The organism is Streptosporangium saharense (genome assembly GCF_014203715.1).
GTDB classification, from domain to species: domain Bacteria; phylum Actinomycetota; class Actinomycetes; order Streptosporangiales; family Streptosporangiaceae; genus Streptosporangium; species Streptosporangium saharense.
In genome coordinates this window covers 51090-107711 of record NZ_JACHJP010000014.1, presented here as the reverse complement: position 1 = coordinate 107711, position 56622 = coordinate 51090, and the positions used below count along the sequence as shown (strand labels likewise).

The window sequence follows — 56622 nt, the reverse complement described above, 5'->3', positions numbered from 1 at the left end:
CGGGGGTGAGCTGGGCATCGACCCGCTGATCGTGGCCGGTCCCGCCGTCGCCCTGCTCTGCGGGGGCGTGATCGGGCTGCGGGTCGTGCCGCCCGTCTCCAGGATCGCCGAACGGCTCGCCTCCCGCCGCGCCGACCTGGCGCCCGCGCTCGGCGCCTGGCAGGTCAGCCGCCGTCCTGGACGCTACTCGGGACCCGCGCTGCTGCTGACCATGGCCATCGCGATCGGCGTGGTCAGCATGGCGACCACTGCCACCTGGCGCGACTCCCAGGAAGACCAGGCCAGGCACCAGGCGGGAGCCGACCTCCGGGTGGCCGCGCCCCCGGAGAACGCCGAGCTGGGGCCGCTCGGCAGGGCGGCGGCCTACGCGTCGCTGCCCGGGGTGACCTCGCTCAGCCCGGCCTACCAGAGCGGCACCGAACTGGCGGGCGCGGAGGCGACCCTGCTCGCCGTGGACGGGAGCGAGCTGCCCGGCATGCTCAAGCTCCGCCCCGACCTGTCGGACGAGACGGTCGGCGCGCTCGCGCGGGGGCTCACCGCCGCGCGCCCCCGCCTGCCCGGCCTGACGGTTCCTGGACGGCCTGAGCGGCTGCTCGTGCGGACCCGCCTCACCGTCGAGGACCCCGGTCTGACCGAGGTGTACGGCAACGCGGCGCTGACGCTGACGGTCGTGGACGCCGAGGGCGTGAGGTATCCCGTCCGGTTCCTCCCCGGCCTCGGGGAGCGGGAGACGGCACTCGACCTGACGCCGTTGCGCGGGCGGAACGGACGGCTGAGCTACCCGCTGACCGTCGCCGCGATCGTCGCCGACGTGCCGTTGCCGACCAGGGGGACCGGCTTCGGGGTGGCCGTGCTCGGCGTCACGACGGGTGAGGGCGCCCGGGTCACCGTGCCCGAGGGGACGAAGCTGGCGCACGGGGTGACGACCACGACCGCCAAGGAACGCGGCTTCGCGACCGGGGAGGGACTGTTCTCCGCGTCGTTCGCGGCCCCGCCGGTCCGCGACCCGTTCGACGCGGTCGCCCCGCAGCGGCTCACGGTCACCCCCGTGGCCGAGGACGCGGACGAGGGGACGGTCTTCTCCGGGGAGGGCACCCCGCAGGGCGCCTATCTCGGCCCGCTGCCGGTCGTCCTCACCGCCGACCTGGCCGCCAGGCTCCGCCTGACCACGGGGACGACGAGCAAGCTCACCTTCGACCGGCGCACCACCGTGGTCAGGGTCGCCGGGATCGTGGACGGGCTGCCGGGGACGGCGCCGGGGGTGCCCGCCGTACTGCTCGACTGGCAGACCATGCAGGCGTGGGACCTGCTCACCCACCACACCCTCCGCGTGCCGACCGAGTGGTGGCTGGGCACGGGCGGGGCCGAGACCACCGGGGCCGCCGCCGAACTCGGCCGTCACCCCGGCTGGGAGACGACCGTGGTCGACCTGTCCTCGCTGGCAGAGGGGCTCAGGGACGACCCGCTCGCGGGTGGGCTGCGCGGGGCGCTGACGCTCGGGTTCCTGGCCGCGCTCGCCTTCGCCGTCCTCGGGTTCGTCGTCAACGCCGCCGTCGCGGCCAGGGAACGGACTGCCGAGTTCGCCATCCTGCGGGCCCTCGGCGTCGGCTTCCGGCAGGTGTTCGCGCTGCTCGCCGTCGAACAGGCCTTCCTGATCGGCCTGTCCCTGGCGGCCGGGACCGCGGTCGCCGTGGTCGTCGCCTCGCTGGTCGTGCCGTACATCGTGCTGACCGGCCAGGCGGCGGCTGTGACCCCTCGGGTGCTGCTGGACATTCCCTGGGCGGCCACGCTCGGGCTGCTGGTCACGGTCGCCGTGCTGCTGTTCGCGATCGTCGCCGTGCTGGCGCGCGTGCTGCGGCGCCGGGGCGCGGGCGGCGTCCTGCGGATCGGGGAGGACCGATGAACGCCTGGACCCAGGTACGGGTCAACCGGGGCGTGGCGGCCGTGCTCGGGCTGCTGGTGCTCAGCGCCTGCCTGCTGGTCGCGGCCGTGCCCAAGGTCACCCAGACCGCCTACGACGACGCGTTGCGCGTGGCCATGGCCGGGAGCGACCCGAGCCGTGCCGACCTGGTGGTGGTCAGCAAGCGGCAGAGCGTCCCCCAGGGGCCGCTCACCCCGGCCGTGCTGCTGGAGGAGGACCGGAGCTTCAGGGCGGCGCTGCCCCCGGAGCTCCGCCCCGTCGTGACGGCGCCGGACACGGGCGACAGCCACTACGTCGTGCGCAAGAACGAGAACCCGGTCATCTCGGTGGACGGTCAGGTGCGGTCCTACCAGTATCTGAACCTGGCCTGGACCTCCGGCGCCGAGCGGCACGTCCGCTATGTCGAGGGCCGTCCACCGGGGGCGCCGGGCGAGCTCGACGGCGGGCCGCTGTTCGAGGTGGCGCTGGAGCGGAGGGCCGCCGAGGAGATGCGGATGCGCGTCGGCGCGACCGTCCTGCTCGGCGGCATGCAGAAGCTGGCGGCCCGGGTCAGCGGCCTTTTCGAGGCGGCCGGGCCGGACAGCGGCTACTGGCGGCACAACGACGCCCTGCGCCGGGTCATGAAGGTCCGCAAGCCCGGGGCGGACACCGACGACTGGTACGCCACAGGCCTGGTCGCCGACGCCGCCCTTCCCGAGCTGGGCGCGCTGTACTCCAACACCACCTACCGGTGGGTCCTCGGCGTCGACGGCCCCTCGGTCACGACCCTGCGGGCGCCCGAGCTGGTCGAGGCGGTGAGGACCTTCAGGGGGGCCGTCCCCGTCGTGCTCGAAGGCTCCTCGCCCGGCGCCCTCGACACGGCGCTCGACTCCCTCCTCCAGGAGCACCTGACCCGGCTGCGCGTCGCCGAGTCGCTGCTGCTGTTCGTCGTCGCGGGCCTGTTCACCGTGGCGCTCGGCGTGATCGCCCTGGCCGTACGGCTGCTCGCCGAACGCATGCGCCACGCCTTGGTCCTCATGCGGGCCAGGGGCGCCTCCCTCGCGCGGATCGCCGCGACGACGACCGGGGCGGTGGCGGCGGTCGCGGTGCCCGCCGGGGTTGCCGGATACGCCCTGTCCTACGCGCTGCCGGGGCCGCTCACCCTCCTCGTGCACCTCGGCCCGCTCGCCGTGGTGGCCGCCACCGCGCTGCTCGCCGCAGGACAGGCCCTGGCCCACCGCTGGCCGCGGACCGACCAGCGCGAGGACGTCGCCACCTCCCGGCCCTCACCCCGGCGGATCACCGCCGAGGCCGCGGTCGTCGTGCTCGCCCTCGCCGGGACCTACCTGCTGCGGCAGCGCGGGCTCACCACCCAGACGGACGAACGCGGTTTCGACCCCTTCCTGATCCTGGTTCCCGCGGGGCTGACCCTGGCCGTGGCGCTGATCGTGCTGCGCTGCTACCCCTATCCGCTGCGCCTGGCCGTACGGCTGGCGGCACGGCTGCGTCCCGCGGTGCCGTTCCTCGGGCTGACCCTCGCGGCCAGGGCGAGGCCCGCCGCCACGCTCTCGGTGCTGATCCTGCTGCCCGCGCTGGCGGTCGCGGTGTTCGGCGCCGTGGTCTCGGGCGGACTGGCCACGACGCAGCAGACCTCCGCCTGGCAGCAGGTCGGCGCCCGCGCCCGGCTGGACAGCGCCCTGCCGATCACCCCGGAGATCGTCGAACGGATCAGGCGGGTCCCCGGTGTCAGGGAGGTCGTCACCGCGACGCGGACCGTCTCCCTGCTCAGGACCGATCTGCAGCGGGTCGTGGTGCTCGCGGTCGACACCCGCGCCTACCGGGACCTGCTGCGTGCCGGGCCGCTGACGCTGCCGGACGCGCCGGTGCTGGTCTCGCCCGACCTCGCGGACCGGGGGCCGATCGAGCTGCTCGGCCCCTCGCCGCGCGCCCTGACCCCGGGGGGAATCGTCACCGGCCTGCCCCGCGTGTACGGCGGAGCCCCCCTGGTCATCGCCCCACCGGACGGCTCCCCGGTCAACACGGTGTTCCTCGACGGCGACGACCTGGACCCCAGGCCGCTGCTGGCCGCGGTCAACCTGCAGGACACGCAGGTGACGACCCTCGACGGGGTGCTCTCCGGCATCGCGGGGGCGCCGTTCACCGCGACGATCGAACGGGCCTTCACCGTCGTCACGTTCGCCCTGGCCGGGTACGCGCTGGCCGCGGTCCTCGTCGCCCTGGTGACCGGGGGAGCCGACCGCACCGGCGCCCTGTCCCACCTGCGGGCCCTCGGGCTCTCGACCGCCCAGGCCCGTCGGCTGACCGTGCTGGAGATCTCCCCGATGATCGTGCTCACGGCGCTGGCCGGGCTGCTGCTCGGGCTCGCGCTGCCCGCCGTACTGGGGCCCGGGGTCGATCTCAGCTCCTACACCGGGGGGCTCGCGGTCGAGGTCTATCCCGCCGACCTGACCACCCCGGTCCTGCTGACCGTGGGGCTCGCGGTGGCCGCGGTCCTCGGGGCCTTCGTGTACGCGGCGCTCGGGCGCCCTTCAGGTGAGAGAAGGAGACCGACGTGAGCCAGGAGACCTCCTTGGCCGAGCTTGAGGCCGAGGCCGTACGGCACGGCCCCGCCTTCGGGCAGGACGCGCACATCCTGTGCGACAACCTCGTGCGCATCTACAAGACCGAGGGCGTCGAGGTGGTCGCCCTGCAGGGACTCGACCTGCTCATCGAGGCCGGGGAGCTGGTCGCGGTCGTCGGGGCCTCCGGCTCGGGCAAGTCGACGCTGCTCAACGTGCTGTCCGGGCTCGACGTGCCGACCGCCGGGGTGGCCAGGGTCGCGGGGGTCGATCTGCTGGGGATGACGGCCCGCGACCGGCTGCGGTACCGGCGCGAGGTGGTCGGCTTCGTCTGGCAGCAGACGAGCCGCAACCTCCTGCCCTACCTGAGCGCCGTGGAGAACGTCGAGCTGCCGATGCGGCTCGCGGGTAGACGGCGGCGCGGCCGGGCCACCGAGCTGCTCGACCTGCTGGGCGTCGCGGACCACGCCGGGCACAGACCGGGGGAGATGTCCGGCGGTGAGCAGCAGCGGGTGGCCATCGCGGTAGCCCTGGCCAACTCCCCGCAGGTCGTCCTGGCCGACGAGCCGACCGGTGAGCTGGACAGCGAGTCCTCGGAGGAGGTGTTCGCCGCGCTGCGCGGGGCCAACCGCGAGCTGGGCGTCACCACGGTGATCGTCACCCACGACGCCCTGGTCTCCGGGCAGGTGGACCGGACCGTCGGCATCAGGGACGGGCGGACCAGCAGCGAGACGCTCCGCCGCGCCTCCTCCGACGGCCTGGTCGTCGCCGAGGAGTACGCCGTGCTCGACCGCGTCGGCCGCCTGCAACTGCCCAGGGACTTCACGAGCGAGCTGAACATGGAGCGCCGCGTCCGCCTGCGCCTTGAGAGCGACCACATCGGCGTCTGGCCTGAAACCACGAGGGAGGGGGGCGGGGATGGGGACTGAGGAGCCGCTGGTCGCCGTCGAGGGACTGCGCCGGGTCTACCGGAGCGGCCCCAAGGAGATCGTCGCGCTGCGTGAGGTTTCCTTCGAGGCCGCCCCGGGGGAGCTGGTCGCGGTCCGTGGCCGTTCGGGGTCGGGCAAGACGACCCTGCTCAACCTGGTCGGCGGCCTGGACCGGCCGGACGCGGGCCGGGTGACGGTCGCCGGGCACGAGGTCACCGCGCTGCCCGAGGAGGGGCTGCTGGAGCTGCGCAGGGACGTGGTCGGCTTCGTCTTCCAGTCCTTCGGGCTGATCCCGGTGCTGTCGGCGGCGGAGAACGTCGGGGTGCCGATGCGGCTGTGCCGTACACCGGTGGCCGCGCGGGAGGAACGGGTGCGGGTGCTGCTCTCCCTCGTCGGGCTGACCGAGCACGCGGGCCAGCGGCCCTACGAGCTGTCCGGGGGGCAGCGGCAGCGGGTGGCCGTCGCGCGGGCGCTGGCCAACCGGCCCCGGCTGCTGATCGCCGACGAGCCGACCGGCCAGCTCGACTCACAGACCGGGCGTCAGATCATGCGGCTGATCCGCGCCCTGGTCCGCAGCGAGGGCGTCACCGCGCTGGTCGCGACGCACGACCCCGCCCTGATCACGCTGGCCGACCGGGTCCTCGAACTACGTGACGGGGTGCTCGCCCCCGCCTGACCCGCGTCAGGGCATGTGCACAACGCGCAGGAAGGCGGGCAGCAGCCAGGGGCGGGGACCCCCGATCGTCACCCGGCCGCTGAGCATGGCCCTCAGTTTGCCGATCCTGCCGAACATCATCAGGTTGAAGACCGCCGGGTCGAAGCCCACCCGCACGTCCGGCGCCAGGCCCGGCTCCCCGAGCGTCACCCGGCCCTCGTGCAGGACCAGCGTCACGGTGGTGATGTACGGCGAGCGGAACTCGACGGCGATCGGGCGTTCAGACCGGGGCTGGCCGGTCTCCAGCAGCCGTCCGGAGCCGTTGCGGACGACCCCGACCATGAACAGCTCGACGAAGAAGGCAGCGTCCCGCGAGGCGATCCGCCACGGCCTGTCCAGGGCGCGCCCTATGTCGTGGCCGTGCAGCAGCAGCTCGTTGAGCAGGTGGGCGACGATCCCGGCGACCGGGACGCGGGAGCCGCCGAGCCAGGGGATCGGCTGGGCGGGGTCGAGGTCCTCGGTCGAGTCGAGCAGGTCGTCGATGTGGGTGCTCAGCAGCTCGGTGAGCTTGCGCGGGTCGCGCTCGGTGAAGTCGCGCAGCGTCAGGTCGTTGAAGTCGTCGATGTCGTCAACGGTGATGTCGTCGAGGCGCCCCCGCAGGGACGGGAACGGGTTGGGCACCTCCTCGGGCCGCACCAGGGAGGTGTAGAGCCAGGCGACGACGGTCAGGTGGGCCGCGGTGTCGGAGACCGACCACCCCGGGGTCACCTCGGCGCGGGAGTCCGGCGCCGAGACGACAAGCTCGATGAACCGGTCACCGACCCGCCTGAGGGAGGCGCGGACGGTCTTCCACTGGTCCTGGGTGATGGGCGCGGCCACGTCTGCCTCCATGTTTTCGCGCGGGGGGTTCGTGAAAGGCGTTTCGCCGGCGGGGCGGCGTTCTCCCCTCGGGGAAAGCCGGTCCGCTTCCGCTTCGTCGAGACGGGGCGACCGAAAACACCCTCACCGTAACATCCGAACATACGAGCTGAATGTCCAATGACACGCTTTCTCTGGCCAGAAGAGGCCCCCTGGCGGATATTTCGTGATTGAGGTTGCGCTGACCTTGGGAAATGCCCGACAGGGCATCGCGTGCCCTCCCGTGGAACCGCCGCTTTCCCCGGGTATTCGGGCGGGCGATTTCCCTTTCCCGGCCTTTCCGATATCGCGACGCGTGACGGGGGCGTCGCTCTCCTCGTCCTCGGGGCTGACGGGGGTCGGTGAGGCTCCTGAGGGCTGGGAGATGCCCGGCACACCCCGAAGGATGGCCAAAAAACATACTTTCGTGACCTATGTCCGGGTTTCGGATGTTTAGGGATGTCGCAACCACCGTCTTTCCCCAGGTAACACGACAGATCTATTCCAAACGGGCACTGTCAACATATTCTCCGAAATAGAGCAATTTGGAAGATGCGCGGCCCGAATCAGGCGATAAGGATCGGCTCACGAATTGGTCGAACCGTGTCCGCGGTTTCGGTCGCGCATACCGGGAGATCGGAGGGTTTTTCGATTGGCGGTGGCGCCTTTTTCGGGCCGCCGTATTCGCCTGACCCTGTTCACCGCACTCCACGCTGGAGGTTTGTTCATTGGTATCCCATCAACATCTGGGCACGTCGTTCGGCGCGCCCGCGTCGGACTGGCTGAACGTCATCACTCCGGCTGAGGGGCGGCCAGGACAGTACGGCGCCGCCCTGCGTGTGGACCAGGAGCACCCTTTCTTCTTCGACCACCCCCTCGACCACGTCCCCGGCATGCTGCTGGTGACCGGACTGCTCGACCTGCTGCGCGACCACAGGGTCCTGTCACGGGAACACCGGGTCCGCCTGTCCCTTGAGTTCACGAAGATGTGCGAACTCGGCCCCGAGGTCAGCCTGCTCGCCGGTCCCGACCCCTCCGGCGAGCGGGGGACGTGGGCCGTACTGGCACTCCAGGAGGAGGAGGCCGTGTGCGCCGGCACCATCGAGCTGGCACAGGAGCAGCCCGCCACGGTGCCCCAGGCCGGGGAAACAGCCGAGGCGGTGCCCATCGAGGCCGGGCTCGCCCACCGCGCCGACCCGAGGAACGTGCTGATCGGCGAACCGGCGATCCTCGACGAGGGCTCCGGCGAGGAGTACGAGGTGCCGCTCGTCTCCCCGCCGACCGGCCACTTCCTGCTCAGGTACGGCCCCGAGCACTACGGCCTTGAGGAGATGGTCGAGGCGGGGCGGCAGCTCGCCACCGCCGCCAGCCACCTGGCGCACGAACGGCCCCGCGACGCCGTGATGCTCTGGCTCAGACTGGCCGCCGACCTGCCCGCCGCGCCGCCGCGCGCCGAACCGCTCACCCTGCGCTGGCGCACCCAGCCGCCCCGGGGCAACCGCGGCGTCTTCGACCTCACCGTCGTCACCGGGGACGGGACGCCGGTCGGCGCGCTGTCCTACGGGTCGAGGGCTCTCAGCCCGGCCTCCTACCAGCGGATCCGCCAGAACGGAGAACAGGCGTGAGCGGCACCCCCCTCTCCCCGGCCACCCCCAGGGCGTGGACCGGCTACATCATCCCCGTGCTGTTCCTGGCCGCGGTGACCGCCAACGTCGCCGGACTGGTCGTGCACCTCGGGCAGGCGGCGGAACCGGCCCACCTGGCCGCCGTCGTCTTCGCCGTGGCCAACCTGGTCTGGGTCGGCCTGGAGACGCCCGTCACCTTCCGCAGGCCGTCCGCGCCGCCCCGCGAGGTCGCGACCCTGCTGTTCTACGGGGGCGCCAGGGTCGCCGTGATCGCCGCGGCGTTCCTCGGGCCGTTCCCCTGGCAGCGGCTGACCCCGCTCGCCGTACTGCCCGCGCTGCTGTTCGTCGCCGGGGTGGCGCTGCGGCAGATCGCGATGCGCACGCTCGGGCAGTTCTACTCCCACCACGTGATCCGCCGCGACGACCACGTGATCGTCCGCACCGGGCCCTACCGGGTGGTCCGCCACCCCGCCTACGCGGGCATGCTGCTCGGACACACCGGCCTCGTGCTGTTCTTCCTCAACCCGTTCAGCGTGGCGCTGCTGGTCGTGCTGGTCCTGGCCATCGCCAGGCGCATCCACGTCGAGGAGCGCGAACTGCTCGCCATCCCCGCCTACCGCGACTACGCCACCGGCCACCCCCGTCTCGTCCCCGGGCTGTGGTGAGCGTGCGCCCCGACCTCACCTGCGACGAACTCCTCACCACCACCCGTGCCGTACGGCGCGGCCTCGACGACACCAGGCCGGTCGATCTGGAACTGGTCAAGGAGTGCCTGCGGCTGGCATTACAAGCCCCCAACGGCTCCAACGGGCAGCGCTGGCGCTGGATCGTGCTGACCGACCCCGACGTGCGGGCCGGGATCGCCGACGTCTACCGCCGTGCCTTCCTCGAACGCAGCGCGTCCCTGCTCGCCCGTCTCGACGAGCTGGACCCGCGCACCCGGCGGATGGCGATCGACGGCCGCGACCTGGCCGAACGGCTCCACCGCATCCCGGTGCTCGTCGTCCCCTGCCTCGAACTCGCCGACGAGCGTCTCCCCGAGGGCAACCAGGCCGGGCTGTGGGCCTCCCTGCTGCCCGCCATGTGGAGTTACGCGCTGGCCGCCCGCAGCCGGGGCCTGGCCACGACCTGGACCAGCGTCCACCTCGACCGGGAGCGGGAGGCGGCCGAGCTGCTCGGCCTGCCGCCGAACGTGCGCCAGGGCGGCCTGCTGCCGACAGCCCACGGTCTCAAGACCGTCTACAAACCCGGTCCCCGCCTGCCCCTTGAGGAGGTCCTGCACATCGACGGCTGGAAGGGGAGGCGCTCGTGAGCCTCGTGCTGCGGGTTGACCTCCACGACGTGACGCGGGTCGGCAACAAGTTCGCCAGGCTGGAGTCCATGCGGCTGGCCGGGCTGCCGGTGCCGCCGCTGTACTGCCTGCCCGCCGAGGCGTTCGACCTGGTTGTGGGGAAGGTCCGCGACGGGCTGCCCGCCGTACCGCCACTGGGAGACGCCGGGGCGGTGAAGGCGTGGGGGGAGGCCGCGACCGCCGAAGTGGCCCGGTTGGCCGTCCCCGGGGAGCTTGCCGAGGCGGCGCTCGCCGCGTTCGACGAGGTCATCGGCCCCGACGGGCTGGCGGCCGTGCGGGCGTGCGTGGTGGCCGCCGAGGGGCTGACCGGGGAGGACGACGCCGCCGACCCGTTCGCCGGGATGAGCGACAGCTTCCTGTACGTGCCGCGCCGTGACCTGCTGGCCCGCATCGTGGACTGCTGGGCCTCCGCCTACAAGCCCGAGGCCGTGCTGTACCGACTGCGCGCGGGCGCCGACCCCACGGCGACGCGCGTCGCGGTCGGCGTGCAGCGGATGGTGCCGGGGACCCGGTCCTTCGTGGCCTTCAGCCGTGACCCCCGGGACGGCTCCGCCCGGCACGTGATCGCCGCGGCCCTCGGGATCGGCGAGGGCGTGGTGCAGGAGAAGGCCGACGTGGACCACTTCTTCGTCAGCCACGCCACCGGCGAGGTGACCGAGCGGACGGTCCGCAAGCACCGGATGGTCGGCCCGCCCGGCGACGACGGCTCCGGCGAACTCGCGCTGCTGGCCGTACCCGACGAGCTGGCCGGGCGGCCGGTGCTCGACCGCGACCAGGTCGCCAGGATCGTCGAGGCCGTCACCGGGATCGAACGGCACTTCGGCTGTCCACAGGATGTGGAGGGCACCTTCACCGAGGACGGGCGGCTGCACGTGGTGCAGGCCAGGCCGATGGCGGCGCCCCCCGAGAGCAGACCGCAGACCCGGCAGGTGCTGTGGAGCAACCACAACATCACCGAGAGCTACCCGGGCGTGTCCGGGGCGCTGACCTACTCCCTGGCCCGCGACTTCTACCGGTGGATCTTCAGCGACCTCTACCGGCGGATGGGCGTGCCCGAACGGTCGCTGCGCCGCGACAGGCACCACCTGGAGCGGATGGTCGGCATGGTGGACGGGCGGGTCTTCTACCGCCTCGACGCGTGGTACGCCCTGCACGGCAGGCTGCCGGTCTTCGAGTTCGTCAGGGGGTGGTGGGAGCACTCCATGGGGCTGGCCGACGACCCCGGCGCCGTCCCGCCCCGCCCCGGCTGGCCGCTGCGGGCGCTGTGGATCGCCCCGGGGCTGGTCCGCAGGGCGCTGCGCCACCCCCGCGACGTGCGCGAGTTCCTGACCTGGTGGGACGGCGTCGCCGCCGAGGCCCACGGGCGGATCGAGCACGCCGAGCCCGCCGAACTGGTCACCTTCTACCGGAGGCTGTGGGCGCAGGTCGCGGTGCGCTGGGGCGTCACGCTGACCAACAGCGTCTTCAGCATGCTGGTCGCGGGCACCCTCGCCCGGCTGCTGCGCCGCTGGGCCGGGCAGGACGGCCACGCCCTGATGCTCGGCCTGCTCTCCGGCGGCCCGGACAACCGCTCGCTGGCCGCGCTGCGCTCCGCCATCGCCCTTGCCGAGCTGGTCGGCGCCAACGGCCCCGCCCGCGAACGGGTGCTCGCCGCCGAACGGCCCGAGGACGCCAGGCAGGTCTGGGAGGAGCTGGTCGAGGGCCGGTACGGCTCCGCCGTCGCCGGGGCTGCCACCGCGCACCTGCGCCGCTACGGCGACCGCGCGGCCGGTGACCTCAAGCTTGAGGAGCCCACCCCGAGGCAGCGGCCGTGGACGGTGCTCGACATGGTCCGCCCCTTCGTCAGGCAGGGCCGTACGGTCGCCGCGAGCCGGGCCGAGGAGCGGCGGGTCCGCGGGGAGGCCGAGCGGGAGCTGCGCGAGCGCTGCCCGGGGCTGCTGCGCCGTACGGCGTTGCGGCTACTGGCGGCGGCACTGCGCGGGCTGGCCAAGGCGCGCGAGGACACCCGGTTCTGCCGCACCGAGCTGTACGGCCTGTCCCGAGGAGTGCTGTTCCGGCTGGGGGACGAACTGGCCAAACAGGGTCATCTCGACCGGGCGGACGACGTCGTCGACCTGACCGTGCAGGAGGTGCTCGGCGCCTTCGAGGGCACGCTGCCCGGCGCCGACCTGCGTCCGCTGGCCGCGCACCGCAGGAAGGAGCGGGAGTTCAACGAGACCCTGCCCGCCCCGCCGTCCCGGCTGCTCACCGGAGAGGGCCTCGCCAGGGACGCCTTCGACCGAAGACCGGAGCCCCAGACCACGGAGGGTGACCCCCGGCTGCTGCGCGGCCTCGCGTCGAGCGCCGGGCTCGTGCGGGCCCGCGCCAAGGTCGTGCTGCACCCCTCGGTTCCCCCCGAGTCGTGCCAGGACAGGATCCTCGTCGCCAGGGAGACCGACCCCGGCTGGCTGTTCCTGATGAGCGCGGCCAGGGGACTTGTCGTCGAACGCGGCACGCTGCTGTCCCACACCGCCATCACCGGCAGGCTCCTCGGGGTGCCGACCGTCGTCGCGGTCGCCGGGGCGACGACCCGCATCCCCGACGACGCCCTCATCGAGCTCGACGGCGCCTCGGGAACCGTACGCATCCTGGAGGAAGAGTGATCGGCCGCCTCGGGAGATACGTGCTGGGCAGCTATCCGCCCGCCTTCTACCTTCCCTACGGGATCAGCTGGGCCGTCGGCGTCACGGCGCTGTTCACGCTGGCCGACCCGCGCGTCACCGGCTGGCGTCCCGACGTCGGTGTCCTGGTCGCGGCGCTGACGTTCGCGATCGACCTGCTGCTGATGCGGGCGCTTGACGACATCAGGGACCTCGACTACGACCGCGAGCACAACCCGGGCAGACCGTTGCCGAGCGGCGCCGTCCGGGTGAGTGATTTGGCGGTCCTCATCGGGGTCGGCGTCGTGGTGCTGCTCGTGCTCAACGCCGGGCGGGGGATCGCCCTGGTCGCGCTGGCCGCGCAGCTCGGGTACGCGCTGCTGGTGCTCGCGGCCGACCGGCTGCTGGGGTGGCCCTCCGGCGACGACGTGGTGACCGGGCTGCTGGTCAGCTTCCCGGTGCAGATCCTGATCAACCTCTACCTCTACGCCGGGGTGCTGCACCAGACGGGCCTCGGGCCGAGCTGGCACGCGGTGCTGCCGCTGCTGACCGCCGCGACCGCCTACCTCCACCTGGAGTTCGCCCGCAAGGTGACCAGGGAGCTGCGGCCCGGCGAACGCAGCTACGTCACGGCGTGGGGTGTGCAGCGGACTGCGGTGCTCTCCGTGGTCAGCGCGGTGGTGTCCGTCGTGGTCGCGCTGACGTTCACCCTGCCGTGGGGGTGGCTGGTCGTGCTGCCGCTGGGCTTCGTGGTCCTCGGCGCCAACGGGTTCTGGCGGGGCCGGGCCGTACGGTGGCCGGTGCTTCCGCCCGCGCTGTTCCTGCTGGCCAGCTTCGTCCTCTACCTGGTCGTCGCCCTGCTCGGAAAGGACACCGGATGACCACCGACCGTTTCCCCTTCCCCGAGGGGCCGGACGCCCGGCCGCCCAAGGAGTACGAGGAGCTGCTCGGCCTTCCCGGCCTGCCCGAGGTGACGCTGTCGAACGGCAGGCGGGCGCGGCTGGTCTCCCGCTACGCCGAGGTCAGGGCGGTGCTGTCCGACGACCGCTTCAGCAGGGCGGCCTTCTCCGGGCGGCCGATGTTCGCCCGCACCCCGGAGTCGCTGGCGCTGGCCACCAGCGACCCGCCGGTGCACACCCGCAGGCGGCGGGCCGTACTGCACGCCTTCACCGCGCGCAGGGCCAGGCAGCAGACGCCGTGGCTGCGCGAGCTGGCCGAGGAACTGCTCGACGACCTGGAGAAGGGCGGGCGGCCTGTCGACCTGGTGGACGGCTTCACCGTGCCGCTCGCGCTGCGCGTCATCACCAAGACGCTCGGCATCCCCTGGGAGGACCGGACCCGGCTGCGCCCGCTGGTGGACAGGATGATGTCGACCAGCAGGTTCGCCCCCGAGGAGGTGGCCGAGGCGCACGCCGCGTCGGGACGCTACTTCACCGCCCTGGTCGCGGCCAGGCAGGGGGAGATCGCGTCGGGCAGGCCGGGTGACGACCTGCTGACCGAGCTGCTGACCGCGCCGGAGCCCGAACGGCTCAGCGTGGAGGAGATCGCGGTCTTCGGCGCCGGGCTGCTGATGGCGGGCTACGAGACGACCGGCAACCAGCTCGCCATGTGCGCGCTGACGGTCCTTCAGGACCCGGCCCTGGCCGCCCGGCTGCGCGCCGACCCGGACGCGCTCGTCCCGGCCGTGGAGGAGATGCTGCGCTGGAACGCGCTCGGCTCGACCGGCGGCGCGCCGCACGTCGCCATGGAGGACGTACGGCTCGGCGACACGCTGGTGCGCGCGGGCGAGGTGGTGGTGCCGCTGATCGACGCCGCCAACCGGGACCCCGGGGTGTTCACCGAGCCCGGACGGTTCGACCCGGCCCGCGAGACGAACCCGCACCTGGCCTTCGGGCACGGCAGGCACTTCTGCCCCGGCGCCCACCTGGCCAGGGCCGAGATCCACGTCGGCCTCGGGGCGCTGCTGGGACGCTTCCCCACGCTGGCGCTCGCCGTACCGGCCGGGGAACTGGTGTGGCGGCGCGGCATGTTCATCCGGGGGCTGCGGGAGCTACCGGTCCGCTGGTGAGGTGTCTCCCCGGCCACGGCCGGGGAGACAGCCGGAGGTCAGCGCGGTCCCAGGTTGATCGAGCCGAACACGTCGCCCGCCTGGATCACCGTCCCGTGGATCGTGGCCTCACCGGCGATGGTGTTGGAGACGTCGTGGCTCTGCCGTACGACCTTGGCGGTCTCCCGGGTCCAGGCGGCCAGCTCCTCGGCGAAGGCGGGGTCGGCCTCCGCGCGGTCCACGAGGATGCCGGTGATCTCCTCCGAGGAGTCGCCGGTGGCCGCCTCAAGGGCGGCGACCTCGCCGGAGTCGTTGCCGAAGCGGTTCCTGGCCAGCGTGACCAGCGAGGTCCAGGCGCTCTTGCCTACCTCACCCGCGGCGCCACCGACGAGAGCGGTGACGATCGCGGTGAGTACGGTTGGGTCCATGTCGGCGCTCCTGTGCTCTGCTCGGCTGCCCGCGGGGGCGGTGCCACCCGCGTTTCGATCATCGCCGAGAACGGGGGTGTCAGGGGACGGGTTCCTGGCGGTCGCGGAGCTCGGCCAGCAGCTCGTCCCGGTCGGCCAGCAGGTTCGCCAGGATCCTGCGGGTGGCCACCATCAGATCGGCCAGGTCGGGGGTCGAGAGCGCGTACACGACGGTAGCCCCGTCACGGGTGGCGTTCACGATCCCGGCGCGGCGCAGTACGGCGAGCTGCTGGGACAGGTTGGAGGCCTCGATGTCGAGTTCGACCAGGAGGTCCCGGACGGGCAGGGGGCCGCGTTGCAGCAGCTCCAGAACCCGGATGCGGAGCGGATGCCCCAGCGTGCGGAAGAATTCGGCCTTGACCTGGTAGAGCGGCACGGGCATGATCAGGACGCCCCGTCGGCGTGTGCCCGCGGCCTGGCCGCGAGCGCGTGCGTGTCGCCCACTTCTCGTGGACCGATGGCCTCCTGCTGCATCCAATCGAGGAACACAAGACACTTATAATCTGGCAAATTGCATAATTGTTCAAATCGTCAGGTTTCTAGGTAGGATGAGCCGGTGTTCTGTTCCCCAACGCCGCTCGGCAGTCCCGATCCCGGTCGATTCGAGGATGGGGCGGGGCGTCGCTGGGTACGGGTACCGGCGAGCACAGCCTGACCTGCCGCGCCAGGCTGGATTCGCCGGCGACGCGACGGTGACAGTAGGTCAGCACGGCCGTGTGAGGGAGTACAGCCAATGGGGCGGGGTCGAGCCAAGGCGAAGCAGACGAAGGTGGCGCGCGAGCTGAAGTACAGCAGCCACGGGATTGACTTCGACCGGCTGCGCGAGGAACTCAGCGCGGTCGGCTCAACGAAGGAGGACCGGAGGGAGGAGCCCGTTGAGGAGCTTCCCAACCGGTAACCACCTCGTATGAGGACCGGCCGCCGGGGGAGCCCCCCGGCGGCCGATCCTTGGAACCGGCCGGGTCAGGGGACCAGCGGGAACAGGCCCCCGACCAGTAGCGCGCCGATCGTGATCGTCAGCGCGTACGTCTCAAGCGGGACGAGGTCACGCTCTCCCGAGTGCGTACGGCTGCCCGCGAACAGCGCGAAGAAGCACCGCATCACCGTCATGCCGTTGACGCCGACGGCTCCGGCCAGCGCGAGCCAGACGGCAGGTGACCCGGTGACCGAGCCGTGGATCAGCAGGTGGCCGCCCGCGAACCCGAGGGAGAGCGGGAAGCCGACCGTGGCGAGCCCGCACAGCAGGAACGCCACCGCCAGCCGGGGAGTCCTGGCGAAGTTCCCGCTCGGCACCCGCAGCGACAGCGTGCCGCGCCGCGCCTCAAGGGCCGCCAGCGTCATGGCGAGCCCGGAGACGGCAAGCGCCGAGGCCTCCCAGGTCAGCACGGCGCCGGAGACCGCCTCCGAGGAACCGCCGAGCCCGCACATCACCAGCCCGGTCTGACTCATCGTCAGGAAGGCCAGCGCGCGCCGCGCCTCGGTCTGCACCACCCCGAACACCGCCGCCACGACGGCGGTCAGCCCGCCCAGCAGCGCCAGGTCACGGGCGAGTGGCGCCGGAAGGTCGAGCTGGGTGAGCAGCCCGAAGGGCGCGGTGGCGAAGACGACCACGACCCCCAGCGGGGCCCGCTCGACGAAGCGGGGATACCAACTGTGCAGCGGGACTACCGCGAACCTCGTCATGATCGCGATCACCACGAGGGCGCCGCCCGCCGTCCGCCACCCGGTCGCCGACAGCACGGTGCCCACCCCGAGGAGCAGGACGCCGGGCAGGTGGTAGACGGCGAACAACCGGTCGAGCCGCTCCCGTCCTTCGTCGTGGCCCCGCAGCTCGGCCCAGACCAGCCAGGCCGAAAGCGCCCACAGCACGACGGCGACGGCCTGGTGCCGTACGGCTACGAAACCGCAGGAGACCGCGAGCAATCGCAGAATCCTGGCCAGCGTCGCGGGCGGGTGGGAGGCGAGCGGGCTCATCGCGACGACCAGCAGGCCCGCCGCGCACGTCGCGACGACGACGAGCCTGGCCGTGCCCTCGGGCAGTACGGCGAAAGCCGGACCCGACCCCCGCCCGCTCGGGGAGAACGGGACGAACCCTCCCGACCAGGGCAGCGCGACGGCCAGGATCGTGGCAGCCGAGGCACAGGCCACCGCCGCGCGGCGCGCGACCTGCCAGTCCGCCAGGCGGCCGACGACCACCGAGGAGACCAGGAACAGGACCGCGACCAGCGAGGGAACGACGACGATCACGACTTCTGGCCCTCTCTCGGGTACGAACCGGTGCTCAGCAGCCGCGCCCACCGCTCGTCCAGCGACTCGGCCCGTCTGACCAGGCGCGTCAGGCCGCCGACCACGTGGTCACGCAGCCACGCGTCGAAGTAGCCGCGTTCGAGCGCGTAGCGGTACAGCCACGCCCGCACGCCCCTCGGGACGACCCGGTCCAGGTGCCTGCCGGTGGGCGGCAGCGGCCCGCCGAGCGCCTGTTCGAGGTGGTGGTGGTCGTGGATCAGGCTCGGCGAGCGCAGGATCTGGGCGCTGCGCAGCGCGGCGTGCGCGACCAGGTGGGCCAGCGCGAGATAGCGCAGCCCGAGCCCGACCTCGACCAGGACCACCCCGATCTGGGTCATCGAGGCGTAGGCGAGCGTGCTCTTGATGTCCGTCTGGGCACGGCCGACGAGGGTGGCGTGAATGGCGGTCAGCGCGCCGACCACCACGATCGCCGTCCGCACCCCCGGCGCCCCCGACCAGGCGGACTCGGTGCGCAGCAGGAGGTACGGCCCCAGGCTGACCGAGATCGCGCCGTAGAAGACGGCGCTTGAGGGCGTCGGCCCCTCCATGGCGCGGGGCAGCCAGCCGCCGAGCGGGACCTGGGCCGCCTTGCCCATCGAGGCCCACAGCAGCGCGAGGCCGATCAGCAGCGCGTCCCCCCGCGTGGCGGGCACGCGGAAGAGCGCCCACCCCGCGCCGTCGGTCCCGGCCACGCTCGACGAGCCGGTCGTGTGGTGCAGCCACACCACCGCGACCAGCAGCCCGACGTCACACGCCCGGTAGACCAGGAACGCGCGCAGGCCGTGCTCGACCGGCCTCCTGCGCTCGTGGAAGAACGCGATCAGCAACGCCGAGGACAGTCCGGCCAGCTCCCAGCCGACGAGGGTCAGTTCGAGGGCGCCCGCGAGGGTCACCAGCTCGACGCCCGCGCCGAACAGCGCCAGCAGCATGTAGAAGCGCAGGTAGCCGGGCTCCCTGTGCAGATAGCGCCGGGAGAAGACGCCGATGAGGCAGCACAGCAGCGCGGCCAGGACCGCGAAGGGCAGCGAGAGCCGGTCACCGACGAGCAGCAGGTGGAACTCCGACTCCCCGCTGCCGAACCAGGTGCCGACCGGCGCCGTCACCGCCGCCCGCCCCTCGCCCACCATGACGCAGGCCAGCGTGAGCGCGGCGGCCGTGGCGAGCCCGAAGGCCAGCGCGACGGCCGTCGAGACGGCCCGCTCGACCCGCCGCCGCCCCTGCCAGGCGAACGCCCCCATCAGGGCGAACACCCCGAGGGGCAGCCCGGCCACCGAGAGCAGCAGAAGCCGCTGGAGTGTCTCGCTCACGACGCCTCCTCCCCGACGAGTTCCCTCCGCTGGGCCGTACCAAGAGCTGCCGTGACGTGCGCGAACCCCAGGTGCTCCCGCCTGCCCGCGTAGAAGTGCGCCGAGCGGTGCACCGTCGGCAGAACCTCCCCTTCCTGGACGTACGGCACGAAGCCTCCCCGCTCGAAGACGTGCATCGCCTCCGAGTCCGGGCTCCACGCGACGAGCTGGATCCACCCGTTGGACACCAGCCGTTCCAGTACGGCGTGCGCCCCGACGATGGCCGCGAGCCGCTCGGGTTCGGCCTCGACGACCAGCAGCAGCCGTACCGGCTCGTGGATCTCGACCATCTGCCAGGGCAGGCCCGTGCGCAGGTCGGAGGCGTGGCCGTCCATGACGCCGAGCAGGCCGACGATGTTGTGCGGCAGCTTCGTGCCGCACCCGTAGCCCGCCGGATCGACGTAGCTGAAGTAGTACTCCAGGTTGATGCCCGCGCAGACCGGCCCCGCGGCGAGCAGCAGGTTCGTCAGCAGGTCACCGGCCGGGTCGCCCTCGGGGTCGTAGGAGACGAGGAAGGCACGCCGGTCGAGGAAGAGCCCCCGGGTGCGTGACCTGCGCCCGACGACGGCGACCGCGTTCGTGGCGTGGCCGTACTCGGGCCTGGGCTGGCCCAGGTCGACGGTGTGGCTCTCGACGTGGGCCAGCGCCGCGTCGAGCGGCAGGTCGAGGGGGGCCGACTCGAACCTGCGGCAGCGCTCGTGCGCCGCCAGCACGCACGCCCGCGCCATGACCCTCTTCGCCTCCCCGACCGCCTGCCGCGACCGCTCGGGGACCAGGTCCTCGTCGTAGTAGGTCATGGAGTCGTCACAGGTGTTGTGGTAGGCGCCGAGGAACCAGGTGCCGTCGGGGATGACGAGGCCCAGGTCACGCAGCCCGGCGCGCACCCCGGGATGGTTGGCCATCACGGCGAACGCACGGGCGTTGGGGCCGCCACGCCCGCCCCCGGTCGCCCCGCAGTCGTGCGCCGACTCGTGCGGGTTGTTGAGGCTTGAGGAGCCGTGGCCGACGACCAGCACGACGGGCGCGAGGCCACGGCCGAGACCGGTCGTCCGCAGCGCCGCGGCGACCACCTCGACCATCTCCGGCACCGAGTAACCCGGCAGCAGGCCGCCCTCGGTCTCCACGGCACCGGGAGCCCGCTCGACGACCAGCCTGGTCACGGCCTCCGGGGTGTGGCCGAGGCGCCGGGACCAGCGGTGGAACAGGCGCGGGAACAGGCAGCGGCCGACCAGCGTGACGACCTGCGTCGCCCCGAGGCCGAGCGCGATGACGCTGCCGCGCGCCAGGGTCCTGCTGCCCACGGACAGGCCGAGACTCAGCCCGCCCCGGCCGTTGCGCTGTGCCGTACGGGCCTCGGCCGACTCCTCGACGACCAGGTGCCTCGGGGTGACGACCACCGGGCACAGCGGGCGGGCACGGACCTCGTCCACTCCCCGGTAGGTCATGGCGACCCCGAAGAACCCGGCGTAGCCGTAGGTCTCGGCCTGCGGGAAGTGCTCCTCAAGGTGCCGTCGCAGGGACTCCTCCCGCTCGTCGATGCAGAACACGGCCTGCATCGTGACGGGCGGCGCCTCGGCCCCGGCCACGACGCGCTGGTGCGCCCTGAGCGCGTCGAGCGCCCCGACCCGGTGCCGCCGCTCGTAGGCCAGGTGCAGCAGGCGGCGCCGTTCCGTCTCGTCGCAGGAGGCGACGGCCCCGAGCCAGGCCGCCGCGTGCTCCGGCTCGGCGAGGACCGCGGTGTCCACGGGCATCACCTGGGCCAGGACGAACGCCTCGTAGACCAGGTCGAGGCCGGGCCGTACCGCCGTGTCGTCCGGGGCGGACCCGCCAGGGTGGTTCCGCATGGCGTGCCGCGCGGCGTGGACGTCGAGGACGAGCTGGACGGCCAGGTAGTCGAGCAGCCGCGCCGCCCGCGCCTCGACCGGCGCCCGCTCTGGCCGGTGCTCGAACTGACGCATCATGCCCGCCCAGCCGCGCAGCGACAGCAGCGTCGCCTCGATCGCGGCGCCCCACGACTCCTCGGGTACGGCCAGCTCGCGCAGGGCCGTGACGATCGTGCGCTCCGCCGTCCAGCCCTCGGCCTCCTGCCGTCTCAGCTCGGCGCCGAGACCGCGCAGGAACCGGTCGGGCGGACCGCCCGCCTGGCCGTACAGGCGTCTGAAGGCGTGCAGGAAGCCGCGCTCGCGCTCGGGCATCGGCCAGTAGGCGACCCCCTGGTCGAGGAAGGCCGCCGACAGGCGGATCAGCAGCGGGTGGACCAGCTCGTCGGTGTCGGTCCCGGTCGCCGCGAGAACGCGGTCGCGCCCGCGCACCGGGACGGCACCGGTGCCGGGCACCAGCGGAGCCGCGGCCTCCAGGCTGTTCCACAGGGTGTCGAGCAGTCGCGCCTGCAGCGCCCGCGCACTCGGCTCGGGCGTCGTGGTCCAGTCGCGTCTTGCCTGTGTGAGCAGCTCGGCGCGCCGCCGAGGGTCGAGGAGAGCGGTCAGGCGGGTCCGGGCGTCGGTCTCCAGGAGCAGCCAGTCGAGCGCGGCGCCCCTGGGGACCTCGAACAGGTGCCGCAGCCGCAGGGCGAGGAAGCGCGCCCTGGTCGGCCCACCGGGCACGATCGGGCTCCCGCCCCGCGCCTCGGCCTCGGCGACCGCGTCGAGGTCGGCGGGCCTGATCCGCCCGGACTCGACGTGGCCGAGGAAGGCCGTCTCGGTCTGGAACGGCTCGGTGCCGAACACGCGTGCCGCGCTGACCACGGCCTCGTCGAAGGGCAGGTGCTCGAAGGCGTGCAGCGTGTTGTGGTGCACGAACGTCTGCAACGGCGCCTGGTCGGGCAGCAGCCTCGCCGCCCGTTCGACCAGCTCCGCGACGTCCGTGGCGAGGTCGAGATGGCTCATGCCCGCCTCCTGCGTCTGGTCGCCTGCGGGTGGGCCGAGACGGGGACGAGGTCGTCGAGCCCGCGCAGGGTGAGGGTGGCCCGCCACTCACGCGACATCGTGGCCAGCCCGGAAAGGAAGGTGTGGTCGACCAACGCCGCGTCCGACACGTCCACCACGACGTCGGTGACGCCTTCTTCAGCCCCGTTGACCGTACGGCGCAGCGGCAGCAGGGCCGTGAAGACGGCGGCGTTGGGAATGCGGACGTTCAGCACGCTTCCGGTGCGGACGGCCTCGGCGCGGGGCCGCAGGAACGCCACCGGCGGCACCCCGCGGACCAGGTGCAGCACGATCTTGAGGGCGAGACCGGCCGCGACACCCATGAGCAGGTCCGTGGCGAGCGTGACGAACAGCGTGGTCAGGAACAGGGCGAGCTGGTCGAGGCCGACCTCACCGGCGTGGGCGAACTCGCGGGGCGAGGCGAGCCTGGTGCCGGTGTAGACGAGCATGGCGGCCAGCACCGCCAGCGGGATGGTCTGCAACAGCCCCGGCGCCAGCGCCACGAACAGCAGCAGGAAGGCGCCGTGGGAGAAGTTGGACCACCGGGAGGTGGCGCCCGCGTCGATGTTGGCCCGGCTGCGGACGATCTCCGAGATCATCGGCAGGCCGCCGACCAGCGCGGAGACGAGATTGCCGCCGCCGAGCGCGAGCAGGTCGCGGTTGAGGTCGGAGGAGCGCTTCTCCGGGTCCATGGAGTCCACCGCGAGCACGGTCAGGGTCGACTCGATGGTGCCGATCAGGGCGAACATCACCACGTACTTCAGCGACGTCCCGGTGAGGATCGCCGAGAAGTCGGGGAAGGCCACGGCGTCGAGCAGGGTGCCGGGGAGCCGGACGAGGAACTCGGGGCCCAGGTGGTAGGTCGTGGTCATGAAACGGTAGTCGTGCGGGACGCCGACGTGGAACCACAGCGCGACCGGCACGGTCACGGCGAGCACGACCAGCGGCGCGGGTACGGCCCTGGCCCACCTGGCCCTGATCAACGGCATGCCGAACATGACCAGCAGGCCAAGCGCGCCGAGCAGCAGGATGCGGGGGTTGGCGTTGGCGACGCTGTGCGGGATCTCGGCGATCAGGCCGAGGGTCTCCTTGCTCTCCGGCTTGACGCCGAGCGCGACGTGCGCCTGCTTGGAGATGATGATGACCCCGATCGCGGCGAGCATGCCGTGCACGACCGAGGGGGACATGGCGATCCCGACGGTCGCCACCCGGCACAGCGCGAAGACGATCTGGATGACCGCGGCCACGACGCCGACGGCAAGCGCCCGCCGGTAGCCGACCGCGAGGTCGCCGCCGTCGAGCTCCTGGACGGCGCCGAGCGCGATCACGATCAGGCCCGCGGCGGGGCCCTTGATGGTCAGGGGGGCACTGCCGAGCAGGCTGACCAGCACACCGCCGATGATCGCCGTGAGGACACCGGCGACCGGCGGGAACCCGCTGGCCAGCGCGATCCCCAGGCAGAGGGGGAGCGCGATGAGGAAGACGAGGAAGCCGGACCTGATGTCGGCTGTCCTGAAGGCGCCACGGCGGGGCGCGGTGGCTAAGTCGTCATGGGTCTTCAGGTCGTGCTGTTCTGACGTCACTGAGATCCTCACAAGGGCGTGGGCGGTCGGCTCCGGCCGTCTTCGGCCGGAGGTCGTGCGCACGGGAAACGCCTGGTAGCAGGCGTCCTCGGCGCACGGGTGGACCGCGTGCCACGCTCGTTCCGAGACTCGTCTCCGACGGCCGCGCCCGGTGGATCGCGACGGTGACACCCCGCACCGGTGGGCGGGAGTCGGTGGCGCCGGTGTCGGTCGAGTCGTCCTTGATCTCGCGTGAGTCGTTCTCGAACGTCTCCTGCTCGTCACCGAGGGAGGTGGCGGCCGGGGGGCCGGTCGCCGTGTTGACGGCAGGACCGCTGACGGGACCCTTCGCCGGGGCCGTGTGGTCCTCGTCGTGGTGGGCGGCCATGCACGCCGCGGAGGCGGCTCTGGCCGGGGCGATCACCTCGACCCATGACGTCATCGCCATCACGACCGCGAGCGCCGCCCCCACGACGCGGAGCAGTTTTCGCCCGCGCGGCGACGATGCCCGGATCACGCGGGCAGTCGGGGGTTCGAGGGGTAGCGGGGTCACTTTGGCTCCGGGCCACGATATGGGGCGGGGTGAAGCCTCATGATTGATCCAGAAAAGGATTAAATCGGTCAAGACCTACGAAGCGTGGTTGTTTACTCTCCATCCGTGGCTTCGCTCTGTGTGCGACCGTACTCTAGCTGCGACGATCTGCCGGTTACCGGAAATTCTCGTAGTCAATGTCACTATGACTTTCCGTAAACGACGCAGGTCGTGAACAGGGAAACGTTACCGAAGCGTTATCCAATCGGCTGCGGAACGCCGTTTTCTCTACACGGATATCGGCATTCACGGAGCGCCCGGACTATAACGTAAATACCTAACATCGCCTTTTCTATACGATGAATGCCGTAATTTCGTGTGCCATAACGCACTTACCCAACATGACGGTCCTTTAGGCCGTTCTTCAGCGCCGAGGTGTCGAAGAGCGTCGGCGCCTCCTGCTCTCCGGGGGCGAACAGGCGGATCACGCCGTACTCGCCGTCGAAGCCCGGATCGCTGATCACCTCGCCCCGGCGCAGCCTGCCGATCGCCTCACCCAGCCGGGGAAGCCGGGACTCAAGGTCGCCGACCGGCGTCTCCTGGAGAATCCGCAGCTCGGGGCCGAGGGCCGCGACGAGCCTGTCGACCTCGCCGACGACCTTCTTGCTGGTCGGCCCGACGTCGAGGATCTCGCCCACGATCTCCGGCAGCGGGACGAGCCCCTCGGAGACGGAGGTGTCGCCCGCGGGCCGTACACCAGCGGGACGGTCGGCCAGGTCCTCGACGCGGCTCAGCACCCCGACCGTCAGCGGCCTGCCACACACCGGGCAGATCCCGCCGAGACGCCGCGTCTCCTCGGGCTCCAGCCTGACGCCGCACTTGCGGTGACCGTCCAGGTGGTAGCGGCCCTCCTCGGGGAAGAACTCGACGGTCCCCTCGTAGCCCTCCCCGGTCCGCAGCGCCCGCAGCACCGCGAAGTAGTCGAGATCGGTGTCGAGCACCGTGGTCTCACGGCCGATCCTGGGCGGGGAGTGCGCGTCGGAGTAGCTGACCAGGCGGTAGCCGTCCAGCGCGGAGACCCGCCGGTTCATCTCCGGATCGCTCGACAGGCCCGTCTCCAGCGCGAAGATGTGCTCCGACAGGTCGCCGTAGCACTCCTCGACCGTGTCGAAGCCCGACTTGGAGCCGAAGACCCCGAACCACGGCGTCCACACGTGGGCCGGGACCAGATAGGACCCCTCGCCGCTGTTGAGCGTGATCTCCAGCAGGTCGCGGGAGTCGAGACCCAGCGTCGGCCTGCCGTCCGAGCCCAGGTCGGCGATCTTGCCCAGCTCGCGGTTGAGCGCCTCGGCCTCCTCGAAGCCCGGCACGTTGATCAGGTGGTGGAGCTTTCTGGTACGGCCTCCACGCCGATAGACCGTGGACACCTCGACCGTGAGCATGAACCGCACCGGGGCCGAGGCGACCGAGGACGGCAGCGTCCTGGCGACCTCCCGGTCGAGATCGTCACGCAGCCTGAACAGGCCGGGCTCTGCGGGCACGAGCCCCTCGCGGAGCAACCCGAACCAGGACGGGTGCGTGAAGTCGCCCGTCCCCATCAGCGTGACACCCTTGTGCCGCGCCCACCTGGTCAGATGCGCCAGGTCACTGTCCTTGCTGCACGCCCGCGAGTACTTCGAGTGGATGTGCAGATCCGCGTGGAAGCGCATTCCAGACACTTTTCCACGGAAAGCCCCAACTAACCCGCACGGGGCCACACCTGAGACCGCCAACCCGGGTGAGATGCGGGGTCACACGGCGACGAGCGCCTCGTGGAAGTCCCGGGAGGCGGCGTCGTCCGGCCACCGGCGCAGTAGCTCGCTGTCGAGCGTGCGCAGTTCGCGGTGGATGCGGACGGAGCCGGTCTGGCGGGCGACGCCAAGCGCGTACTGGCCGAGGTGCGCGGCACGCGCCACGTCGGGGTGTGCCGTCTGGACGACCGCGACGGCAAGCTTGGCGGTCAGGTGGCCACGGTCTCGGGTCACGTTGGCGGGCAGTTTCTCGATCTGCTCCTCCAGGATGGAGACGGCCGTGTCCGCCCGGCCTGCGGCCCGGTGGCAGACGGCGGACTGTTCCCGTAGCGCATCGACGTCGTAGTGGTGCAGGTAGACCGGCACGTTGGGGTGGGTGACGTGCGGGTGGTCACGCAGCGTGTCGGCCGCCTGGTCGAGCAGGGCGAAGCACTCGTCGGACTCGCCGAGCATCACCAGGCCGCGGGCCTGCTGCTGGGCCGCGAGGGCGTCCAGCTTGGGTTCGAGTTCGGCCGGGCGGCGGCGCGCGGCGGCGGCGAGGTGCACGACTGCGGCGTAGTCGTCGGTGAGGCACGCGATGTTGGACTGGCGGACCAGCATGTATGCCGACAGTTGGGTGTCACCGGCGCACAGAGCCCATTCGGCCGCTCGACGGGTCCAGTTCATGGCGGCGTCAAGCTCGCCGAGGTCCTGGTGGAGCCAGCCGGCCATCTCGGCGTACTGGGCGAGGGTCTGCAGCAGCGGATCGGCGTGCTTGGCCCCGGCGCCGCGCCGCAGCTCGTCCAGGACGTCGATCTGCGCGAGCACCGGCCGCAGAAGGCTGCGGGGGCCGAGCATCTTGTCGGCGCTGTAGTGCTCGGCCAGGACGCGCCGGAAGTAGTCGATGACTTCGCCGTCGACGCGGGATGGCCGGTCGAGCGCGCGGGTGACTCGCTGGGCCTGCTCCGGTTCGGCCAGGCCGGGAAATGCGCCGGACAGGGCGCCAGAGGCAAGCAGCTGTGTGAACTGACGTCGCGAGATGGTCACCCTGACGATCCTTCCGTCCGCGGTCATCATGTCCAGGATGACCGGTTCGCCGTCGTAGAAGCCAGGCACCCTCGCCACAATCGGGACTCTATTCTCGGACTCTGCCATCCTCCGCAGCCCGAACAGCAGCCCGCCGGCGCCCAGGACGTTGTCTAGCGTGGCGACCATGGGCTCCGGGGTGAGGATCTCTCCGTTCTCGGCGCGGGAGATTCTCGTGTGGTCATAGAGAGCGCGCCTGCCGAGTTCCCGCTGCGTCAGCCCGGCCTGCTTGCGCAGGTGCCTCAGGACCAGCCCGAACATCATCGCCGTGGTGCTGTGGTGCTCGCCCATCTCGACCAGCTCCCTCTGTTGCTGCGGTGTTGCGGCAACACCAGCCCTCTGGGCGGCCCCGGTCTGGGTAGGTGACGATCCGTACGGGCGGCTGATCGGAGCGTAAACCGGATGGTCAGCTCGTGCACGAGAACTCTTCGGCCTTCGTCGCCCGCCACATCCCGCACGTGGAGAAAGGACTGGAAACGCGTGGACGAGATCGAGATCGACAAGCTGCGGCTGCGATGCGTCATCGGCGTCACAGATCCGGAGCGGTTGGCCAAGTCCGACGTGGTTCTCGACCTGAAGGTCGGTACGGACCTGCGGAAGGTCGCTCGCAGCGACAGCCTGGCCGACGGCTGGGACTACCGGAGCGCCACCAAGGCGGTCATCGCCCTGGTCGAGGAGTCGGAGTACAGGACGGTCGAGGCGCTGGCCGAGGCGGTCGCGCACACGATCGTCGTTGGCTTCGGCGCAACGGCGGTCCGGGTGCGGGTCCACAAGCCGGGCGCGCTCCGGTTCACCGACAGCGTCGGCGTCGCCATCCGCCGTGGCCTCGCCGACTACCCGGCCTCGGATCTGACCGGCGCCGATCTTGAGGGGAGCGTCGCGGCATGACGATCGCCGAGGCTCCGATCCGGATGGTGGTTCGGCCTGACGGGCCGACCCGTGACCTGGAAGCCGCTGAGAAGGCCGCCCGCGCTCTGCTGTCCGCGCTCGGCGTCGCCCTCGACCGGGAGGGCATGGCCGAGTCACCCGGCCGGATGGCGCGGGCGCTCGCCGAGATGTGCACACCCCGCCCGTTCGACGCGACGACCTTCCCCAACGACCGTGACTACGAGCAGCTCGTCATCGAGCGGCGCATCCCGTTCGAGTCGCTGTGCGAGCACCACATGCTGCCCTTCACCGGGATGGCCTATGTCGCCTACCTGCCCGGCAAGCGGATACTCGGTCTGTCGAAGCTGGCCCGCCTCGTCGAGTGGTTCGCGCATGGCCCGCAGGTGCAGGAGCGGCTCACCCAGCAGATCGCCGACTGGCTGCAGGAGAACCTGCGGCCGAAGGGCGTCGGCGTCGTCCTGGAGGCCGAGCACCTGTGCATGTCGCTGCGCGGCGCCCGCGTTGATGGAGCCGCGACCCTCACCTCCGCCGTACACGGGCTGTTGCGCGACGACGCCCGCGCTCGCCAGGAGTTCTTCCAGCTCGCTCGCGTCGGCCGATAGCCGCTTGAAACCAGTGGGACAGAAGGGATCGAGGGATTCCATGAGTTTCCAGATAGAGATCGGCGGGGGCGGCGCACATGTGTTCTCCGCCGCTCACGCGGGCATTCACGACCGGACGCTGGAACCGCTGCACGGTCACACCTTCACGGTCACTGTGCGGCTGCACGGTGACCCGGACGGGACCGGCATGGTGCTGGACTTCCGCCGGGTGAAGGAGGGCCTGAGAGAGGTTATCGAGCCGTTGAAGCGGCGTACGCTCCTGCCCGAGACACCGGTCGTCGGCACCTGCCACGTGGCGGACGGGCGGGTGATCGTCGAGTGCGGCGACGACTGGTACAGCTTCCCCCGGCGGGTAGTGGCGCTGCTGCCGGTGCCGAACACCACCACCGAGGAACTCGCCGGCTACCTGCTCGACCGGCTGATGCCGTACGTGGACGGTGCGCCCGGCATCGACCGGGTAGAGCTCGTGCTCGCCGAGGCGCCCGACACGCGGGCCGTGGCGAGCGTTGTCCTGGCGAAGGCAACGGCGTGAGCGCGCCGATACCACTGCGTGCGCGGGACGTGCCCAAGGCGTTGCTCGGCTTCGTCCTTCAGCGCCAGGTGTCCGGCGCCGTCGACGTGAACGACCCGGTCGTGGTGCGGGTGTCCAGCCCGTGGGATCTGTGGTGGGCCGTCTATCGAGCCGAGATCCCGTTCGGACTGCTCGGCATCGAGCCGATCATGCCGGACGGGGCGTGCCGTACGTGCGTCGCCGACGCGCTGACGTTCGCGTCCGCTGATCCGCCGAGGCATCCCGACGACCTTGGTGAACGGCAGTGTCGCTGTCTACGTATGTGGGCCATCCGGATGCGTGAAGGAGGCGATCGGCTCCGGTGGCCCGGCTGGTCGCTCACCGTTGCGCTGATCAAACCCGGTGCGCCGACCGGCCTGATCCGCGACCGGCTGGAAACCGCGCACGACGTCCTCAACGTCCACCCTCATCTCCTGTCGTCGGCCGACACACGCCGCATGTACCCCGACGCCTATGGCGAGGACTTCGTCGCCGCCGTCGACGCCTACCTCACCAGCGGCCCGGTGACGGTGCTGCTACTGCGCTCGCACACTCCCCATGCCGACGACGAGATCAAGTCTCGTATTCGCCGGGAGTTCGGCGCGGACAGGCTCCAGAATCACCTGCATATGCCCGACAACCCCGGCGAGGCACTCGCGGACATCGTCCACCTGGCCGGCTGGTCGGTACTGCGGGAGCACTACGGGAGGGCCGAGACAGATGACGACGCAGCCACCCGCATGGCGTTCTACCGGGCTGCACTGGGAGTCCGGGATCCCGACCCTGACGGTGCTGCCGCTGCCCGGCAACCCGGCTGACGGTGAGCGTGGCCGCCCCGCCGGCGTCGGCCACCGGTTCGGCTGGCAACTGGTCGGCCCGCGCGGTTGCATCGGGGTGTGGACGGTGGGACGGCGCGTTCCGTGCCCGGTCGGGGCGGCCATCCCGCAGGGTGTGGACGCGCAATGCCCGTCATGCGCGGCCGCTGACCGAGGCCGCGCCCTGGCCCGCGACGCCGTCCTCGGCGAGGACGACAGGAACTGGCTGCTGTACTTGGCGTGGTTCGGGCGCGGCCTGGTCAAGATCGGGCTCACCGCGGCCGACCGCGGCCAGGACCGGCTCCTGGAGCAGGGCGCCATCTGCTACAGCCTGCTGGCCGCTGGGCCGTTCACGGCGATTCGCCGAACCGAGCAGGGCATCGCCCAGGCCGGGCTGGCACGCGAGCGCATCAGCAGCCGCGCCAAGGCCGACGCCTGGTGGACGCTTCCCGACGAGCACGAACGCGCTGAGCAGGTGGAAAAGGCGCACGCCGCCATCACCGCCGTCGCGTGGCCGAGCAGTCTCACCCCGGTTGGCAGGGCCGACGTGCGCGACCTGGCTGTCGTCTACGGGCTCGACCAGCCCCCGCCCGGCACCTACGCCGAGGTGACCGGTCTCGACGAGCACGCCGACCAGGCCGTGCTGGCAGGGACGGTTCACGCGGTCGTCGGCCGTCACCTGCTGCTGAACACCTCTGCCGGGCCGGTGCTCACAGACATGCGCCGCCTGGCCGGCTTCTCTCTCGCGGCTGTCGACGCCCAGACGCGTCCGGTCGGCCTCCACACATCTCCCAGAGCAAGGCCACGACATCGACATGAGGACCACTCGCCCCTGTTCTGACGCCACCGACACCACACCGGCGCTCGACGCGCCCGGCCGCGGGCGGCTGATCGTGCTCGAAGGGATGCCCGGCGCGGGCAAGACCACCATCGCTGAGCACCTGAGCGGCGCCGGGGTTCCCGTGCTCGGCGAATACACCACCTCCGCCGGCGCGACTCTGGCCCACGCCGACCATCCCGGTGTCGCCGACGACGACGCCCACCAGGCCAACTGGCTGCTCAAGACCGCCCAGGCTGAGCCGCTGCTCGCCGTCCACCCGACGGTCGTCGCCGACCGTGACTGGCTGTCCGCGCTCGCCTACGCCCACTCCATCGACGATGAGGAGTTGCTCGCCGCCCGTGTCAGCTGGGTCGTCGACCAGCTCCGTGCCGGGTGGCTGCTCGTCCCCGCGCTGTACGTCGTGTTCGACCTGGAACCCTCGGCCAGTCTCGACCGGCGGCATGATGCCGACGCCGGGCACCCGTGGTCCCGCATCGAGCCGCTGGAACGGCTGCGCCGCTTCTACCTCGCCCCAGGCCGGGCGGTCGCCGCCTTCGATCCGCTGCTTTGCGCGCTGCTGCGCGTTCAGCCGATGGTTCGCCTGTCTGGCCACAACGCACGCCGGGTCAATGTCACGGCCGTCCGCGACATCCTCACCGGGGAGCCGTCGTGAACGGTGGGACGGTGGTCATCGCCGTCCATGACGGCTTCTACGGGTACGGCACTGGTGCGGGTCGCTGCAATCGCGCCCTGCTGGAAGCGGTCGTCCAGGTCATCGCCCCGCACGTCCAGCTGATCGTGATGCCGATCGAACTGGTTCCGGCCAGTCCTGAGTACGATCCCGTCTGGCACGCGGCCAGCCTCGAACTCGTCCGGCAGGTCGGCGGGCATGTGGTGCCGGTCGACAATGGCACCGGCGGCCTGCGGCGCTTCGCCGATCTGGACGGCTTCAAGAAGGCGTCCGGTAGTGCGGCCCAGGCCATCGCCCATCTGGCCGGTGAGCGGAACCTGCTCGTGCTGGCTTCCGACGTGCCGTTCTTCGGGCTCGGAGCCCTTGTGCCGCTGCGGGTGCGTCGGAGGACGGTGCTTGTCGCGCATGCCACCGCCGCCTTGCACGATCCGCGTAATGCTGCGCGCATCTCCTGGGAACGGAACGGCTTGGCTGAGCTGACCGGGTCCGGCGGGCACGTGGCCGCTATCTGCGGCCACATGCGGCAACACCTGAACGTCGCCTACGGACTGCCGGAGCACGCCTTGGTCGACCTGTACGACGGGCTCACCGGTTCCGAGTGGCGAATTCCTGCTCCGGAGGCGCGGCTGCTGCCGGCCGCAGCCACGAAGGCGTTCCTGCTGGCCTATGGGCGCGCCGAGCCATACAAGGGGTGGGACGATCTGCTGGATGCCCTCACGCTCCTGGACGGGAACGTGCCGCACACCGTGCTCGCCGCTGTCACCGAGACCGACCGGCCAACCGGCTACCAGCGGTACTTGGCTGCCAAGATCGCTGCCCGACAGCTGGATGTCACCCTGATGACCCGGTTCGACTCTGGTGTGCGGACACTGCTGGCCCACCCGGCGCTCGACGCGGTCATTGTCCCCTCCAGGGTCGAGCCGTTCGGGCGGCCTCCGCTGGAGGCGTTCGCAGCGGGAGCCTCGCCGGTGGTGGCCACCACGGCGGGCGGCCTGGCCGAACTCGTCCGGGATGGTCAGACCGGCTACAGCGCTCGTCCGGTGGACCCTGCCTCGCTCGCTGCCGCGATTCGGCGGGCGCTTGACGCCGATCCTGCGGAGCGTGGCAGGTTACGCGCCGCCGGAAGGACTCTGGCCGCGACGAGTTTCGACTACCGGCGCAACGTTCGTGAGTTCCTGCACGTGATGGCGCCGTGGGTGCTCGATGTCCACGGGTCTGAACGGCCCTGACCGGTGACGAACGTGGCCGCGAGGTTGACGTCCTGCGGCTCAGGCCGGCGGCTCGGCAATCCCATGACGCCTTCGACGGCCTGGATCAGTGCTCCGCCTGTGTCCGGGCAGAGCGGGTGGTCTCGTACGCGCCCGCCGCCAGTTCCGCCAGGTGTACGGCTCGCACCCGTGACTTCCTCCGGCGCAGGCCCTGGTCGAGCTGGCGGTAGCACCCCGGGTTGACCACGGCCACGTAGTCAACCCCGGCCGCCTCGATCTCGTCGAGTTTGGCGTCGAGGACCTTGCGGCTGTCCTTGGGTCTGACCATGGCGTAGCTGCCCGCGGCGCCGCAGCAGGACCCCGCAGAGGGCAGCTCGACATATTCGCCCATCCGCCCGATCAGCTCCCTGGGCTCACGCCAGACGCCCAGGCCGTTGCGCAGATGGCAGGAGTCCTGCAGCGCGATGCGCGCCCCCGTCCACGGCAGCTCCCGCGGGGTTTCGGTGAGGGTTTCCGAGATCTCCCTGACCCGGTCCCTGCCGAGCACGCTGGCGAGGTGGGCCGCACAGCCGCCCGAGGTGGTGACGATCACTCCGGGTAGTTGTTCGCCCAGCTCAAGGGCGAGTTCCCGGCCCCTGGCCGAGTCGCCGTTGTGCGCGTGCAGCGCCCCGCAGCACCCCTGGGAGGCCGGGGCGGACAGCTCGGGCAGCAGGGCGCGGGCGGCCCTGCTCACCTTGGGGTAGAGAGCCCGTTCGAAGCAGCCGAGCATCAGGTGCGGCCCCTCGGGCGAGGGCCGGGTGCGGGCGTGGCGGCGGAACAGGCCGAGCAGCCACACCCGCGGTCGCGCGTTCACCGCGAACGTCAGCAGCCTCACGACCAACGGGCGTCGCGATCCCTGCCACTGGTGGTCACGCCACTCTTCGAGGAGCGCGCCGTACTCCACCCCGGCGGGACAGACCGTCTCGCAGGCCCGGCAGCCGAGGCAGAAGCTCGACTCCTCCTGCAGGCGCAGGTCGTTGTCGGGAAGCGTGCCCTCCTCAAGGGCGCGCATCAGCGTGATCCTGCCCCTGGGGGAGGACGCCTCGTCCTTGGTGAGCGCGTACGTCGGGCAGGCGGGCAGACAGAACCCGCACGAGATGCAGCGGTCGAGCAGTTCGGGGGTGAAGATCCCCTGCGGGGCCGAAGGGTCAGGTGGCGTGGTGTTCACGAGCCGAGCTTTCCTGGGTTGAGGATGCCTGCGGGGTCGAAGGCGGCCTTGATCCTGCGCAGCAGCGCCATCTGGTCCTCGCCGAGCCGTTCGGCCAGGTAGGGCAGCTTGGCCGCGCCGACGCCGTGTTCGCCGGTGATGGTGCCGCCCAGCTCCATCGCGGCGCGGAAGATGTCGGCGAAGGCGTGGTGGGCGCGTTCGACGGCGTCGGTGTCGCCCGCCTCGACCACGCAGGTCGGGTGCAGGTTGCCGTCCCCGGCGTGGCCGAAGGTCGCGATCGTGAGGCCGTGCCGTACAGCCAGGGCGTCGATGCGGTCGACCATCTCGGCGATGCGCGGCCGGGGCACGCTCGCGTCCTCCAGGATCGTGACCGAGCCCAGACGGGAGAGCGCGGGCAGCGCGCAGCGCCGGGCGGCGAGCAGCGCCTCCGACTCGGCGGCGGCGCCCGCGACCGTGGCCTCCATTGCCCCCTCGGCCAGGCAGATCTCCGCCATCCTGGCCAGGTGGTCGGCCACCGGGGCGGCGGCGCCGTCGTCGCCGAACAGCAGCAGCGCCCCCGCGTCGAGCCTGAGCCCGAGCCCGGCGTAGTCCTCGACCGCCGCCACGCACTTGGCGTCGAGGAACTCCAGCGTCGCCGGGACGATCCCCGAGCCGATGACCCGGGCCACGGCCCGTCCCGCGTCGGCCAGGGTCGCGAAGTAGGCGAGCCCGGTCCCGGTGGTCTCCGGGGCGGGGGTGAGCGCGACCGTCGCCTCGGTGATCACGCCGAGCGTGCCCTCGGAGCCGGTGAGCAGCCGGGTCAGGTCGTAGCCCGCCACGTCCTTCCACAGCCGACCGCCGGTGCGGACGATCTCTCCGGTCGGGAGCACGGCTTCGAGCCCGAGGACGTAGTTGCGGGTCACGCCGTACTTCAGGCCGCGCAGGCCGCCCGCGCAGGTGGCGATGGTGCCGCCGACGGTCGCGACGGTTCTGCTGCCGGGGTCGGGCGCGTACAGCAGGCCGTGCTTGGCGGCGGCCCCGGCCAGTTCGGCGGAGGTGACACCGGGCTGGACGACCGCGAGCAGCTCCTCGGCGCTGATCTCCAGGATGCGGTCGAGCCTGGTCAGCACCAGCACGATGCCGCCGCTGAGCGGGACGGTCGCCGCGCACAGGTTGGACCCGGCGCCCCTGGGGACGACCGGCACGCCGTGCGCGGTGGCCAGCGCGAGCACCGCGGCGACCTCCTCGGCCGAGCCGGGGTGGACGACGGCGCCGGGCATGGCGGAGAACAGCGGGGTGGCGTCCCTGGCGTAGGCGGCCACGTCTCCATCGGCGTCGCGGACGTGGTCGGCGCCGACGATCCCGCGCAGCTCCCGCAGCACGGCGGCGTCGATCCTCATGGAAGTCTCCCTCGGATAGAGCGGGTCACATGATCGCGAGCTGGCCGCCGTCGATGACCAGTTCGGTGCCGTGGACGAACGCGGCGTCGTCGGAGGCCAGGAAGGCGTAGCCCGCGGCGACCTCCTCGGGCAGACCGGCCCGGCCAAGCGGGATGTGGTCGCGCTCGTAGCCGGAGACGAAGTCGTCGTCCAGGTTGGCCGAGATCGACGCGTTCAGCGGGGTCTGGATGTAGCCGGGACACAGCGCGTTGACGCGGATGCCGTACCTCCCGAGCTCGACGGCCATGGTCCTGGTGAGCAGCAGCACGCCGCCCTTTGAGGCGTTGTAGTGGGCGTAGTCGGCCTCGCCGCCGATCCCGTTGGTCGAGGACATGTTGAGGATGACCCCGCCGGTGCCCTGGACGACCAGGTGTCTGGCCACGGCCTGGGCGACCTGGAACATGCCGCCGAGGTTCACGGTCATGATCCGGTCCCAGTGCTCCCTGGTGATGTCGAGGAACGGCTCCCGCCAGGCGGTGCCCGCGTTGTTGACCAGCACGTCGATGCCGCCGAGCGTCTCGACGGCCGCCCCGACCAGCCGGTCCACGTCCGCCTCGGAGCCGACGTCGCCCGCGAGGCCGTCGATCTCGCCGAGCGGTGCCAGCTCGGCCACGGTCCGCCCGACCTCCTCGGCGTCGAGGCCGCCCACGAAGACCCGGGATCCCTCCTGGAGGAACCTGCGGGCGGTGGCGGCGCCGATGCCGCTGCTACCGCCGCTGATCAGCACTCTCTTCCCGGTCAGGCCCCGCATCTTCTCCCCTTCTCGTCTCTCATGGTTATCGCACGGCGCCGCGGGCGGCGACGCGCAGCTCGGTGACGACCTCGCCGTCCTCGACGACGTGCGCGACGTCGAAGAGGTTGAGCACCGGGCAGGCGTGGCTCGGGACGAGCTGCACCCTGCTGCCCACGGGCAGCTCGCCGTAGTTGGCGTGCCCCGGTTCGAGATGTGCCACCCCGTGCTCCTCGTTGAGGAACTCCATGTGCAGGTACGGCAGGCCGACCGCGGAGATCCAGCCGGGGGAGCCGAGGCCGTCCGAGGTGAGGCACTTCGTCCCGGCGTCGAGCACGACCCGCTCGGGGGAGGGGCGGCCGACGACAGTGGCCAGCACCCTGGCGCCGGTGGTCTCCTCGGTGGCCACGCCGAGCCGCATCATCGTGGTGTCGTTGAAGATGTAGGTGCCCGGCCTGATCTCGGTAACCCCGGGGACCTCGGCGGCGTAGCGGGCGGTCGGCGTCGAGCCGACGCTGATCTCGCGCAGCTCGACGCCCTCGCGGGCGCACAGCTCGGCGGTCGCGACCAGGTCCTCGCCCTCGCGGCGGGAGATCTCCAGCAGCTCCTCCCACGAGCGGGAGCGGTAGGCGTGCCCGGCCAGGGTGAGCAGGCCGACGACCTCGACGCCGGGGATCGCGGCGATCTCCGCGACCAGGTCGGCGGTTGGACGGCCCGGCGGGCGGCCCAGGCGGTGCATGCCGGTGTCCACCTCGACGAGGATCTCGACCGGGGAGCCCGTGTGCAGGCCCAGCCTGCCCAGGCCCGCGGCGACGTCGGGCGAGTCGAGGCTGACCCGCACCCGGGCGCGCTCACGCAGCGCGGCCAGGCGGCGCAGCTTGGGCTCGCCCCAGATCGGATAGGCGAGCAGGATGTCGTCGATCCCGGCGTCGGCCATCACCTCGGCCTCGCCGAGCTTGGCGCAGGTGATGCCGACGGCGCCCGCCTCGATCTGCATGCGGGCCAGTTCGGGGATCTTGTGGGTCTTGATGTGTGGCCTGAGCCCGACGTCGTTCGTCGCGGCCACCTTGGCCATCTCCGTCACGTTGGCCCGGACCACGTCGAGGTCGATGACCAGCGCCGGAGTGTCGATTTCTGGATACATCGCTTGACCGCCCCTCCCGGCTGTACGGCGATTCCGGTCAACGTAGCACTAGTTCCACAATGCGGTCTATAGTTCCGCCATGCGGAATATGATCCGAACCTCCCAGGAGGCAGGGGTTGTGGCCGGGGAGAAGTCCGAGGTCGCCGGGATGGCCGGGAACGTTCCGTCGAACACTTGACAGCGTGTTCGTCCGGATGTTCTGCTGTCGCATGTTCGGAATAGCATTCTGCGATACGGAATGGAGAAAGTCATGAGGCTCGGCACGGTACGGGTCGGGGAGGACCGGCTCGCCGCGGTTGAGCGCGAGGGGCGCTGGTACGCGCTGGGGGTCCCGGCGGGCACGCCGCTTGAGGCCGTCCTCGCGGCCGGGGCCGGGGAGGTCGCGCGCCTTGCCGCCTCGGCGACCGAGCAGGTCGAGGACGCCGTCCCCGTCGCGCCGCTGCGCCCCGGCAAGATCGTGGCGATCGGGCTGAATTACCTGGACCACATCCGCGAGGCCGGGATGGACAAGCCGGAGCGCCCGCTGATGTTCGCCAAGTTCCCTTCGAGCGTGATCGGCCCCGGCGACGAGATCGTCATCGACGACGAGCTGACCGAGCGGGTGGACTGGGAGGTCGAACTGGCCGCCGTCATCGGCTCCCCCCTGAGGTACGCGAGCGAGCGGGAGGCCCTGGCCGGGGTCGCGGGCTACACCGTGGCCAACGACGTCTCGGCCCGCGACCTGCAGTTCGCCGACGGCCAGTGGACCCGGGGTAAGAACCTCGACACCTTCTGCCCGCTCGGCCCGGTCGTCGTCACCCCCGACGAGATCGGCGACCCCCAGGCGCTGGCGCTCAGGACCGTCGTCAACGGCGAGACCGTCCAGAACTCGACGACCGCGGAGATGCTCTTCGGTGTCGCCGAGCTGCTCTCCTACTGCTCGCGCGCCTTCACCCTCGAACCCGGCGACGTCGTGCTGACCGGCACCCCGTGGGGCTGCGGCGAGTTCATGACCCCCCGCCGCTCGCTCAGGCCGGGGGACGTCGTCGAGGTGAGCGTCGAGGGCATTGGCACCCTGCGCAACCCCGTCGTCGGCCGCCGATGACCCCTCCGTTTGAAAACCCCCGAATCCCCCGAATAGGAGTTCCCGTGAGACAGGCACATCCGACCCCCGGCGGCCCACGGTGAAGGCCCTGGTGTTCACCGGCCCCGGCACCGTCGAGATGCGCGAGGTGCCCGAGCCCGAGCCGGGCCCCGGCGACGTGCTGGTGCACGTGGTCACCTCCGGCATCTGCGGCAGCGAGCTGCACGGCGTCAAGACACCGGGCTTCCGGGTGCCGCCGCTGGTGATGGGCCACGAGTTCGCGGGCCGTACCGACGAAGGACGTCCCGTCATCGTCAACCCGATCCTGTCGTGCGGGGAGTGCGACGTGTGCGCGCTGGGCCTGCGCAACGTGTGCAGGAAGCGGCGGATCGTCGGCGTGCACACCCCGGGAGGGTTCGCCGAGCGCGTCGCCGTACCGGAAAGCGCACTGGTCGCGCTGCCCGAGGGGCTCGACTGGACGGCGGCCGGAGTCGTCGAGCCGGTGGCCAACGCCGTACACGCGTGGGCACTGGCCGGGACCCCGAAGGGGGCGCGGGTCGGGGTCATCGGCGCGGGCGCCATCGGCCTGGCCTGCCTGCAGGTTGCCGTGTCCGGGGGCGCGGGCCGGGTGGAGATCGCCGACCGCTCCGACAGCCGCAGAGCGGTGGCGGCCGGGCTCGGGGCGGACGCGGCAGTCGCCGAGCTGACCGGGGAGTACGACGTGGTCTTCGACGCGGTCGGCGCGGCGGCCACCCACGAGCAGTCGCTCGCCCGGCTGCGTCCCGGCGGGATCGCGGTGTGGCTGGGGCTCGCCGACCCGGTCTCCGGGTTCGACGCCGCCGACCTCGTGCGCGGGGAGAAGCGGGTGACCGGCTCCTTCGCCTACCGCGACGCCGACTTCGCCGAGGCGGTCGAGCTGGTCGGGGGATGGGACCTGAGCTGGGTCTCGACCTTCCCGCTCGCCGAGGGCGCCGAGGTCTTCACCGCGCTGATGAACGGTCGCGCGACTCCCGTCAAGGCCCTGCTGGCCCCCTGAATCGAGGTACCCCATGGCCCGGATCGTCCTGGTGGGCGCCGGAAGCATCACCTTCGCCAAGAACCTGCTCTCCGACATCCTGACCTTCCCCGAACTCGCCGACTCGACGGTCGTGCTGCACGACATCGACGCCGAACGGCTCGCGACGGCCGAGGCCATGGCCACCTGGATGGTCGGGGAACTCGGGATCGGCGCCAGGGTCGAGGCCCACCTCGACCGCCGTGCCGCGCTCGACGGCGCCGACCACGTCATCAACGAGATCGCCGTCGGTGGCATGGCCGCCGTGCGCCGCGACTTCGACATCCCCGCCCGGTACGGCGTGCGCCAGACGATCGCCGACACCCTGGGGATCGGCGGCGTCTTCCGCGCGCTGCGCACGATCCCGGTGATGGTCGCCCTGGGCAACGACCTGGCGGAGCTGGCGCCGGACGCGACGCTGTTCACCTACACCAACCCGATGTCGATGATCCCGTGGGCGGTCTACGCGGGCACGCCGTTCCGCAACGTGGTCGGCGTCTGCCACGCGGCCCGCGACACCCAGCGGACCCTGGCCAGGATGGTCGGCGTGCCCGAGGATGAGGTCTCCTTCCTCACGGCCGGGGTCAACCACCAGGCGTTCGTGCTGCGCTTCGAGCGGGACGGGGAGAATCTCTATCGCCGTCTGGACCGGCTCATCGAGGCTGACCCGGAACTGCGCCGCAGGGTCCGCGTGGAAATTTACCGAAATTTCGGCTATTTCCCGACGGAGTCGAGCGAGCACGGCGCGGAGTACCTCCCCTGGTTCCTCTCCCGGCCCGACCAGATCGACAAATACCGCATCCCGGTGGGCGTCTACCTCGACTGGCTGGCCGACGGCTTCGCCGAGTACGAGGAGCAGAGGCGCTCCCTCGACGCGGGCCGGGGCGTGACCATCCAGCGCGGCGAGGAGCTGGCCTCGCTGGCCATCCACTCCATCGAGACCGGCACCCCACGGCTCATCCACGGCAACGTCCGCAACGGCGGCCTCATCTCCAACCTCCCCGAGGACGCCTGCGTCGAGGTGCCCTGCCACGTCGACCGCTCGGGGGTGCGACCGACCAGGATCGGTGAGCTGCCCGCCCAGCTCGCCGCGCTCAACCGGGTCACGCTCAACGTCAGCGAACTGACCGTGCGGGCCGCCCTCGAAGGCCGCCGCGACCACGTCTACCAGGCCGCCCTGCTCGACCCGAACACCGCCGCCAGCCTGCCGGTCTCCCGAATTCGCGAGCTGGTGGACGAGCTGATCGCCGCCCACGGGGACCTGCTGCCCGAGGGCGTCAGGGACCGGCCGTGACCACGCCCGACCTCCCGCTGTCGCGCTACCGCCCGATCTCCCAGCTCAGGGTTCCCGTCACCCGCGTCGAGCGGGCCAGGATGCCCGTCGTCGACGCGCACGTCCACCTCGGCCGCTGGCTCAGCGACGACGGCGACTGGATGGTCGGGGACGTGCCCGCGCTGCTGGACACGATGGACGCGCTCAACGTGCGCGGCATGGTCAACCTCGACGGCCGCTGGGGCAGGGAGCTGGCCGAGAACATCGAGCGCTACGACGCCGCCCACCCCGGCAGGTTCGCCACCTTCTGCCACGTGGACTGGTCACAGGCCGCCGAACCCGGCTTCGACGAACGGCTGGCCGCCCAGTTGCGCGCCTCGGTCGCCGAGGGCGCGGCCGGCCTGAAGGTCTGGAAGGACCTCGGCCTGCATGTGCGCGACCACCGCGGTGAGCTGCTCATGCTCGACGACGTACGGCTCGGCCCCCTGTGGGCCGCCGCGGGCGAGCTGGGCATTCCCATCGCCCTGCACACCGCCGACCCCGTGGCCTTCTTCGAGCCGGTGGACGAGCGCAACGAGCGTCTCGAACAGCTGACCGCCCGCCCCGACTGGGTGTTCTCCGGGCCTGAGTTCCCGTCGTTCGAGCGGCTGATGGAGGCCATGGAGGCGATGGTCGCCGCCCACCCGGCGACGACCGTGATCGGGGTGCACGCCGGATGCTGGCCGGAGAACCTCGGCTGGGTCGGGCGGATGCTCGACGAGCACCCCAACTTCCACATCGACATCGCCGCCCGCCTCGCCGAACTCGGCAGGGCACCCAGGGCGGCCCGCGCGCTGGTCACGAGCCACCCCGACCGGGTGCTGTTCGGCACCGACGAGATCCCACCGGACCCGGAGGTCTACCGCCTCCACTTCCGTTTCATGGAGACCGCGGACGAGGCCTTCGCCCACTCCCTGGAGGACCCGCCGCCGATGGGCCGCTGGACGATCTCCGGCCTCGACCTGCCCGACGACGTCCTCACCCGGGTCTACGCGGGCAACGCGCTCAGGCTCGTGCCGAGGCTCGACCCCCGCCCGGAGGTGGTCACCGTGACACGGGACTGAGAGGGACCGGCCGTCCCCCCGGAGCGGAGGGACGGCCGACAACAAGATCACCGACAGGGCGTGTACGGCAGGTCGTTCAGGTCGTAGTCCTTCGACTTCTTGATGGCGTTGAAGTCGAACGTCGTGGAGTTCGCCTTCGGGCAGAAGGTGCCCGGCGCCGTGAGGTACTCCACCTGGAAGACCGGCTTGCCCGCCTTGACGAAGGGCTTGAGGTCACCGCACTCGTCGTACTGGAAGCACTCCTCGTTGACCGCGAAGTCGAAGTCCGCGACCAGGTCGGCGACCTGGCTCAGGTCGTTCTTGAGCCCGACGGCCAGGCCGTACCGGTGGGCGATGCCCGCCAGGGCCCGGTTGTAGGTGAGCTGGGTCGCGGGGCTGATGTTCCAGCCGGTGACCGAGGCCCCCTCCTCGTGCGCGTGCACGACGTCGAACTCAACCCCGTCGAACCCGGCGCTCGCGCACTTGGCGACGCGCGCCTCCATCATCTGCAGCAGGAAGTCACGTTGTCCCTTGTCGTTGTTGATGTTCGCCCAGCGCTCGTTCGGGAACGTGCTGCTGAACGGCTTGCCGAGCAGGGACTTGCCGTGGCTGTTGTGCCAGTCGAGGAACTGCTGGTAGTCAGGACGGAAGTCCTCGATGGACCCGGCGTCGACGTAGCAGATCGCCTTGGCGCCGCGGGCGTGGATGGCCTTGACGGCCTCGGTGTTCAGGGTCGTGTTGTTCCCCACGTTGGCGTAGAGGTCGATGTCGTACATGTCGGGCTGCACGCAGGCGCCACCGGTCTGCGGCACCGCGCAGATGTTGACGTTGACGCCCCCGGTCGCGGGGTAGGCCGGGTTGCCCTCCAACTGGTACTGCCAGCGGCTGCGGAGCGCGGGGCGCCAGATGTCGCTCTTGGGCACGGCCGTGGGACTGGCCGTCGGGCTCGGGGTGGGCTTGGCCGTGGGGCTCTTCGTGGGCTTCGGCTTGGGCTTGTAGCGCCTGTGCCCGGGGTCGGGCTTGGCGGTGGGGGTCGCGGTGACCGCCGTGACAGCCCCCGTGGCTGCCACGCCGGTCCCGGTGTTCCCGGTGGCGGAGGTGGCGCCCGCGGCGAGGGCCGTGGCGACGATCGTGGTCGCGGCGACACCCACCAGGACGCCCAGGCGGAGCGGGGTCCGCCTCGGAGGGGAGAACTTGCTCAAGACGTTCACTCTCTTTCCGTATAACAGAACGGAGTTCCGCGATCAAGGAAAGCGAGTAAGAGGGAGGAATGTCAACCCTGCCGGAGCCCCCCGAAGGGCCTCTGGCGTCGTGGAACGTGACAGATCGTCAACGATCTTCCGATGCCCTGATCGGATCTTGCCCGGTCTTGCAGGTTATTCCGTATAACGGAATGCTGGTCCGTATAACGGACAGTCGCTATACTCACCGCACGCAGCGGTTAACGCCGCCGTGCTCTGTGGAAGGAAAAATCCCATGGCACGCATCGTGTTCATCGGCGCGGGCAGCGTCGAGTTCACCAAGAACGTCCTCTCTGACATCCTGACATTTCCGGAACTGGGGGATTCCACCCTGGTCCTGCACGACATCAATGCCGAAAGGCTGGCCACCGCCGAGGCCATGGCCGGTTGGATGGTCGCCAAGCTCGGTCTGGGCGCCAAGGTCGAGGTCCACCTCGACCGTCGTGCCGCCGTCGACGGCGCCGACTACGTCATCAACGAGATCGCGGTCGGTGGATACGAGGCAACCCGCGTGGACTTCGAGATCCCGCGCCGGTACGGCCTGCGCCAGACGATCGCCGACACCCTCGGCATCGGCGGCATCTTCCGCGCGCTGCGCACGATCCCCGTGATGGTCGGCCTGGGCAACGACCTGGCCGAGCTGGCTCCACAGTCGCTGCTGCTCAACTACACCAACCCGATGGCGATGATCCCCAGGGCCGTCTACCAGGGCACGCCGTTCAAGAACGTCTTCGGGCTGTGTCACTCGGTGCGCGACACCCAGGCCCGCCTGGCCTCGCTCGTCGGCGTGCCCGAGGAGGAGGTCTCCTACGTCACGGCGGGAGCCAACCACCAGGCGTTCGTGCTGAAGTTCGAGCACCGGGGCCGCGACCTCTACCCCGTGCTGGACGAGGTCATCGAGCGCGACCCTGAGCTGCGCCGGACCGTCCGGGTGGAGATGTACCGCCGTTTCGGCTATTTCCCGACCGAGTCCAGTGAGCACGGCTCCGAGTATCTCCCCTGGTTCCTGCACCACGACGACCAGGTCGAGCACTTCCGCATCCCCGTGGAGATCTACCTGCGCTGGTCCGAGGAGAACCTCGACACCTACGAGGAGACCAGAAGACGGCTGGCAGCGGGCGAGGGGGTCGAGATCGAACCCGCGATGGAGCTGGCCTCCGAGGTCATCCACTCCATCGAGACCGGCACCCGCAGGGTCGTGCACGGCAACGTGCGCAACAACGGCCTCATCTCCAACCTGCCCAAGGACGCCTGCGTCGAGGTGCCCTGCCTGGTCGACAGGTCCGGGATGCGGCCCACCGCGATCGGCGAGATGCCCGCCCAGCTCGCCGCGCTGAACACGACCTTCCTCAACGTGGGCGACCTGACCGTCCGGGCGGCCCTCGAAGGCCGTCGCGACCACGTCTACCACGCCGCCATGCTCGACCCGAACGCCTCGGCCACGCTCACTCTCAAGCAGATCCACGACCTCGTGGACGAGATGATCGCGGCCCACGGCGACCTGCTTCCCGAGGGGGTCCGATGAGAAGGGCACTCACCGCGGCCACCACCCTGGCCGCCGTCGTCGCGCTGACCGCCACCGGCTGCTCCGCCTCGGGCGAGAAGGCGTCGGGACCCGCGGAGATCGTCATCTGGCACGGCCAGGAGGACACCTCGGCCAAGACGATCGAGAAGCTGGTCACCCGGTTCAACGACACGCACAAGGACGTCAGGGTCCGGGTCGAGTCGGGCGGCGCGACCGCGGACGGCATGCTTCCCAAGATCACCGCCGCGCTCACCTCGGACGCCTACCCCGACATCGCCTACCTGTACGGCTCGTGGGCGCCCAACGTCGCCCGCAACCCCAAGGTGGCCGACCTGACCGCCTACACCAAGACCCCGGAAGCCAGGTGGCAGGACTTCTGGGCCAACGAGCGCGAGTCGGTCACCGTGCAGGGCAAGGTCATCGGCTTCCCCGCCGTGGTGGACAACATGGTCGTCCTCTACAACAAGAAACTTCTGGACAAGGCCGGGATCGAGCACCCCAAGCCCGACTGGACGTGGGCCGACTTCCGGGAGATGTCCAAGAAGATGACTGCCCCCGGCGACGGCGTCTTCGGCGCCACCTGGCCGATCAGCGGCGGCGAGGAGGCCGTGTGGGGCCTGTGGCCGATGCTCTGGCAGGCGGGCGGCGACATCCTCTCGCCCGACCAGAGGAAGGCCACCTTCAACTCCCCGGCGGGACAGCAGGCGCTCGACCTGCTGCGGGCCATGGCGGTCGAGGACAAGTCCCTCTACCTGGACTCAAGCCCCGCCGAGAAGGGCCAGAAGCTCTTCGAGTCGGGACGGCTCGGCTTCTTCATGTCGGGTCCCTGGGTGCTTCCCGACCTGCAGGCGGCCAAGGTCGACTACGGCGTCGTGCAGCTGCCCGGGACCAACGGCAACCACGAGACGGTCTCCGGACCCGACAACTGGGTCGTGTTCAACCACGACGAACGCCGGGTCAAGGCCGCCACCACCTTCCTGAGCTGGCTGACCGCGCCGGAGCAGGAGCTTGAGTGGATGACGGCCACCGGATCGCTGCCGATCCGCGAGTCGATCACCAAGCTGCCCGGCTACCAGGACTATCTGAAGAAGTATCCGGGAGTCGACGTGATCTCGGCCAACCTCGCCAACGCCAAGCGGGTCAGACCGCCGACGACGAAGTACCCCCGGGTGTCCTCCTTCGTGGCCGACGCCATCGCCAAGACCCTGCTCGGCAGGACGACCACCAAGGAAGCCCTGGACGAGGCCGCCGCCAAGGCGGACGCGGCGCTGGCCGTACCGGGATCATGAGCAACGTGCAGGCGCTCAGCCGGGCGGAGACCGCGGCCCCGAAGCGGAGACCCGACCGCAGGAAGCTGGCCGACAACGTCACGGGATGGTCGTTCGCGGGACCGGCGACGGTGATCATCCTGGGGTTCTCGCTGATCCCCATGGCGTGGGCGCTCATGCTCTCCTTCACCGACTCCGACCTGATGACGCCGGGGCGCAACGTCGGGCTCGACAACTACCGGGCGCTGTTCCAGGACCCGGTGTTCTACCAGGCGCTCAGGAACACCGGGCTGCTGGTCGTGCTCTACATCCCGGCCTCGCTGATCGCCGGCCTGCTGGTCGCGGTGCTGCTGAACAGGAAGGTGCGCGGCATCGGGTTCTACCGGGCCTGCTTCCTGGTGCCGTACATCGCCTCGGCCACCTCGGCCGGTCTGCTCATGGGCTACATCTTCGACCGTGACTTCGGGCTGATGAACGGCCTGTTCGTCAAGCTCGGGCTGCCGGTCCAGGGCCTGCTGAGCAGCCCGTCCCAGGCGATGTTCGTGCTGACGCTGATCTTCTTCTGGACCCGCTTCGGGTTCTCCGTGGTGATCTACCTGGCCGCGATCCAGGAGATCAGCAAGGAGGTCCTCGAAGCGGCGGCCATCGACGGCGCGAGCAGGTGGGCCACGTTCTGGCACATCATCGTGCCCTCGGTACGGTCCATGACGATCTTCCTCGGCGTCTGGGGACTGATCGACGCGCTGCAGTTCTTCGACCTGATCGTGACCACCACCAAGGGCGGTCCCGCCAACTCCACGGTGACGATCGTCTACTACGTCTGGCAGCTCGCCTTCAGCTTCTTTACCGCCGGGTACGGCGCGGCCGTCGCCTACGTGCTGTTCGCCGGGACCCTGCTGCTGATCATCGCGGGCCTGCTGGTCGCGCGCAGGAGAGGGGCCATGCGATGAGACGTCGTCTGCCCAGCGGGTGGCACCTGGTGCTCGTGCCGATGTCCGCGGTGACCGTGCTGCCGTTCGTCTGGATGGTGCTCAGCTCGTTCATGACCCAGGGCGAGCTGAACCGCTTCCCGCCCTCGGTCTGGCCGGAGGCCCTCGACCTGGGTGGATACCGTACGGTCCTGCAGGGCTCGGACTTCCCGCGCTGGTTCCTCAACAGCGTGCTCGTCTCGGGCGCGATCGTGATCGCCCAGCTCGCGCTGTGCAGCATGGCGGGCTACGCCTTCGCGAGGATGCGGTTCATCGGCTCCAGGATCACCCTGGTCCTGGTGATCGCCACGGCGCTGATCCCCTTCCAGCTCACGGTGATCCCGACGTTCCTGATCTTCAACAAGGTCGGGCTGACCGACACGCTGGGCGCGCTCATCGTGCCGCAGCTCAGCTCGGCGGTCGGCATCTACCTGATGACCGCGTTCTTCCAGTCCTTCCCCAAGGAACTGGAGGAGGCCGCCAGGATCGACGGATGCTCGCGGTTCGCGGTGTTCTTCAGGGTCGTGCTGCCGGTGGCCAAGCCCGCCCTCGCCGCGCTGGCCGTCATCACCTTCATCACGGCCTGGAACGACCTGTTCTGGCCGCTGGTGGCGATCAGTTCGGAGGCGAACTACACGGTCCAGGTCGGGCTGACCACCTTCCAGGGCCAGCACAAGGCCGACTGGCCTGCCGTCATGGCGGGCACCGTGCTCACCACGCTGCCCGTCCTGGGCGTCTTCCTCTTCGGTCAGCGCCGCTTCGTCCAGGCGCTGACCGGCGCGGTGAAGGGCTGACCCCCTTCACCGGTGTCCCGGTGGGACGGCGGGGGCCGTCCCACCGGGCGCTTTATCCGTTCTCCCGGTAGGGGTTGGCGGGCAGGCCGGTGAAGAAGGTCTCGCACCGGAACAGCTCACCGCCCGTCTCCCCGTCCCAGGCGCTGGTCACGTACAGCACGTTCAGGTCAGGGCCGCCGAACGCGCAGCTCGTCACGTTGGTCGCGGGGATCTCCACGGTCAGGTCGTGGCTCCCGTCAGGACGCAGTCGCAGTACGGCCCCGCCACCCCACAGCGCGACCCACACGTGCCCGCTCGTGTCCACGGCGAGACCGTCGGGCAGGCCCCTGGGGATCATGGCGAACAGCCTCCGGTTGGCCAGGCTCCCCTCCGCCGGGTCGTAGTCGAAGACGTCGATCCGCCCCGTCGGCGTGTCCACGTAGTACATCAGCCGCTCGTCCGGGCTCCACGCGACGCCGTTGGAGATCGCGACGTCCCCGACCACCCGCTCGCAGCGCCGTCCGGGCCCGAGCCGGTAGAGCGCCCCGGCCCCCGGGGTGTCGTCCTCGGCCATGGTGCCCGCGAAGAAACGGCCCGCCCGGTCGCAGGCGCCGTCGTTCATCCGGTTCCCCGGCCGCTCGTCCGCGGTCACGGGCGCGACGATCTCCAACCTGTCTTCCGCGAGTACGGCGAAGCCGTCCCGTACGGCCAGGGCCAGCCCGCCCTCCGCCCTGGGGACCGCGACCCCGACCGCCATGCCCACGTCGATCACGCCGCGTGAGCCGTCCGCGGGGTCGAGCCGGTGCACCTTGCCCGCGGGGATGTCCACCCACAGCAGGGTTCGCGTGCGTTCGTCCCAGCGGGGCCCCTCGCCGAGCAGCGCACGGGGGCCGGGGACGATCCTCGGCTTGGAGACCACGGTGAGGTTCATGTGCCGTTCCTATTCCGTATCACAGAACGCTATTCCAAATGGCTCTCAGCAGATCACCGCCGAGAACGCCCTGTCAAGGGTCAGAGTTGCTCGGCGACGGCCAGCCGCAGGGCGTTGCCGCACTCGTCCATCCGGGCCGGTGACATGCGGTCCTTGAGGGCCGTCACGCTCACCGCCGCCACGGGGGTCGACTTGCCCATGAACACCGGGGTCGCGACACACCGCACCCCGGGCTCGTTCTCCTCAAGGTCGAGCGAGTAACCGCGCTCCCTGATCTGGGCCAGGTGCGTGGCCAGCCGCGCCGGGCTGGTGATCGTGTTGCGGGTCCGCGAGGCCAGCGGGCCGTACCGCTCGGCCCACGCCCTGATCGCTTCGTCGGTGGGATAGGTCCACGCCAACAGCGCCTTGCCCACCCCCGTGCAGTGCGCGAAGTTGCGTCCGCCGATCACCGAGGTCATCGTGATCGACCGTACGGCCTCGACCTTGTCGAGATAGACGACCTCGGCCCCGTCGAGCATGGCCATGTGCACGGTCTCGGCGAACTCCTCGCTCAACCGCGTCAGCAGCGGATGGACAAGGGTGCGCAGGTCCATGTTCTCGTAGAACCTGAAGGCCGTCGCCAGCATCTCGGTCCCCAGGAAGTAGGGACCGCTCGGCTCGGGCTGCGCTGCGAACCCCCGATGCTTCAGCGCGCCGAGCAACCGGTGCAACGAACTCTTCGGCAACCTGAGCCGAGTGGACAACTCGTCGAGGGTAGCCCCCCTGCTGTGCCTGCCGATCTCCTGCAGGATCAGCAGGGCCCGATCGACACTTCCCACCGGTGACTGGACCTCACCCATGATTCTCCCTCGCCTATTCCGGATAATGGAATGCTATAGCGTTATACGGAACCATCACCAGTCACCACCCAAGACCCAACCCCACCCCCCCCACAGTCTGTCGCTCCCCGGGACCCCTCCGTTACCTCTGACCCCGTACGGCACGCGGCCACCGGTGGCCGTCAGCGCGCCAGCAGACGGGTGAACGCGACAAGAAGGCAGACGGTGGAGGGGATAAGGAAGATGCCGATCGAAGGCAGGGTGATCAGGCAGAAGGCGCCCAGGAGGATGGCCGCGGCGAGGGTGGACGCCCTACGCAACGCTCCGGCGACGAGGAGGGGGAGCACGGAGAGCACGACCGGGACGAGGAAGAGCAGCACACGACCGCCGACGAGATCGACCGCGCGCCTGCCAACGGTCCCGGACGGGGTGGCCGACGCGTAGACCGGCACGAGGAACAACACGGCGGCGACCACGAGACTCAGAGCCACGGCACCGAGAGTCCACCGCCGGGCCGACCTCGCCTGCCGGTCGTTCCAGGGACGTGCCGTCGTCATGCTCACTCACTCCTCAAGCAGTCGCCTGCGGTGTGCTCGGTCGAGCGTCCGGACCACCTCATGGTGACAGGCCAGGAGGAAGGGGCAACTGACGTCCGGGATCAAAGCGGGCATGCGTGTGTGCGAGATCGGGAGCGCGGTGAGTCTGATCAGCCGTGACTATGGGCTATGTTCCTCCGTGCCGTTCCAGGGGAGCGGCTCCCACTCCGAGCGAAACGTCACCGACGACGAGAAACTCGGGCTGTATTACCGCTGGTCGGCGGTGTTTGGCCGGGATTTTTTGAGGGCTTCGGGGAAGCCGGGGCCGTGGATGACGTGGATCTGGGTGAGGTCGGTGATCTGGCCGCAGGTTTGGCAGGTGGTTTGGTCGGCGATCGTTCCGTCGCAGCCCGTGTGCCGATAGAGGATAGGTGGGCCGTCGGGTGCCGCCCATCGGTCGCCCCACTGGGTCAGCGCGATGATCACGGGTGCCAGGTCGAGGCCCTTCTGGGTCACGGCGTAGCTGCTCCGGTCGGGCTGCTCCTTGCTCGACCGCCGTTCGAGGACGCCCGCGTCGACAAGGCTGTCCAGGCGTTTGGCCAGGATGTTGGTCGCGATGCCCAGCCGCTGGAAGTCGGCGAACCGGCTCGCCCCGGCGAACAGCACGTCACGCACGATCAGCAGGCTCCACCGCTCGCCGACGACCTCCAGGGCCCTGGCGGCCGAGCACACCTGTGTGTCGTAGGTCCTGCCCAGCATGACGGCCCCACCTCCCCAGGGAAGCACTTGCGTCATGCAAGCCTACCCCTCTACCCTCGCTTGCATCATGCAAGTGTGTCGGGGTGGAGAAAGAGCATCCCGCGATAGAGCCCGCAGCGGCACCGGCATGATCCAACAATCACCTGGGGGACAGACATGAGCGGACCGCTGCTCAAGGGCAAGAGCGCCGTGATCTACGGGGGAGGCGGCGCCATCGGCGGGGCCGTCGCACGGGTGTTCGCCCGGGAGGGCGCGAGGGTCTTCGTCGCCGGGCGGACGCAGGCGAAGCTCGACGCCGTGGCGAGCGACATCGCCGCCACGGGCGGAACTGTCGAGACCGCGCGCGTCGACGTCCTCGACCAACAGGCGGTCGAGAAGCACGCCGACGCGGTAGCGGCGACGGCGGGCGGCATCGACATCGCCGTCAACGCCGTGAGCGTCATGCACGACCAGGGGACTCCGCTGGCGGACCTGTCGCTGGAGGAGTTCATGCGGCCGATCGACGGCTTCCTGCGGACGCTGTTCATCACCAGCAAGGCTGTGGCGCGGCACATGGGCAGCGAGCGTCCCGGCGTCATCCTGACGCTGTCGGAGCCGGGGGCCAAACTGGCGGTAGGCGGCATCCTGGGGCACGCCGTGAGCGCGGCCGGCAAGGAGGCGTTCTCACGGGTTCTGGCCGCGGAGCTGGCACCCCGCGATGTCCGGGTCATCGGCATCCGGCCACACGCCGTCGTCGATGCTCCGGCGGCCGGTTCCTACACCGGGGGCCTCTTCGAGCAGGCCGCGGCGGCAGCCGGGCAGTCGATCCAGGAACTGCTCGAAGGCGGGGCGATGGCGCAGGGGACACTTCTGAAGAGGCTGCCCACGCTCTCCGAGATCGCGGAGACCGCCGCGTTCCTGGCTTCGGACCGAGCCGGAACCATGACCGGAACGATCGTCAACCTGTCCGGTGGCGCGATCGTCGACTGAGCTCGAAGCCAACCGGGAACCCGGCGACCCCGTTGACACCCGCAGGCCGTACCGCCTGACCTCCGTGAGGCTCCATCGCGAGCGGCCGAGCGGCCGAGCGGCCGGATGACGGAGTGGCGTCACCTCGTCATCCGACTGCTCAACCGGGTGTCACGTCAGCGAAGTTCGGGGTAATACGTGTCGGCGACCCATTCGCCGAACTCCATCCCGTGCTTGGCTCCAGCGACAAGGCCCTGGAACTGGAGGATGAACGGCGCGGTTCCTCCGGTTTCGGGGATGAGGAGCACACCGACGGCGGATCCGCCGACCCATCCGGTCAGGGCGCCCGCGACACCCCAGTTCCTGATGATCCTCTCCCTGGGAGTGAGCCTACGCCACGTTTTCGTCGCGGAGTCGTAGACGTGGTCGGCGCGGAAGGAGGCATCCTCCATGCTTTCGTATATGTTCATGGGGCGACCGAATTCGTCGCCGAAGCGCCCCTTGCGGCGCTCCCACGGAGGGATCTCCGTGACCTGCTGAGGGGCCTGGGAAACCGGATCGGCGACGGGCGGGGTCTTGGCGACGCGTTGCGCGCAGGTGGTGCCGATTCCTCGGGAGACGCCGAGGGAGAAGGCGAGATAGTCCAGGTGGATGGCGGTGACGAGGGCGGCGACGTTCGTCGTGGCCGGGTTCGGGCCCGACGTGACGAGCACGGATTTGGTGGGGGCGGTGTCGGCCGGGGGCGGGGCCAGGGCGTCGAGTGCCTGCTGCAGCGTCTCGTCCTGCCAGTAGAGGCGGAGCGTCAGCGTGGCCGCCGCCTGTTGCGCCTGGCTGTCGCGGGTGGACAGCCGGGTGATCGCGGCGGCTTCCTCCACCCTGCGGACCAGGGGTGCGGTGTCGCCGGAGCGGGGCGAGATCGGCACGGCCGGGGAGGCGGTTCGCAGGGTGCGCAGGATCGTCTGGTGGATGACTTGGGCGGGAACCTCGGTGGTCGCGTCGGCGATGGCGTTGTTGACCTGGGCGACCTGCTGGTTGACGGCGTCGATGACGAGCTCGATGTCGTCGTCTTCCGGGAAGGGCAGCGTGTAAATGTCGGCGTCGAACTCGGCGGCCGCGGTGGCGGAGGCGAGCAGGTGGGCGCTGAGCTGGGCATCGCCGATCTGCTCGGCCTGGGCGGCGAGGTCGGCGCGGAAGGCGGCGATACCGGCGCGCAGGGTCTCGGCGTAGTCGGGGTCGTCCTCGGCGACCTTGGCCACGATGGCCAGCTCCGGGTCCGACAGCAGCGGCGTCACGGGCGCCGGGGACAACACGATCGCGATGGCTTCCTCGATGGGGAGGCCGTCGTCGGGTCCGAGGTCGGTGGTGAGGGGGGAGGCCGCGAGGCGAGCACGGGTCGCGATCTCGAACAGAAGCTCCACCGGAGGGGTGGGCGCAATTTTGCTGAGATGGCCGCTTGTGCCGGATTTGCCGCCACCGAACGGTAATGCCACGAATACATCCTTTCGCCGGAGGGATCAGGATGCGACTTTAACCTTTTTAAGGGACGTCACGCGATAAAAACCGCCAGCCCCAAACCCAACTCCCAGCCAACCCCACCCCACTCACCACCATCCACCCCGTTCCAACCTCAAACCCACCACCAAGCCCGAAACCCCACAAAAACCACCCCCTGGCAACCAAACGGTCACCACCCCCACGCCACCTCGCCGAACTGACAACAGCCAAATAAGCGAACAAATAGGCGAGCCCACCGGTCGGGTCCTCTTCAGAGCGACAAGCGACGTCATTTTCGTCCCGTACGGCCCGGCCTAGTTTCGAACCCTTCAGGGTGATGAGCGACGCAGCAGGTTGGTGGCGCCCGGCCTGTGGGAGACGCGTTGCGAACCCTTCAGGGTGATGAGCGACAGGAGTAACGGACGGGGAGTCGGAGAGGGTTCCCAGGGGTTGCGAACCCTTCAGGGTGATGAGCGACCGGCGACTGAGGCCGCCATCGCTCGGATGGAAGCGAGGTTGCGAACCCTTCAGGGTGATGAGCGACGGTGAGCCTATGGCGTCAACCGCGCTGGAGCTGTTGTTGCGAACCCTTCAGGGTGATGAGCGACCACCCTTCCCCCACCGGGCGCCGCAGGGGCCGTAGAGTTGCGAACCCTTCAGGGTGATGAGCGACCGGGTACGTCCCCGGGCAGGAGGATCTACTGGCAGGGTTGCGAACCCTTCAGGGTGATGAGCGACGAAGAAAGACGTCCAGAACTTTCCGCCCAAGGCCTTGTTGCGAACCCTTCAGGGTGATGAGCGACATGCCGGTCGGGGCGCCTGGGCTGACCGGGCGGCCCGGTTGCGAACCCTTCAGGGTGATGAGCGACCCGAGGGTAAAGTCCCAGGTCAGGTAGGGCGAAATGCGGGTGGGGCGGACTGGTTCTGCGGCAGTCCGGCGGTAGTGCAGAGGTGCAGGTCAGAGCGTTGATCATTTTTGGGTACGGCCCGGCGTACGAAGCTCTGTCCATGATGACGGGTTCACGGATCAGAGTCGAATGTTCCGAGTTTCGCGTCCTCCACAAAGGTGTTCCGTCTGAAGACGTCAGGTTCTCTGCTTTTCTCGGGCGGGTGGATGTGGTGAGGGTGCGTCCATGAGCCAGGTGGAGATAAGCCGTCTCGGCTCCAGGGGTACTCGGGAGCGGCCCTGCACCCTGAGGCAACGACACTGTGCGAGTGTCCCTCAGCGCTCGCAAGCCCCCGGCCCGTGCCAGCGCCAGGGGGTTGCGAGAAGGTAAGTGATCAGGCGTCGAAGGCACCGGTGTTCACGCGGCCGATGAACGAGCGCCACTGGGCGGGCGTGAAGGCCAGGGCCGGACCGGAGGGGTCTTTGCTGTCGCGGACGGCGACCAGGCCGGGGAGGTTCGTGGCCACCTCGACACAGTTTTCGTTCGTAGCGCCTGAAAGGCTGCTCTTGTGGAACTTGGCGTCGGTCAGGTCGGGGGACATGGCTGCTCCTCGCCTTCGTCTGGGGGTTCCTGATCCTCACTGTGCGAGTGCCTCTCAGCACATGCAAGCCCCCGACGCCACGTCAGCGCCAGAGGCTTGCGAGAAGGTAAGTGTTCAGGCGTCGAAGGCACCGGTCCGCACACGGCCGACGAATGAACGCCACTGCGCGGGAGTGAACGCCAGCGTCGGGCCGGAAAGATCCTTGCTGTCGCGGACGGCGACCAGGCCGGGGAGGTTCGTCGCGACCTCAACACAGTTGTCAGTGGTAACGCCCGAGAGGCTGCTCTTGTGGAACTCGGCGCCGGTCAGGTCAGGGGACATGGGGTTCCTCGCCTTCGGATGAGTGAGTCCTGACCCTCACTGTGCGAGCAGTCCCTATCACACACAAGACCCCGGTGCTGTGTGTCAGCGCCAGGGTCTTGCGGAAAGGCGAGTGGTCAGGCGTCGAAGGCGCCGGTGTGCACGCGGCCGATGAATGAACGCCACTGCGCGGGAGTGAACGCCAGCGCCGGACCGGAAGGGTCCTTGCTGTCGCGGACGGCGACCAGGCCCGGGAGGTTCGTGGCGACCTCCACGCAGTCGTTGTTGCCGCCGCTGAGGCTGGACTTGCGGAACTCGGCGCCGGTCAGGTCGCGGGGGATCATGTTTCGCTCCTCACTGCGGCGATGAGCGCCGCAGACTCCTCGGGGGACAGGCAGGCGCCGGCAAGGCGCTCAAAGAGCAGGATAAGGTCCCGCACCTGGTGATCCGCTTCGACGTACACCTCTCCGGCTGGGCTTTCGACATAGCCAACATCCGGGTCCTGAGGGTCGAAGCTTAAGACCGAGAAAGGTCCTTCCATGCCCGGATGTGCCCCGGCGCCCAGTGGGAGGATCTGCACGGTGATGTGCGACTGGTTCGCATTCTGGAGAAGGTAGTCGAGCTGCTGATCCATGATCTGGGCTGAGCCTACGGGGCGACGGATGGCGGCCTCGTCGATCAACGCGTGCAGAGCCAGAGCCTTCGGACCGACGACGTTGATTTTGCGGACCATTCGAGCGCTCACGCGCCGGTTCAGCTCGTTTTCCTCTATGTCAGGGTGCCTGGCGCGGATGACTTCGCGGGCATAGCCCTCGCTCTGGAGCAGACCTGGGATCACGGCTATCTGCCACGTGCGGATAGCGGTGGCGTCGTCCTCCAGGGCGACGTAGCCACCGGTGAAAACATCGGAGTAGGCCGTCCACCAGCCACGGCGGTTGGCGTCGCGGGCGAGTTGGATCAGCCCGCCCTTGGTGTAGCTGTCCGCGCCGAACAGATCGCAGGCGTGAACCAGGTCTGTCTCGGAGACCATGATCCGGCCACCTTCAACACGATGGACCTTGCTGAGCGACCAGCCAAGCCGAAGTGCGGCCTCAGCGGTGCTGAGTTCGGCCTCTTCCCGGAGTCTGCGCAGCTCACGGCCCAGACGACGATGCCGGACGGTGGGGGACTTCATTGGCATGGCCTCAGTGTGCCGCGTCTGGCGAAAAAATTCTCGTGCTTTCGGCTTGCAGTCGTGCCGTAAGCACGCGCATTATGGATTCGCGAGGTTACCCACTGTGAGTGAGGCCATCATGGCACGAAAACATGGATCAACCCCCGCTAGCCGTACGTCAGGGGTATCAGACGTTCTCCCCTGATGGAGGAAAGGCGGGCGTCAGGGGAGACAAGCACACCTCAGCCGGTTTCCCGGCCGGGGTAGCTGACGAAGGTTCCGATCTGGGGGACCGTGTAGACCAGCCCCTGATCGCGGAGGTAGGCCACCACCTTGCGTGCGGTGGTCCTGGCCACGCCGAACTCCTGCACCATCTGCATTTCTGATGGGATCAGGTGCCGAGGCTGGTACTCCCCGCTGTGGATCCTGCTCTCCAGGATCTCGACCACCTGAATCCAGATCGGGCGGTCTGGCTCGTAGTCATGCACGACACGAACGTAGAGATGTATCTACGCGGTCTCTCATATGACTACGGCCAGTGACGGATCTACATGAGTAGATACGAGTGTAGATGAGAAATCGAACGTGCAAGCGATCAAAAACATCCGAAGCGTAAAAAAACGGACCTGCCCGGCGTTAGCCCCGCCGGAACAGGTCCTTGATCAGGAAGGTAACTCCTGACGTGAGCAAGAGTAGTGCTCCGGACATCGGCTCGGACACATGCGCCTGCTTCGGCGGTGCTGTACCGCTGCCCATGGGGTGCGCCCGATGCGGGCACTCGCCGTACGCCCATGGTTGTTCGCGGCAGGACGGGCACGAGTACGTGCAGCCGTCCGGGCTGCTGATGAACTCCCGGCTCCAGGCTCGTCGTGGGTACGGCCCGCAGATTCTTCCCGCGCCTCGGCCCCCTGTGGAGGTCGCACCGGGCGAGGTGGTTCCGCTGGTTCCCGCCCAGCGTCGTCCCGTGCCCGAGCCGGACCCCGAGCCGGGGTCGCCCGCAACGGCCCCGGCCGCGCACGCCGTACCGGATGACCTGCCCGTCCTCGCGGAAACCGCCCCCGACCCGGATCACGCACCGATCCCCGCCGATACCCCGCCCGCCGCTCCGGCCCAGGTCCCGAGCACCACGCCCACCCCTCCTGCTGCCGCCCCGGCCTCCGCGCTCACCACGCCTCCTGCCACTGACCCGGCCTCCGCGCTCACCACGCCTCCTGCCACTGACCCGGCCTCCGCGCTCACCACGCCTCCTGCCACTGACCCGGCCTCCGCGCTCACCACGCC

Annotated in this window: 52 protein-coding genes, 1 pseudogene and 1 CRISPR repeat array (1 of these 54 cut by a window edge); of the genes and pseudogenes, 28 read left to right on the top strand and 25 right to left on the bottom strand. The window is 70.4% G+C overall.

Going from position 1 to position 56622, the window contains the following annotated elements:
* The 4 genes in view from FHS44_RS38015 to FHS44_RS38000 are tightly spaced (each overlapping or abutting the next) and all read left to right on the top strand, a layout consistent with a single transcriptional unit that may run on beyond the window.
* On the top strand, positions 1-1903 hold the 3' portion of the coding sequence (locus FHS44_RS38015; protein WP_184725047.1) for an ABC transporter permease. The gene continues 1376 nt to the left of window position 1, outside the view; the window shows 1903 of its 3279 coding nt (coding positions 1377-3279); the start codon falls outside the window, past its left edge; its stop codon occupies positions 1901-1903.
* Complete coding sequence (locus FHS44_RS38010; protein WP_184725045.1) at positions 1900-4476, top strand: FtsX-like permease family protein; 2577 nt, start codon at positions 1900-1902, stop codon at positions 4474-4476. The genes FHS44_RS38015 and FHS44_RS38010 overlap by 4 nt, the downstream gene beginning before the upstream one ends.
* On the top strand, positions 4473-5408 hold the full coding sequence (locus FHS44_RS38005) for an ABC transporter ATP-binding protein (RefSeq protein WP_184725043.1): 936 nt from the start codon (positions 4473-4475) through the stop codon (positions 5406-5408). Before FHS44_RS38010 ends, FHS44_RS38005 begins: the two co-directional genes overlap by 4 nt.
* Complete coding sequence (locus FHS44_RS38000) at positions 5398-6084, top strand: ABC transporter ATP-binding protein (RefSeq protein ID WP_184725041.1); 687 nt, start codon at positions 5398-5400, stop codon at positions 6082-6084. Before FHS44_RS38005 ends, FHS44_RS38000 begins: the two co-directional genes overlap by 11 nt.
* A gap of 6 nt (positions 6085-6090) precedes the next feature.
* On the opposite strand, the gene FHS44_RS37995 is transcribed toward FHS44_RS38000, so the two are convergent.
* On the bottom strand, positions 6091-6942 hold the full coding sequence (locus FHS44_RS37995; RefSeq protein WP_312863984.1) for a maleylpyruvate isomerase family mycothiol-dependent enzyme: 852 nt from the start codon (positions 6940-6942) through the stop codon (positions 6091-6093).
* 746 nt (positions 6943-7688) lie between these two features.
* On the opposite strand from FHS44_RS37995, the gene FHS44_RS40480 reads away from it, so the two are divergent.
* From FHS44_RS40480 to FHS44_RS37965, 6 genes are read left to right on the top strand one after another with little or no spacing between them, the layout of a single operon-like run.
* On the top strand, positions 7689-8585 hold the full coding sequence (locus FHS44_RS40480) for an AfsA-related hotdog domain-containing protein (RefSeq protein WP_221461792.1): 897 nt from the start codon (positions 7689-7691) through the stop codon (positions 8583-8585).
* Positions 8582-9250 carry a methyltransferase family protein gene (locus FHS44_RS42620; protein ID WP_184725037.1) on the top strand — a complete coding sequence of 223 codons (669 nt, stop codon included), beginning with the start codon at positions 8582-8584 and terminating at the stop codon, positions 9248-9250. The genes FHS44_RS40480 and FHS44_RS42620 overlap by 4 nt, the downstream gene beginning before the upstream one ends.
* A complete protein-coding gene (locus FHS44_RS37980) occupies positions 9247-9897 on the top strand; it encodes a nitroreductase family protein (RefSeq protein WP_312863983.1) in 651 nt (216 codons plus the stop codon). The genes FHS44_RS42620 and FHS44_RS37980 overlap by 4 nt, the downstream gene beginning before the upstream one ends.
* Complete coding sequence (locus tag FHS44_RS37975) at positions 9894-12578, top strand: PEP/pyruvate-binding domain-containing protein (RefSeq protein WP_184725033.1); 2685 nt, start codon at positions 9894-9896, stop codon at positions 12576-12578. The genes FHS44_RS37980 and FHS44_RS37975 overlap by 4 nt, the downstream gene beginning before the upstream one ends.
* On the top strand, positions 12575-13456 hold the full coding sequence (locus FHS44_RS37970; protein WP_184725031.1) for a UbiA prenyltransferase family protein: 882 nt from the start codon (positions 12575-12577) through the stop codon (positions 13454-13456). The genes FHS44_RS37975 and FHS44_RS37970 overlap by 4 nt, the downstream gene beginning before the upstream one ends.
* On the top strand, positions 13453-14643 hold the full coding sequence (locus tag FHS44_RS37965) for a cytochrome P450 (RefSeq protein WP_184725029.1): 1191 nt from the start codon (positions 13453-13455) through the stop codon (positions 14641-14643). The genes FHS44_RS37970 and FHS44_RS37965 overlap by 4 nt, the downstream gene beginning before the upstream one ends.
* A 38-nt stretch (positions 14644-14681) precedes the next feature.
* On the opposite strand, the gene FHS44_RS37960 is transcribed toward FHS44_RS37965, so the two are convergent.
* Together FHS44_RS37960 and FHS44_RS37955 are read right to left on the bottom strand one after the other, a co-directional pair.
* Positions 14682-15050: a hypothetical protein gene (locus tag FHS44_RS37960; RefSeq protein WP_184725027.1), complete on the bottom strand. Its 369-nt coding sequence runs from the start codon at positions 15048-15050 to the stop codon at positions 14682-14684.
* Between the two features lie 79 nt (positions 15051-15129).
* Positions 15130-15471 carry an ArsR/SmtB family transcription factor gene (locus FHS44_RS37955; protein ID WP_184725025.1) on the bottom strand — a complete coding sequence of 114 codons (342 nt, stop codon included), beginning with the start codon at positions 15469-15471 and terminating at the stop codon, positions 15130-15132.
* A gap of 351 nt (positions 15472-15822) precedes the next feature.
* Between FHS44_RS37955 and FHS44_RS37950 the strand changes: the two genes are divergently transcribed.
* Positions 15823-15987 carry a DUF3073 domain-containing protein gene (locus FHS44_RS37950; protein ID WP_184725023.1) on the top strand — a complete coding sequence of 55 codons (165 nt, stop codon included), beginning with the start codon at positions 15823-15825 and terminating at the stop codon, positions 15985-15987.
* Positions 15988-16052: 65 nt separating this feature from the next.
* On the opposite strand, the gene FHS44_RS41480 is transcribed toward FHS44_RS37950, so the two are convergent.
* The 7 genes from FHS44_RS41480 to FHS44_RS37915 all read right to left on the bottom strand — a co-directional run bounded on the left by FHS44_RS41480 (position 16053) and on the right by FHS44_RS37915 (position 26885).
* Positions 16053-17336 (bottom strand): proton-conducting transporter transmembrane domain-containing protein, encoded by a 1284-nt coding sequence (locus tag FHS44_RS41480; RefSeq protein WP_184725021.1) that lies wholly within the window; start codon positions 17334-17336, stop codon positions 16053-16055.
* Positions 17333-18682 carry a proton-conducting transporter transmembrane domain-containing protein gene (locus tag FHS44_RS37940; protein WP_312863982.1) on the bottom strand — a complete coding sequence of 450 codons (1350 nt, stop codon included), beginning with the start codon at positions 18680-18682 and terminating at the stop codon, positions 17333-17335. Before FHS44_RS37940 ends, FHS44_RS41480 begins: the two co-directional genes overlap by 4 nt.
* Positions 18679-21606: a YbcC family protein gene (locus FHS44_RS37935; RefSeq protein ID WP_184725019.1), complete on the bottom strand. Its 2928-nt coding sequence runs from the start codon at positions 21604-21606 to the stop codon at positions 18679-18681. Before FHS44_RS37935 ends, FHS44_RS37940 begins: the two co-directional genes overlap by 4 nt.
* Positions 21603-23228: a SulP family inorganic anion transporter gene (locus FHS44_RS37930; RefSeq protein WP_312863981.1), complete on the bottom strand. Its 1626-nt coding sequence runs from the start codon at positions 23226-23228 to the stop codon at positions 21603-21605. Before FHS44_RS37930 ends, FHS44_RS37935 begins: the two co-directional genes overlap by 4 nt.
* On the bottom strand, positions 23194-23724 hold the full coding sequence (locus tag FHS44_RS37925; RefSeq protein WP_184725017.1) for a hypothetical protein: 531 nt from the start codon (positions 23722-23724) through the stop codon (positions 23194-23196). Before FHS44_RS37925 ends, FHS44_RS37930 begins: the two co-directional genes overlap by 35 nt.
* Positions 23725-24131: 407 nt before the next feature.
* The gene (locus tag FHS44_RS37920) at positions 24132-25448 is read right to left on the bottom strand and encodes an endonuclease Q family protein (RefSeq protein ID WP_246436671.1); all 1317 of its coding nucleotides are present in this window, start codon (positions 25446-25448) and stop codon (positions 24132-24134) included.
* 81 nt (positions 25449-25529) lie between these two features.
* The gene (locus FHS44_RS37915) at positions 25530-26885 is read right to left on the bottom strand and encodes a helix-turn-helix domain-containing protein (RefSeq protein WP_184725015.1); all 1356 of its coding nucleotides are present in this window, start codon (positions 26883-26885) and stop codon (positions 25530-25532) included.
* Positions 26886-27074: 189 nt separating this feature from the next.
* Here FHS44_RS37915 and FHS44_RS37910 point away from each other — a divergent pair, with 189 nt between their 5' ends.
* The 7 genes from FHS44_RS37910 to FHS44_RS42615 are packed head-to-tail and all read left to right on the top strand — an operon-like array spanning position 27075 to position 32189.
* On the top strand, positions 27075-27482 hold the full coding sequence (locus tag FHS44_RS37910; protein WP_312863980.1) for a dihydroneopterin aldolase: 408 nt from the start codon (positions 27075-27077) through the stop codon (positions 27480-27482).
* Positions 27479-28084 (top strand): GTP cyclohydrolase I, encoded by a 606-nt coding sequence (gene folE / locus FHS44_RS37905; RefSeq protein WP_184725010.1) that lies wholly within the window; start codon positions 27479-27481, stop codon positions 28082-28084. Before FHS44_RS37910 ends, folE begins: the two co-directional genes overlap by 4 nt.
* Positions 28085-28124: 40 nt before the next feature.
* Complete coding sequence (locus FHS44_RS37900; protein ID WP_184725009.1) at positions 28125-28616, top strand: 6-pyruvoyl trahydropterin synthase family protein; 492 nt, start codon at positions 28125-28127, stop codon at positions 28614-28616.
* Complete coding sequence (locus FHS44_RS37895; RefSeq protein WP_184725007.1) at positions 28613-29452, top strand: hypothetical protein; 840 nt, start codon at positions 28613-28615, stop codon at positions 29450-29452. Before FHS44_RS37900 ends, FHS44_RS37895 begins: the two co-directional genes overlap by 4 nt.
* Positions 29355-30290, top strand: a complete 936-nt coding sequence (locus tag FHS44_RS37890) for a DUF2797 domain-containing protein (RefSeq protein WP_184725005.1) — start codon at positions 29355-29357, stop codon at positions 30288-30290. The genes FHS44_RS37895 and FHS44_RS37890 overlap by 98 nt, the downstream gene beginning before the upstream one ends.
* Positions 30265-30942, top strand: a complete 678-nt coding sequence (locus tag FHS44_RS37885) for an AAA family ATPase (RefSeq protein WP_184725003.1) — start codon at positions 30265-30267, stop codon at positions 30940-30942. The genes FHS44_RS37890 and FHS44_RS37885 overlap by 26 nt, the downstream gene beginning before the upstream one ends.
* Positions 30939-32189: a glycosyltransferase family 4 protein gene (locus tag FHS44_RS42615; RefSeq protein ID WP_184725001.1), complete on the top strand. Its 1251-nt coding sequence runs from the start codon at positions 30939-30941 to the stop codon at positions 32187-32189. The genes FHS44_RS37885 and FHS44_RS42615 overlap by 4 nt, the downstream gene beginning before the upstream one ends.
* An 85-nt stretch (positions 32190-32274) precedes the next feature.
* Here FHS44_RS42615 and FHS44_RS37875 read toward each other — a convergent pair whose 3' ends face one another.
* Genes FHS44_RS37875 through FHS44_RS37860 form a run of 4 tightly spaced genes read right to left on the bottom strand, consistent with a single transcriptional unit; the run spans position 32275 to position 36667 of the window.
* Positions 32275-33375: a (Fe-S)-binding protein gene (locus FHS44_RS37875; protein ID WP_184724999.1), complete on the bottom strand. Its 1101-nt coding sequence runs from the start codon at positions 33373-33375 to the stop codon at positions 32275-32277.
* Complete coding sequence (locus FHS44_RS37870) at positions 33372-34754, bottom strand: FAD-binding oxidoreductase (protein WP_184724997.1); 1383 nt, start codon at positions 34752-34754, stop codon at positions 33372-33374. Before FHS44_RS37870 ends, FHS44_RS37875 begins: the two co-directional genes overlap by 4 nt.
* Before the next feature lie 25 nt (positions 34755-34779).
* Positions 34780-35544, bottom strand: a complete 765-nt coding sequence (locus tag FHS44_RS37865) for an SDR family NAD(P)-dependent oxidoreductase (protein WP_184724994.1) — start codon at positions 35542-35544, stop codon at positions 34780-34782.
* A 25-nt stretch (positions 35545-35569) separates the two neighbouring features.
* A complete protein-coding gene (locus tag FHS44_RS37860; RefSeq protein WP_184724992.1) occupies positions 35570-36667 on the bottom strand; it encodes an alanine racemase in 1098 nt (365 codons plus the stop codon).
* 250 nt (positions 36668-36917) lie between these two features.
* On the opposite strand from FHS44_RS37860, the gene FHS44_RS37855 reads away from it, so the two are divergent.
* The 4 genes from FHS44_RS37855 to FHS44_RS37840 all read left to right on the top strand — a co-directional run bounded on the left by FHS44_RS37855 (position 36918) and on the right by FHS44_RS37840 (position 41160).
* A complete protein-coding gene (locus FHS44_RS37855; protein ID WP_184724990.1) occupies positions 36918-37751 on the top strand; it encodes a fumarylacetoacetate hydrolase family protein in 834 nt (277 codons plus the stop codon).
* 79 nt (positions 37752-37830) lie between these two features.
* A complete protein-coding gene (locus FHS44_RS37850; protein ID WP_184724988.1) occupies positions 37831-38766 on the top strand; it encodes a zinc-dependent alcohol dehydrogenase in 936 nt (311 codons plus the stop codon).
* A gap of 13 nt (positions 38767-38779) precedes the next feature.
* Positions 38780-40078 (top strand): alpha-glucosidase/alpha-galactosidase, encoded by a 1299-nt coding sequence (locus FHS44_RS37845; protein WP_184724985.1) that lies wholly within the window; start codon positions 38780-38782, stop codon positions 40076-40078.
* Positions 40075-41160, top strand: a complete 1086-nt coding sequence (locus FHS44_RS37840; protein WP_221461791.1) for an amidohydrolase family protein — start codon at positions 40075-40077, stop codon at positions 41158-41160. The genes FHS44_RS37845 and FHS44_RS37840 overlap by 4 nt, the downstream gene beginning before the upstream one ends.
* 47 nt (positions 41161-41207) lie before the next feature.
* On the opposite strand, the gene FHS44_RS37835 is transcribed toward FHS44_RS37840, so the two are convergent.
* Positions 41208-42341 (bottom strand): endo alpha-1,4 polygalactosaminidase, encoded by a 1134-nt coding sequence (locus tag FHS44_RS37835; RefSeq protein WP_184724983.1) that lies wholly within the window; start codon positions 42339-42341, stop codon positions 41208-41210.
* Between the two features lie 274 nt (positions 42342-42615).
* Between FHS44_RS37835 and FHS44_RS37830 the strand changes: the two genes are divergently transcribed.
* The 4 genes from FHS44_RS37830 to FHS44_RS37815 are packed head-to-tail and all read left to right on the top strand — an operon-like array spanning position 42616 to position 46935.
* A complete protein-coding gene (locus FHS44_RS37830; protein WP_184724981.1) occupies positions 42616-43905 on the top strand; it encodes an alpha-glucosidase/alpha-galactosidase in 1290 nt (429 codons plus the stop codon).
* Positions 43902-45194, top strand: a complete 1293-nt coding sequence (locus FHS44_RS37825; RefSeq protein ID WP_184724979.1) for an ABC transporter substrate-binding protein — start codon at positions 43902-43904, stop codon at positions 45192-45194. Before FHS44_RS37830 ends, FHS44_RS37825 begins: the two co-directional genes overlap by 4 nt.
* Complete coding sequence (locus FHS44_RS37820) at positions 45191-46123, top strand: carbohydrate ABC transporter permease (protein ID WP_184724977.1); 933 nt, start codon at positions 45191-45193, stop codon at positions 46121-46123. Before FHS44_RS37825 ends, FHS44_RS37820 begins: the two co-directional genes overlap by 4 nt.
* The gene (locus FHS44_RS37815; RefSeq protein ID WP_184724975.1) at positions 46120-46935 is read left to right on the top strand and encodes a carbohydrate ABC transporter permease; all 816 of its coding nucleotides are present in this window, start codon (positions 46120-46122) and stop codon (positions 46933-46935) included. The genes FHS44_RS37820 and FHS44_RS37815 overlap by 4 nt, the downstream gene beginning before the upstream one ends.
* 52 nt (positions 46936-46987) lie before the next feature.
* On the opposite strand, the gene FHS44_RS37810 is transcribed toward FHS44_RS37815, so the two are convergent.
* From FHS44_RS37810 to FHS44_RS37795, 4 genes are all read right to left on the bottom strand, one after another.
* Positions 46988-47845: an SMP-30/gluconolactonase/LRE family protein gene (locus FHS44_RS37810; RefSeq protein WP_184724973.1), complete on the bottom strand. Its 858-nt coding sequence runs from the start codon at positions 47843-47845 to the stop codon at positions 46988-46990.
* An 80-nt stretch (positions 47846-47925) separates the two neighbouring features.
* Positions 47926-48684, bottom strand: a complete 759-nt coding sequence (locus FHS44_RS37805) for an IclR family transcriptional regulator (protein WP_184724971.1) — start codon at positions 48682-48684, stop codon at positions 47926-47928.
* A 161-nt stretch (positions 48685-48845) separates the two neighbouring features.
* Positions 48846-49220 carry a hypothetical protein gene (locus tag FHS44_RS37800; RefSeq protein ID WP_184724969.1) on the bottom strand — a complete coding sequence of 125 codons (375 nt, stop codon included), beginning with the start codon at positions 49218-49220 and terminating at the stop codon, positions 48846-48848.
* Positions 49221-49466: 246 nt separating this feature from the next.
* Positions 49467-49994, bottom strand: a complete 528-nt coding sequence (locus FHS44_RS37795; RefSeq protein WP_221461790.1) for a winged helix-turn-helix transcriptional regulator — start codon at positions 49992-49994, stop codon at positions 49467-49469.
* 120 nt (positions 49995-50114) lie between these two features.
* Between FHS44_RS37795 and FHS44_RS37790 the strand changes: the two genes are divergently transcribed.
* A complete protein-coding gene (locus tag FHS44_RS37790) occupies positions 50115-50927 on the top strand; it encodes an SDR family NAD(P)-dependent oxidoreductase (protein WP_184724967.1) in 813 nt (270 codons plus the stop codon).
* 155 nt (positions 50928-51082) lie between these two features.
* Here FHS44_RS37790 and FHS44_RS37785 read toward each other — a convergent pair whose 3' ends face one another.
* The 6 genes from FHS44_RS37785 to FHS44_RS37760 form a co-directional block, all read right to left on the bottom strand.
* The gene (locus FHS44_RS37785) at positions 51083-52324 is read right to left on the bottom strand and encodes a hypothetical protein (RefSeq protein ID WP_184724965.1); all 1242 of its coding nucleotides are present in this window, start codon (positions 52322-52324) and stop codon (positions 51083-51085) included.
* 393 nt (positions 52325-52717) lie between these two features.
* A CRISPR array of direct repeats spans positions 52718-53269; the repeat unit is 29 nt; unit sequence GTTGCGAACCCTTCAGGGTGATGAGCGAC.
* A gap of 412 nt (positions 53270-53681) precedes the next feature.
* Positions 53682-53888, bottom strand: coding sequence for a DUF397 domain-containing protein (locus FHS44_RS37780; RefSeq protein WP_184724963.1), 207 nt, complete (start codon positions 53886-53888; stop codon positions 53682-53684).
* Between the two features lie 114 nt (positions 53889-54002).
* Complete coding sequence (locus FHS44_RS37775; protein ID WP_184724961.1) at positions 54003-54209, bottom strand: DUF397 domain-containing protein; 207 nt, start codon at positions 54207-54209, stop codon at positions 54003-54005.
* A 116-nt stretch (positions 54210-54325) separates the two neighbouring features.
* Positions 54326-54532: a DUF397 domain-containing protein gene (locus FHS44_RS37770; protein ID WP_184724947.1), complete on the bottom strand. Its 207-nt coding sequence runs from the start codon at positions 54530-54532 to the stop codon at positions 54326-54328.
* Entirely contained in the window at positions 54529-55368 is an 840-nt protein-coding gene (locus FHS44_RS37765; RefSeq protein WP_184724944.1) for a DUF5753 domain-containing protein, read from the bottom strand. Before FHS44_RS37765 ends, FHS44_RS37770 begins: the two co-directional genes overlap by 4 nt.
* A 215-nt stretch (positions 55369-55583) precedes the next feature.
* Entirely contained in the window at positions 55584-55829 is a 246-nt protein-coding gene (locus FHS44_RS37760; protein WP_184724942.1) for a GntR family transcriptional regulator, read from the bottom strand.
* Between the two features lie 194 nt (positions 55830-56023).
* On the opposite strand from FHS44_RS37760, the pseudogene FHS44_RS37755 reads away from it, so the two are divergent.
* Positions 56024-56622, top strand: a pseudogene (locus FHS44_RS37755) (hypothetical protein); the annotation flags it as partial.

What these genes read in the sequence shown, in the direction of transcription:
- FHS44_RS38010 (WP_184725045.1), top strand. Translation starts at nt 1,900, where the DNA reads ATGAACGCCTGGACCCAGGTACGGGTCAACCGGGGCGTGGCGGCCGTG.
- FHS44_RS38000 (WP_184725041.1), top strand. Translation starts at nt 5,398, where the DNA reads ATGGGGACTGAGGAGCCGCTGGTCGCCGTCGAGGGACTGCGCCGGGTC.
- FHS44_RS37965 (WP_184725029.1), top strand. Translation starts at nt 13,453, where the DNA reads ATGACCACCGACCGTTTCCCCTTCCCCGAGGGGCCGGACGCCCGGCCG.
- FHS44_RS37960 (WP_184725027.1), bottom strand. Translation starts at nt 15,050, where the DNA reads ATGGACCCAACCGTACTCACCGCGATCGTCACCGCTCTCGTCGGTGGC.
- FHS44_RS37955 (WP_184725025.1), bottom strand. Translation starts at nt 15,471, where the DNA reads ATGCCCGTGCCGCTCTACCAGGTCAAGGCCGAATTCTTCCGCACGCTG.
- FHS44_RS37950 (WP_184725023.1), top strand. Translation starts at nt 15,823, where the DNA reads ATGGGGCGGGGTCGAGCCAAGGCGAAGCAGACGAAGGTGGCGCGCGAG.
- FHS44_RS37935 (WP_184725019.1), bottom strand. Translation starts at nt 21,606, where the DNA reads ATGAGCCATCTCGACCTCGCCACGGACGTCGCGGAGCTGGTCGAACGG.
- FHS44_RS37920 (WP_246436671.1), bottom strand. Translation starts at nt 25,448, where the DNA reads ATGCGCTTCCACGCGGATCTGCACATCCACTCGAAGTACTCGCGGGCG.
- FHS44_RS37915 (WP_184725015.1), bottom strand. Translation starts at nt 26,885, where the DNA reads ATGGGCGAGCACCACAGCACCACGGCGATGATGTTCGGGCTGGTCCTG.
- folE (WP_184725010.1), top strand. Translation starts at nt 27,479, where the DNA reads ATGACGATCGCCGAGGCTCCGATCCGGATGGTGGTTCGGCCTGACGGG.
- FHS44_RS37900 (WP_184725009.1), top strand. Translation starts at nt 28,125, where the DNA reads ATGAGTTTCCAGATAGAGATCGGCGGGGGCGGCGCACATGTGTTCTCC.
- FHS44_RS37890 (WP_184725005.1), top strand. Translation starts at nt 29,355, where the DNA reads ATGACGACGCAGCCACCCGCATGGCGTTCTACCGGGCTGCACTGGGAG.
- FHS44_RS37885 (WP_184725003.1), top strand. Translation starts at nt 30,265, where the DNA reads ATGAGGACCACTCGCCCCTGTTCTGACGCCACCGACACCACACCGGCG.
- FHS44_RS37870 (WP_184724997.1), bottom strand. Translation starts at nt 34,754, where the DNA reads ATGAGGATCGACGCCGCCGTGCTGCGGGAGCTGCGCGGGATCGTCGGC.
- FHS44_RS37865 (WP_184724994.1), bottom strand. Translation starts at nt 35,544, where the DNA reads ATGCGGGGCCTGACCGGGAAGAGAGTGCTGATCAGCGGCGGTAGCAGC.
- FHS44_RS37860 (WP_184724992.1), bottom strand. Translation starts at nt 36,667, where the DNA reads ATGTATCCAGAAATCGACACTCCGGCGCTGGTCATCGACCTCGACGTG.
- FHS44_RS37855 (WP_184724990.1), top strand. Translation starts at nt 36,918, where the DNA reads ATGAGGCTCGGCACGGTACGGGTCGGGGAGGACCGGCTCGCCGCGGTT.
- FHS44_RS37845 (WP_184724985.1), top strand. Translation starts at nt 38,780, where the DNA reads ATGGCCCGGATCGTCCTGGTGGGCGCCGGAAGCATCACCTTCGCCAAG.
- FHS44_RS37830 (WP_184724981.1), top strand. Translation starts at nt 42,616, where the DNA reads ATGGCACGCATCGTGTTCATCGGCGCGGGCAGCGTCGAGTTCACCAAG.
- FHS44_RS37825 (WP_184724979.1), top strand. Translation starts at nt 43,902, where the DNA reads ATGAGAAGGGCACTCACCGCGGCCACCACCCTGGCCGCCGTCGTCGCG.
- FHS44_RS37820 (WP_184724977.1), top strand. Translation starts at nt 45,191, where the DNA reads ATGAGCAACGTGCAGGCGCTCAGCCGGGCGGAGACCGCGGCCCCGAAG.
- FHS44_RS37815 (WP_184724975.1), top strand. Translation starts at nt 46,120, where the DNA reads ATGAGACGTCGTCTGCCCAGCGGGTGGCACCTGGTGCTCGTGCCGATG.
- FHS44_RS37810 (WP_184724973.1), bottom strand. Translation starts at nt 47,845, where the DNA reads ATGAACCTCACCGTGGTCTCCAAGCCGAGGATCGTCCCCGGCCCCCGT.
- FHS44_RS37805 (WP_184724971.1), bottom strand. Translation starts at nt 48,684, where the DNA reads ATGGGTGAGGTCCAGTCACCGGTGGGAAGTGTCGATCGGGCCCTGCTG.
- FHS44_RS37800 (WP_184724969.1), bottom strand. Translation starts at nt 49,220, where the DNA reads ATGACGACGGCACGTCCCTGGAACGACCGGCAGGCGAGGTCGGCCCGG.
- FHS44_RS37795 (WP_221461790.1), bottom strand. Translation starts at nt 49,994, where the DNA reads ATGACGCAAGTGCTTCCCTGGGGAGGTGGGGCCGTCATGCTGGGCAGG.
- FHS44_RS37790 (WP_184724967.1), top strand. Translation starts at nt 50,115, where the DNA reads ATGAGCGGACCGCTGCTCAAGGGCAAGAGCGCCGTGATCTACGGGGGA.
- FHS44_RS37780 (WP_184724963.1), bottom strand. Translation starts at nt 53,888, where the DNA reads ATGTCCCCCGACCTGACCGACGCCAAGTTCCACAAGAGCAGCCTTTCA.
- FHS44_RS37775 (WP_184724961.1), bottom strand. Translation starts at nt 54,209, where the DNA reads ATGTCCCCTGACCTGACCGGCGCCGAGTTCCACAAGAGCAGCCTCTCG.
- FHS44_RS37770 (WP_184724947.1), bottom strand. Translation starts at nt 54,532, where the DNA reads ATGATCCCCCGCGACCTGACCGGCGCCGAGTTCCGCAAGTCCAGCCTC.
- FHS44_RS37765 (WP_184724944.1), bottom strand. Translation starts at nt 55,368, where the DNA reads ATGCCAATGAAGTCCCCCACCGTCCGGCATCGTCGTCTGGGCCGTGAG.